Below are 47,657 nucleotides of genomic sequence, written 5' to 3' on the forward strand. Positions count from 1 at the left end.
GTGCCGGGGGTGGGGCGGGTCTGCTCGGGCGCGTCAGGGTGATCGGTGTGGTCGGTGGCGTCCGTGGGTTCCGGGCAGTCCGTGGATTCGGTGGATTCGGTGGGCTCCGTGCGCTCCGTGGGTTCCATGCGGCCAAGTTTTGCTCACCACTTGTTTCCACTGCGTGCGGGCGCAGGTTCCGCGTGGCTGCGGCACACTTGGTGTGTGTCCGAGGAAGCGCAGAATTCGTCTCAGTCCCAGGCCCAGCCCGCGGCCCAGCTCTCGCCCGCCGCGGCCGAGTCGACGGGGTGGCTGGTGTTGATCTACCGCATCCCGTCCGAGCCGACGCGGCTGCGGGCCACGGTGTGGCGGCGGCTGAAGGGGTTGGGGGCGGTGTACCTGCAGAACTCGGTGGCGACGCTGCCCGCGGGGGCCGGGTCGGAGCGGGCGTTGCGCAAGCTGCGGCGGGAGATCCTGGACATGGGCGGGACGGCGCAGCTGCTCTCCAGCACCGCGCTCGCGGGGCAGAGCGACATCCTCGCCGTCTTCCAGGCCGCTCGGGACGACGAGTACGAGGAGATCGTCGACAAGTGCCAGGACTTCCACGGGCAGCTGCAGAAGGAGTACGACGCGGGGCACTTCACCTACGCCGAGCTCGAGGAGAACGAGGAGGACCTCGTCAAGCTGCGCAACTGGCTCGCGAAGATCACCGAGCGGGACGTGTTCGGGGCTCCGCGGCGTACGGCGACCTTGGAGGCGCTGGCGTCGTGCGAGCAGGCGCTGGAGGAGTACGCGGCCCGGGTCTACGCGGAAGAGGCCGAGGGGCACTGATGACGGCTGACAAAGACAGCTGCCGAAGACGGCTGCCAGAGGACTGACGGGACATGCGAGAAGGCGCTGAGCCGGCCGTGCGGGGCCGGCTCAGCGCCTTCAGTCTGCGCTGCGCGCTACTTCTTCCTTGCCCGCCACAGGCTCGCGGGCAGGATCAGCGCCACGGCCAGCGGCATGATCCACCAGCTCGCCACCGAGGTCTTCGACACGCCGTAGGTCGCGGCGAGGGCCACGATCACGACGACGGCCACCCGCCAGTCGTCGCCGACGACGAAGTCATACCAGAACGCGCCGAACGCGCGCAGTCGTTGGGTGATAGTGCGCATGGTCTCAGTGCTCCACGGTCTGCAGGGCGGGGGCGGCGGCCGGCTTGGGGGCGTGGCGGCGCAGGACGGCGACCAGGGCCAGCGCGTAGAGGGCCACGACGGGGGCGATCACCAGCAGGGCCGCGTCGTTGCCGGGCCAGTGCGTGTCCGCGCCCTCGGCACCCCAGAAGATGCCGAAGGTGGTCAGCATGACGGCGACGACGAACTTCATCGTGTTCTCCGGCACCCGGCTGAGCGGCGCCTTGATGGCGATGCCGACCGCGACGACGAGCACCACGGCGATGACGGCGGCGAGCGCGGCCAGCGGGACGTCGTGCGCGTTGGCGCCGAAGGTCAGCACGATGAAGACGACTTCGAGGCCTTCGAGCAGCACGCCCTTGAAGGACAGGGTGAAGGCGTACCAGTCCTCGACCATGCCGCGGCTGGCGGACTCGGCGCCGCGGGCGGCGTCCAGCTCGCGGGCGAAGATCGCGTCCTCGTCGTGCAGGTCCTTGTGGCCGCTGGCGCGCAGCACGGCCTTGCGCATCCACTGCAGTCCGAAGACCAGCAGCAGGCCGCCGACCACCAGGCGCAGGACGCCGATCGGGATGGCGGTCACGGCCGGGCCGAGCGCGGCGGTGATCACGGCGAGCACGGCCAGGCCCGCGGCCACGCCGTAGCCGGCGGAACGCCAGGCGCGCCGGGCGGTGCCGGCGGCGAGCACGATCGTCACCGCCTCGACCGCTTCCACCGCGCAGGCCAGGAACACCGCGGCGAACAGCGCGCCACCAGTGCCGGTCATTCGGCAACTCCTTGTTTGTGCTCGACGGCGACACTCGTCTGGGACGACGCCGTAACGGCTGTTACTTCTCTATCGTAACTGATCGGCGCTTCACCGGTAAGGGGAAACGCGTTGCACCCGTGCGCGTCCAGCGCGAGCTTCACCTGTGCCCCACGTGTCCTCGGCTGGACCGAGAAGACCGAGGTCAGCATGCCGTCGGCGCAGGCGACGACGTGGTCGTAGCCGCGGCCGCGGTAGGCGACGTCGACGACGGTGCCCTCGACCACTCCATGATCGTCTACGGCGCCCCCGACACCCGCGTCTCCGTCGGCGAAGCCGGTGGCGGCCGGGCGGATCATCACGCGGACCGCGCTGCCGCGAGCCAGCGGGGTGGCCGAGCGGGCGCGCAGGCGCCACGGGCCGACCTGGGTCAGCGCGAAGTCGCCCTCGTGCTCGAGCACCGTGCCCTCCAGCTCGCCGCTCAGGCCGGTGAAGCAGGCGACGAACGGGGTGGCCGGGCGGTGGTAGAGCGTCTCCGGGTCGGCGAGCTGCACCAGCCTGCCCTGGTCGAGCACGCCGATGACGTCGGCCAGCGCGAAGGCCTCGGCCTGGTCGTGGGTGATGTAGACGGCGCTCGCGCCGGACTGCCGGGTGAGCGTGGAGATCTCCACCCGCAGCCGCTCGCGCAGGTCGGTGTCGAGATTGGACAGCGGCTCGTCGAACAGCAGCAGCCCGGGCTCGGCCACGATCGCGCGGGCGAGGGCGACGCGCTGCTGCTGTCCGCCGGACAGCTCGTGCGGGTAACGCTCGGCCAGTCCGGCCAGGCCCACCCGCTCGAGCGCCTCCCGGCAGCGCACCTTGGCCTGATCCGACGTCAGCTTCCTTCGGCGCAGGGCGTATCCGACGTTGCCGGCGGCGGTCAGGTGCGGCCAGAGCGCGTAGTCCTGGAAGACCATGGCCAGATCCCGCTGTTCCGGCGGGACGTGGCGGCGCGGTTCGCTCACCACCCGGTCGCCGATGTGGATCTCGCCCTCGTCCAGCCGCTCGATCCCGGCCAGCGCGCGCACCAGCGTGGTCTTGCCCGAGCCGGAGGGGCCGAGCAGGACCAGGAAGGTGCCCGCGGGCACCTCGAGGTCGACGCCGTCCAGGGCGCGTACGGCGCCGTATTTCTTGCCCGCTCCGACGAATCGGACCTGATGGCCGGTCATGACGTCCTTCCCAGTCTGCGCCAGCCGGCCGGGGCGACCAGCTGGAAGATGCCCCACACCAGCCCGATCACGGCCAGCGAGGCGAGGACCGCGAGCACTTCCATCGCGGTGCCGCCGCCGTAGTCGTACTTCGACAGCGCGCTCTCGATGCCGACCGAGACGGTCGGATCGTTCGGCGGGTAGAGCAGCTGCGAGATCGGCAGCTCGAGCACCGTGGCGCCGAAGGTGAGCGACCAGGCCGCCAACAGCGGACGCGCCAGCAGCGGCAGCATCACCTTGAGCCAGGAGACCACTTCGGTCGAGCCGTGCACCCGGGCCGCCTCCCGCAGCGACTCCTGCACCTGGCCGACGCTGCCGAACAGCACCCGCGAGGCGGGCGGCAGGGCGGTGGCGATGTAGCCGAGCACGAGCAGGCTCGTGGTCTCGTACAGGTGGATGCCGAGGTCGTTGGTCAGCGGCAGGTTGTAGGTGAAGATGTATCCGGCCGCGAACACGATGCCGGGCAGCGCGACGGCGGCGAGCAGCAGCAGGTCGAGCATCCGGGCGGAGGCGCGGCCGCGCCGGGAGGTGAGCAGCCGGGCGACGACCAGGCCGAGCAGCACCGTGACGGTCGCGGTGATCGCGCCCAGGCCGCCGGAGTAGAGCAGCGGCTGGTAGAGCTCCGGCGACGTCAGTGCCCTGCGGTAGTTGTCGAAGCTGAAGTTCGCGCCGCCCATCAGCGTGCCGAGGCCGTTGATCAGCGAGGCGGAGACCGCGCCGAAGGTGGGCACGCCGAGCGCGCCGAGGTAGAGCAGCGCCATCCCGATGAACACGCCCGCGGTCGCCGGGCCGGACAGGTCGCGGCGGCGGGCCGGACGGGTGCGCCCGCCCAGGACCCGGTAGCTGCGGCCGCGCAGCGCGGCATGCTGGGCCAGCAGGGCGAGTGCGGCCATCGCCAGCAGCAGCCAGCTGACCGCGGCGGCCACCGGGAACTGGACCGGGAAGTTGTCCACGGCGTTGTAGAGCTCGAAGGTGGCCACCGGGAAGTGCGCGTCGTTGGCCAGCGTGGAGGCCACACCGAAGTCGCTGATGGACTCGGCGAAGACGATGGCGAGCGCGGACCACAGGGCCGGGGCGAGCAGGGCCAGCACCGTGCGCACCACGGCCGAGCGGCCGCCGCCGTGCACGCGCACGGCCGCCTCGAACTCCTCGCCGAGCCCGCGCAGGCCGGCCGAGACGGCGAGGTAGGCGAACGGGATGCCCTTGACCGTGAGCACGCCGATGACGCCGACCGGGCCGTAGAGCAGGCTGCGGGCGGCGCTGTCGGGCACGTGCAGCAGGTCGAGCACGCCCTGGGGCTCGAGCAGGCGCTCCCAGCCCAGGGCGATCAAGTAGGAGGGCACGAACAGCAGCGCGAACATGCCGCCGGACCACAGCCGTCGCCCGGGTACGCGGACGCGGTGCACGACCCACGCGACCGCGAAGCCGATGGCGGCGGAGGCGAGCGCCGTGACGGTGCCGATCATCAGGGTGTCGCCGATGCCCTGGAGCATCGGGCCCTGGAACGCCTGCTGGAAGCCGCTCAGGCTGAACCACTGCGGCCCCTGGTCGAACAGCCGGGGGCTGAAGGCGACCAGCAGGAACAACAGGATAGGCAGCAGCAGGATCGCCGCCACCAGCAGCCAGAAGAGGGCGAAGGGCGCGCGGCGCGCCCACCCCGTCGCCGTCCGGAAGCGGACGGCGACGGGGTTGGTCGTGATCGAGGCCATGTCGAAGAGTGCTTCGTTACTCGGTCCGTTTCGCCGGATTACTTGATGTTGCTGTCGAAGAAGGTGTTGACCTGGCCCTCCAGCGGACCCCAGAAGCTCGGGTCGATGCGCTGGTAGGTGGCGGGCATGGTGCCGGCGTCGGCGACGGGGTCGATACCGGGCAGGATGGGCCAGTAGAGCGAGTCGCCCGTCGGGTCACCGGTCTGCATGACGTGCTGGCCGGCCGCGGAGAGCACGTACTGGACGAACTTCTCGGCCTCCTTCTGCACCTGCGCGGAGGCGCCCTTGTCGATGCCGATGACGCCGGGCAGCAGAGTGGTGGTGCCGAGGTAGACGACCTTGGGCTGGAAGTTCGCGCTGGTCTTGGCGGTGGCCACCTCGCCCATGGCGGCGGAGGACTGGATCAGGCCGTAGTCGATCTGGCCGGTCTCCAGCGCGTGCAGGGTGTCGCCGTTGGTCGGGTGCACGACCAGGCCGTTGGCCTTGAGCTTGGTCAGGAACGCCTCGCCCGCGGCCACGCCGCCGCTCTGCCCGCCGAGCTGGTTCATCAGGCCGGCGATGAGCGGGAAGGTCGGGCCCGACTGGGACGGGTCGTTCATGCCGATCTTGCCCTTGTACTGCGGGTCGAGCAGGTCCTGCCAGGTGGTGGGCACCGCGGAGACCTTGGCGGCGTTGTAGATCAGCGCCGGCACGGCGGTGGTGCTGACCGGGATGTAGGCGTGGTCGGTCGGGACCAGGGTCTGGCCGGCCGCGGTCAGCGTGACGTTCGGGTTGTAGTCGAGCAGCTGGCCCTGCTGGTCCAGCTCGGCGAACGCGGTGTCGCCGTCGACCCAGAGCAGGCCCCACTGCGGGTTGTTGCGCTCGGCCGCGACCTTGGCAAGCAGCGGGCCGGTGCTGTCGTCGTCCAGGGAGACCGGGATGCCGGTGGCCTTGGTGAAGGCCTTGGTGACGGCCGAGTCATAACCCTGCGACGAGTACACGACCAGCGGCACATTGCCGGAGCCACCGGCGGAATTGGTGGCGGTGGACGAGTTGCTGCTGCATCCCGCGAGCGCGCCGATTATCAGGGCACCGGTCGCCGCAGTGCCGGCGAGCCGCGCGTTCCACGCTTTCATTGAGGATCTCCAGCCGTAGTCACCAATAAGTCCTAACGATCGTTAGAAATCGTGAGTGACGGACCTGGAATCGGAGCGATGGCTGCGTGGCCGGAGGGTGAACAGGCGGCACACGCGTGGGGTATTGATCGCCGGGGTGTCGCGCAGGCGTCTCCGAAGTGTCCCGGGGCCGTCCGGGGACCGCTTGCGGGCGCCGGACGGCCCGCGGGCCGACCGTCCCGGGCCGGCCGAAGGTCCACACCGCGGGCGCGACAACGCGTTCACTGCGCTGACCCGGGGCATATAACTTGGCGTAAGGTCTCGATCGACCCCGGAGCCGACCGTATGCTGAGGTTCCGGCCGGGGTGACGGCCGAGCCGCGTTCCGCTCGGACGGGAGTGCACATGGCCGAAACCGCGACCGGGCGGTATACGCAGGCACCGGCGCAGACCGACGTGGTGGTGCTCGGCGCCGGCCACAACGGCCTGGTGACCGCGGCGTATCTGGCCAGGTTCGGGCTGCGGGTGACCGTGCTCGAGCGGCTCGACCGGGTCGGCGGCGCGGCGGTGAGCGAGCAGCTGTTCGCCGGGATCGAGGCGCGCCTGTCGTGCTACTCGTATCTGGTCTCACTCATCCCCTACGCGGTCGTACGCGACCTCGAGCTGGATCTGGAGCTGCGCTCCCGGCCGGTCGCCTCCTACACCCCGGTGCTGCGCGACGGACGCGCGGACGGGCTGCTGGTCGAGCGCAAGCCCGGCGCCGCCACGCTCGACTCGTTCCGCCGGATCACCGGCTCGGACCGGGACTGGCGGGCCTGGCAGCACTTCTACGAGCGGATCGCCAAGGCGAGCCGAGTGATCGCGCCGACCCTGCTCGAGCCGCTGCCGGGTCGCGGGGTACTGATGAAGGCGATCCGCGAGTCCTGCGGCTCGAACTTCTGGAACGAGTTCATGGAGGAGCCGATCGGCGGCGTCGTCGAGCGCACCTTCGCGGACGACGACGTGCGCGGCATCGTGCTCACCGACGCCCTGATCGGCACGCAGAGCTGGGCGCACGACCCGAGCCTGCGGCAAAACCGGTGCTTCCTCTACCACGTGATGGCCAGTCAGTCCGGCGAGTGGCGGGTGCCGATCGGCGGCATGGGCGCGGTGACCGGCTCGCTCGAACGCGCGGTGATCAAGTCCGGCGCGGTGATCCAGACCGGTGCGACCGTGACCCGGGTGGAGACGGACGGCCGCAGCGCGCGCGTCGGCTACCGCACGGCGGAGGGCGAGCAGTGGATCGAGGCGCGCTACGTCGCCTCCAACCTCGCGCCGAGCGTGCTGGCCGAGCTGCTCGACGAGCCCGGCCCGGAGCGGCCCGAGGGCAACCAGCTGAAGGTGAACCTGGTGCTCACCCGGCTGCCCGCGCTCAAGTCGGGCATCGCGCCGGAGCAGGCGTTCGCCGGCACCTTCCACGTGGACGAGTCGGCCGAGCAGCTGGCCGCGGCGTATCAGGCCTCGGAGGCCGGCCGGCTGCCTGACCCGCTGCCGTTCGAGGCGTACTGCCACACCCTGACGGACCGTACGATCCTGAGCCCCGACGCCGACCGCGCCGGACTGCACACGATCACCCTGTTCGGACTGCACACCCCGGCCCGGCTGTTCCGGCAGGAGGGCGTCAAGGAGCAGGCGGTGCGCCTGGCCCTGGACGGCCTCAACCGGTACCTCGCCGAGCCGATCGAGCAGTGCCTGGCCGTGGACGCGCACGGCGAGCCGTGTATCGAGGCGCTCAGTCCACTGGATGTGGAGGCGCAGTTGGCGATGCCGGGCGGCCACATCTTCCACGGCGATCTGGACTGGCCGTGGGCGGGCGGGCATCATCCGACGGGCAGCTGGGGCGTGGAGACGCGGTTCCCGAACCTCGTGGTCTGCGGCTCGGGTGCGGTGCGCGGCGGCGCGGTCAGCGGGATCCCGGGACGCGCGGCGGCGCTGTGCATCGCCGGACGGATCCAGCGCAGCCACGGCCGGGAGCGCTGAGCACGCCCGGCCGATGCGTCTGACGCGGGTTCGGTCCGTCAGCGCATGAGCGCCTGACGCGGACTCAGTTCGCCGTCGGGAACACGATCGCGGTGGCGATCGCCGTGAGCCCTTCGCCGCGGCCGGTGAATCCGAGGCCGTCGGTGGTGGCCGCGCTCACCCGGACCGGGGCGCCGGCGGCCTCGCTCAGCACGGCCTCGGCCTCGGCGCGGCGCGGGCCGAGCTTCGGGCGCTGCCCGATCAACTGGACCGCGACGTTGCCGATGTGCAGGCCGGCCTCGCGTACCCGGCGGGCCGCCTCGGCCAGCAGCACGATGCCGGCGGCGCCCTTCCACTCGGGCTGGTCGGTGCCGAAGTTCGAGCCGAGGTCGCCCAGACCCGCGGCCGAGAACAGCGCGTTGCAGGCCGCGTGGGCGACCACGTCCGCGTCGGAGTGGCCGAGCAGGCCGCCCTGACCCGGCCAGTCGAGGCCGGCCAGGCGCAGCGGGCGGGGGGCGAGCTCGAGGTCCGCCTCGGTCGCGAAGGCGTGCACGTCCACGCCCACGCCCACCATCGGCAGGGGCATCGGGGACGTCGGTGGCGTCGCGGGCGAGTCGGGCATCGGGGACTCCTTCCGGCGCGCGGCGAGCACGGCCTCGGCCAGTACGAGATCGAACGGCGTGGTGACCTTGAACGCCTCGACGTGTCCGGGGATCATCGCCACCGGCAGGCCCAGGGACTCGACCAGGCCCGCGTCGTCGGTCGCGTCGTGGCCGGCCGCGGCGTGGGCGCGCTCGAGCAGGTCGCGGCGGAAGCCCTGCGGGGTCTGGATGGCGCGCAGCGCACTGCGGTCGACCGTGCGTTCGACCAGGTCGTGGGCCGGTCCGAGGCTGGACGTCTCAGTATGCGGACGCACGGATTTGATCGTGTCGGCGACGGGAAGCACCGGAATGACGGCGTCGGCTCCGGCGCGTACCGCGGCCACGACGTCGGCGACGGTGGACGGCGGAGTAAGCGCACGGGCGGCGTCGTGCACGAGCACCACGTCGCAGTCCGCAGGGACGGCAGCGAGGGCGAGTGCGACGGATTCCTGCCGGGTGGCGCCGCCGGGCACGATCAGGACCGTGCCCGCGGCGAGCGGGCCCCGGGGAGAGTGAGGTGTCGTGTCCGGCTCGCCCGACGCGGTCGCGACGGGCTCGAGCGCGGACAGGATGCGCGCCACCTCGGCCAGGCCCTCGGCCGAGGGCGGGGCCGCGACGACGACCAGATCGATCCGGTCGGAGGCGAGCAGTCCGCGCACCGCGTGCAGCAGGATCGGCTCACCGCCGATGGAACGCAGGGCCTTGGGAGCGCCCGGGCCGAGCCGTTCGCCGCGGCCGGCCGCGGGAACAAGGGCGGCCGTGCGCGGCGTCGGAGGTCGGGTCACGGCGCGTAGGTTGACGGAGGTCGGATTGCGGGGCGACTCAGGCGGTGGCGGCCGGACCCACCTGCGAGGCGAGCACCTCGTCCAGGATGGACTCCGCCTTGTCCTCGTTGGTGCACTCGGCCAGGGCCAGTTCGCTCACCAGGATCTGCCGGGCCTTGCCCAGCATGCGCTTCTCGCCGGCCGAGAGGCCGCGCTCACGGTCGCGCCGCCACAGGTCGCGTACGACCTCGGCGACCCGGATCACGTTGCCGGACGCGAGCTTCTCCAGGTTGGCCTTGTAACGCCGGGACCAGTTCGTCGGCTCCTCGGTGTACTCGGCACGCAGGACCTCGAAGACCTGGTCGAGGCCGTTCTGGTCGACGACGTCGCGGACGCCGACATCCTCGAGCTTGTCGGTGGGTACCATGAGGGTCAGATCGCCCTGGGCGACGCGGAGCCTGAGGTAGGCCTTCTCCTCACCCTTGATCATCCGGGTCTCGATCGCTTCGATGAGGGCGGCCCCATGGTGGGGATAGACGACGGTCTCGCCAACCTTGAACGTCATGTGATGCGTACCCCTTCCGTGGGTAACCAGGATAACACGCGCGCACCGGTTTCTGAAGGGCGTTTGCCCAGGTCAGATAGGTGATGCCCACTTGACAAGCGCTCGGATGGCGTACTCGCCCCTGGTCAGCGCGGCGTGGCGGGCCCGGCGCGCTGCCCAAGAATCTTCGTTTCACACCTTTCGACCGGGGCGCGCGGAGGGGTTTCGCAGCACCTGGAGCGGCAACACTCTGGGCAGACGCGGTGTACGGGCGCACAATGCTCGTACAGCGCGTGCTTGGACTGGGTGCCCTCGTTCAGGTGGGGTGATTGTTCGTGGATTCGAGCAGCGAGTATTCCTCGTCGTGGGACGGCGCCCGCGACGAGCCGGACGCGGCGATAGTGGCGCACTGGCCGGATGGAACGGCCATTACCGAGGGGCAGTGGCGCGCCCCGGTCGACCCACGGGAACTGATGCCGGATCAGCGCCGCTACCAGCGGGAGCTGCGGTGGGTCAGCCGGCGCTCCAGGGTGGCCGGGGCCCTGCGGGTCCTCGGCACGCCCCGCGGCGTCGTCGCCATCCTGCTCGCGGCGGCGTTGCTCTCCGCTTCCGTGGTCACGGCCCTCGGAGCGATCAAGTAAGGCGCGATCGTACGTACACGGTCGCCGCCGGCCGACTCGGACACCGAGCACGCGGTCAGAGAGTCGGTCGGCGACGTTCGTGGGCGCCGCGCCCGTGCCCGCTGGGCAGATCGGGTGAATCAGGACCATAGCCCCGCGCGTCGCGCGGTGCTCTCGCGCGCGTGCACACGGCCGGGACATCGGGTTGCGCAAACGTCCATCCCGGTGAGTCGCCGTCAAACGCGGTCAGTACGCTGTGGCTAAATACTTTCTGAGTAGCGACCACAGTAGCCACCGCGAGGAGCCTGACCCACCGTGAGCAGCAACCCCCACTCCAGCGCGCCTAGCCCGCGAGCCTCGCGGAAGAGCCCGCTGCGCACCCGTCGCAACCGCACCGCCCTGGCCGGCGCCGCGCTCCTGGTCGCCCTGCCCGTGCTGGCCGCCTGCTCCGCCGGGACGAACCCCGAGGTGTACGACATCAAGCCGGACAACGGCCTGGCGACCGCCGGCGACATGTGGATCAGCAACGTGTGGGTCGTCTCCGACGCGAACACCGGCAACGCCGAGGTCATCGGCCAGGTGGCCAACACGAACCCGAGCCAGAGTGAGACCACTCAGCTGACCTCGGTCACCGTCAACGGCCAGCCCGCCAGCGTGCAGGAGACCGGCACCTCCACGCTCTCCCCGGGCGTCACGGTCACCGGCTCGGACGTGAGCATCCCCGGCCTGCGCTCGGTGCAGTTCGGGCAGCAGGGGCAGCCGCAGCTGCTGGCCACCGACCCCGGCGTGGTCATCGGCCAGAACGCCCAGGTCGTCTACACCTTCTCGGACGGCACCACGGCCACCGTGACCGCGCAGGTGCAGCCGAACAGCGGCCTGTGGGCGCAGTACAACCCCAACGGCCCGTCCACCGCGACCGCGCTGCCCACGACCACGGCGAGCGGCACCGCGACCCCGACCGCGACCGCCTCGACCACCGCCACCGGCACCTCGACGGCGACGGCGAGCACGACCGCGAAGGCCACCTCGAGCAGCACCGGCAACACCGTGTTCAGCGGCACGCCCAACCCGAGCTCGAGCTCCTGAACCGCCGGGCTCCCGGGCTCCCCGAGCCCCGGAGCCGCCCGGCCCGCGCACCGCACGACGACGGCCTCCCCGCAGCACGCGGGGAGGCCGTCAGGTTTTCGCAGGGCCCGGATCAGGGCCCGGATCAGGGGCGGCGGTGCCGGGGCCGGCGGGCCGGCCGGATTTTCACGGCTCGAACTTGTAGCCCAGGCCGCGGACCGTCACCAGGTAGCGCGGCAGCGCCGGATCCGGCTCGATCTTCGCGCGCAGCCGCTTGACGTGCACGTCCAGCGTCTTGGTGTCGCCCACGTAGTCGGCGCCCCAGACCCGGTCGATCAGCTGCATCCGGGTCAGCACCCGGCCGGCGTTGCGCAGCAGCATCTCCAGCAGCTCGAACTCCTTGAGCGGCAGCTGCACGCCGTTGCCCGCGACGCTCACCGTGTGCCGCTCCACGTCCATCCGGACCGGTCCGGCCTCCAGCGCGGAGTCCTCGAGCTCCTCGGTCTGCCCGCCGTGGCGGCGCAGCACCGCCCGGATCCGGGCGACCAGCTCGCGCGAGGAGAACGGCTTGGTCACGTAGTCGTCGGCGCCGAGTTCGAGGCCGACGACCTTGTCTATCTCCGAGTCCTTGGCGGTCAGCATGATCACCGGGACACTCGAGCGCGTCCGCAGTTGCCGGCAGACCTCGGTGCCGGGCAGCCCGGGCAGCATCAGGTCAAGCAGCACCAGGTCGGCCCCGTGCCGGTCGAACTCGTCCAGGGCCTCGGGTCCGGTGGCCGCCACGGCCACCTCGAAGCCCTCATTGCGCAGCATGTAGGAAAGCGGGTCGCTGAACGACTCCTCGTCCTCGACTACCAGCACCCTGGTCACGTCGTTCGACTCCCTGTCGTGATTCTGGTCGGTTGGCTGTGGGTTGGTTCGAGCTCGGACACCGGGGCGACTTGGGCCACCGGCAGCCGCAGGGTGAAGGTGGAGCCGGCGCCCTCCACGCTCCAGACCGAGACGTCGCCGCCGTGCGTGGCGGCGATGTGCTTGACGATCGCGAGCCCGAGGCCGGTGCCGCCGGTCACGCGCGAGCGCGCCGGGTCCACCCGGTAGAAGCGCTCGAAGATGCGGTTGAGGTCCTGGTCCGGGATGCCCACGCCCTGGTCGGTGACGGACAGCTCGGCCAGATCGCCCTCCACCCGGACCGAGACGACCACCTTGGTCCGATCGGGTGAGTAGTTCACCGCGTTCTCCACCAGGTTGCCGACCGCGGTGGTCAGCTGGCCCAGGTCGCCGAGCACCCGGGTGTGCTCGGGCCCGGTGGCGACCAGCTCGATCTGCCGGGCCTCGGCGACCTCGGCCACCCGCTCCCGGGCCGCCGCCACCACCTCGGCCAGGTCCACCGGGACCGCCTTGGCCAGCGGGTCGTCGCCCTGCACCCGGGACAGGTCGATCAGGTCCTGCACCAGGTTGGTCAGCCGGTGCGCCTCCTTGGACATCCGCCCGGCGAAGCGGCGGACCGCGTCCGGGTCGTCGCTGGCGCTCAGGACGGCCTCGGCCAGCAGCGAGAGCGCGCCGACCGGGGTCTTGAGCTCGTGGCTGACGTTCGCCACGAAGTCGCGGCGCACCTCGTCCACCCGGCGGGCCTCGGTGCGGTCCTCGACCAGCACCAGGACCAGGTGCGCCCCGAGCGGGGCGACCCGCACCGAGACGGCCAGGGTGTCCTGGCCCAGCGGGCCGCGTGGCAGTTCCAGCTCGACCTGGCGTATCTCCCCGTCCCGGCGCACCTGCCGGGCGATCCCGGTCAACTCCTCCGGCACCAGCCGCTGGCCGCGTACCAGCCCCAGGGCATGCGCCGCGGGCGAGGCCTTGACCACCGCGTCGCTCGGGTCAAGCAGCACCGCGGAGGAGCGCAGCACCTGCAGCACGGCCGCCACGCCCGGCGGCACCAGCGGCTCGGGCTGCGGCTCGAGCCGGCGCCGGTCCCGCTCGCTCCAGCGGAACGCCAAGCCCGCCGCGACCCCCACCACCAGCGCGATCAGCGCGGAGGCCGAGGCAGCCGCGACGTGGAAGGCGGAGGCGTCGAATATGTGCACACGATCAGAGTAAGCGGCCAAACCAGGCGTTTCGAAGGCTCGGAGGGCTCCCAAGGCCTTCCGTCGCCGAGAATTCACGTGTGGGTTGCATTTGATTCACCCATCGGCGTGGCCCGGCTGAGGGCGGGCCCGTACCGTATGCGAGAGTCCCGTTCCATCCCCTCAGGAGTGATCCATGCGCGACGTCTACCACGAAGAGCTCGACTCGATCGGTGCCACACTGATCGAGATGTCCGGCCTGGTGGCCAGCGCGCTCAACCAAGCCACGACGGCCATCATGAACGCCGACCTGCAGCTCGCGGAGAAGGTCATCGCCGCCGACGACCAGGTCGACGCGCTGCAGAAGGCTCTCGACGCCCGCGCTCTGGACCTGCTCGCCCGGCAGCAGCCGGTGGCCGGCGACCTGCGCACCATCATCACCTCGCTGCGGATGAGCGCGGACCTGGAGCGGATGGGCGACCTGGCCCGGCACGTGGCCAAGGTGGCCCGGCTGCGCTACCCCGAGATAGCCATCCCCGAGGAGCTGCGCCAGACCGTGGCCGAGATGGGCCGGATCGGCGAGGAGCTCGCCCACAAGACCGGCGAGATCATCGACGGCCGCGACGTCGAGGCCGCGCGCCTGCTCGAGGCCGAGGACGACGCGATGGACCGGCTGCACCGCGCCCTGTTCAGCGCGCTGCTGCACGAGGGCACGCCCTACCCGGTGGAGACCGCCATCGACGTGACCCTGGTCGGCCGCTACTACGAGCGCTTCGCCGACCACGCCGTCTCCGTCGCGCGCCGCATGATCTTCCTGGTGACCGGCGACTACTGAGCCGCCGCGCACACGGGAACGCCTCCCCGGGCGCGATGAGCGTCCGGGTGCACAGGGAAGCAACGGGAGACGCCCCGCCGGATTCGTCCGGCGGGGCGTCGCGCGTTCGCCGGTTCGCGGGGTGAGCCGCTCCGGTACGGCGTCAGCCGAGGCCGCCGGCTTTCAGGAGCAGCGCCACCCCGCCGACGACGAACGCCAGGCCCATGAGACCGGTCAGCGAGCCCGTCCAGAATCGGACCGACTGGTTCTCGTTGTTGAGCTGACCCCTCGCGTCTAAAAGCGGCTGGCGCACCACGAGGTCCGTGATGAGGCCGTCCGCGCCGCCGCGCGCGGCTCGCTTGGCGTCTCGCCACTGCCGGAGAATCCTGGAGGCCCCGTGACACGCGCCGGCGCCCATACCCAGCATGAGCACGCCGAAGACACCGTCAGCGACCGTATTCGAACTCGACATCTGCTTCCCCCCGTTCGAAATCCCGCCTGAATCCAGCCGATGATTCCACGCGCCGAAGATGGGGTCACCCCGGATGCGGGCGCCCCACCCGGCCCAGCACGCGAAACGGCCCCTCGGCAGCCGGAAACGCGCTGCTGAGGGGCCGCCAGAGTGACTACGCCTACTTCTTGCCCTGGTTCTTGACCGCCTCGATCGCCTCGGCCGCGGCGGCCGGGTCGAGGTACTCGCCGCCCGGGGTGACCGGGCGCAGGTCGGCGTCGAGCTCGTAGTAGAGCGGGATGCCGGTGGGGATGTTCAGGGCCGCGATGTCCGCGTCCGAGACCCCGTCGAGGTGCTTGACCAGCGCGCGCAGCGAGTTGCCGTGGGCGGCGACCAAGACGGTGCGGTGGGCCAGCAGGTCGGGGACCAGCGCGTCGTACCAGTAGGGCAGCATCCGGTCGACCACGTCGGCCAGGCACTCGGTGCGCGGGCGCAGCTCGATCGGCAGCGCGGCGTAGCGCGGGTCGTGGTACTGCGAGTACTCGTCGTCCTCGGCCAGCAGGGGCGGGGGGACGTCGTAGGAGCGGCGCCAGAGCATGAACTGCTCCTCGCCGAACTCGGCCAGCGTCTGCGCCTTGTCCTTGCCCTGCAGCGCGCCGTAGTGGCGCTCGTTCAGGCGCCAGGTGCGCGAGGTGGGGATCCAGTGGCGGTCGATCTCGTTGAGCGCCAGCTGGGAGGTGCGGATGGCCCGGCGCAGCACGGAGGTGTGCAGCACGTCGGGCAGCAGGCCGCGGTCCCGGAGCAGCCGGCCGCCGCGGATCGCCTCCTCCTCGCCCTGGGCGGTGAGGTCCACGTCCACCCAGCCGGTGAACAGGTTCTTCGCGTTCCACGCGCTCTCGCCGTGGCGCAGCAGCACGAGGCGGTAGTTGTCAGCCATGCTCCGAGACTATCCGAGCGGCCCCGGCCGACTCCGGGCGCGTCAGTCCTTGGAACGCGGCCGGTCCGGGCCGGGGCTCTGCGGGTCCGGGGCGCTCGGCTCGCCCGCCTCGTCCGGCTCACCCGGCTCTTCGGGCCGCAGCCGTTCGAAGGCGGCCAGGTTGAAGGTGGGCTCGCCGCGCTTGAGCCGCCAGGCCCACTCGCGCCGGATGGAGGTGGCGAAGCCGAGCTCCAGCAGGGTGTTGAAGCTGCCGTCGGCCGCATCGAGCACGGTGCCGAGCAGCCGGTCCACCTCGGCCGCGGTGACCGAGGCCAGCGGCAGCCGGCCGACCAGGTAGACGTCGCCGTGCGCGTCGATGGCGAAGGCGATCCCGGCCAGCCGGGCGTTGCGCTCGAGCAGCCAGCGGTAGACGTTCTCGTGGTTCTCGTCGGCGCCACGCACGACGAAGGCGTTCACCGAGAGCGTGTGGTCGCCGAGCAGGAGCGAGCAGGCGGTGGCGAGCTTGCGGGTGCCCGGCAGCGTGACCACGTAGTGGCCCTCGCCGGGCTGCTCGAACTCGGCCTCGGCCTCCCGCAGCGCCCGCTCGATCTCGGCGGCGGCCTGCCTGCGGGCGGATCGCTCGTCCTTGGTCACGCCAGCGAGCTTACGCGGCGGTGCGTCAGCCAGCGCTCGGAGATGGCCTCGGAGTAGACCTCCAGGGTCCGTCTGGCGGTATGCGCCCAGCCGAAGCCGGCCGCGTGCCCCCTGGCCTGCTCGCGCATCCAGGCCAGCCGGGCCGGGTTCTCCAGCAGCGTGGCGCAGGCGGCGGCGTAGTCCACCGGGTCGTGGCCGGCCACCAGCAGCCCGGAGCGGCCGTCGGCCACGGCGGTGCCAAGGCCACCGACCGAGGCCGCGACCACCGGCGTGCCGCAGGCCTGGGCCTCGATCGCCACCAGGCCGAAGGACTCGTTGTAGGAGGGCACCACGACCAGGTCGGCGGCGCGGAAGTACTCGGCCAGCCGGTCTTGGTCCACCGGGGGGATGAAGCGCACGTGCCGGGTCACCCCGAGTCGCCGGGCCAGCCGGGTCAGGTGGTGCGGGGTGGCCTTGCCGCTGCCGCTGGGGCCGCCGACGATCGCCACGACCAGGTCGCGGTAGCGCTCCGGGTCGCGCCGCAGCAGCTCGGCCGCGGTGTGCAGCAGCACGTCGGGGGCCTTGAGCGGCTGGATCCGGCCGGCGAACATCAGCAGCGGGGCGTCCTGCGGCAGGTCGAGCGCGGCCCGGGCGGCGCGGCGGTCCCCGGGGGCGAAGCGTTCCAGGCTGACGCCGGGGTGGACCACCGGGACCCGGTCGGCCGGGGCGCCGTAGAGCCGGACCAGCTGGTCGGCCTCCTGCGCGGTGTTGGCGATCAGCCGGTCCGCGGCGGCCACGACCTGGTCCTCGCCGATCAGCCGGGCGGCCGGCTCGGGCGCGTCGCCGCCGGCCAGCGCGCCGTTCTTGACCTTCCCCAGGGTGTGCATGGAGTGCACGAGCGGGACGCCCCAGCGCTCCTTGGCCAGCCAGCCGACCTGGCCGGAGAGCCAGTAGTGCGAGTGGATCAGGCCGTAGTGGCCGGGGTCGTGGAAGGCCTCGGTGCGCAGCACGCCTGAGGTGAACGCGCACAGCTGGCCGGGCAGGTCCTCCTTGGACAGCCCCTCGTAGGGGCCGGCCGTGACGTGGCGCACCAGCACGCCGGGCGCGAGCTCGACCGTGGGCGGCAGGTCGCCGCTGGTGGCGCGGGTGAAGATCTCGACCTCGGTGCCCTGGGCGGCGAGTTGCCGGGAGAGCTCGACGATGTAGACGTTCATGCCACCGGCGTCCCCCGTCCCCGGTCGGGCAAGGGGGGACGTGTGCACGGAGAGCATGGCTATCCGCCGGGGCTTCACGATTTCTCACTCCTCACGGCTGAGCACTCCTCGGGCCAAACGTGGGAACCTGCCGTACGGTCGCGGTATTCCCGGGAGCGGGAGCGGCCGGGCGGGCGAGCCCGGCCTGCCCACCGCGTGCGCGCGGCGTGCGGGCCCGGCGGACTCGGCGCGGAGGGCGGGCGCCGGTTTGGGACAATGGCGCCATGACGCAACCTATAGCGGTAGTGACGGGCGCGAGCAGCGGGATCGGCGAGGCCACGGCGCGGCGCCTGGCGGCCGAGGGCTTCGACCTGGTGATCGGAGCCCGGCGGCTGGACCGTCTGGAGAAGCTGGCGGCCGAGATCGGGGCCCGCGCGGTCGAGCTCGACGTCACCGACGAGGCCTCGGTGGCCGCGTTCACCGAATGGGTACCGGAGTGCGCCGTCCTGGTGAACAACGCGGGCGGCGCGCGCGGGCTGGCCCCGGCGGCCGAGACCGCGATCGAGGACTGGCGCTGGATGTACGAGGTGAACGTGCTCGGCTCGGTGCGCATGGTCCAGGCGCTGCTGCCGTCGATGCTGCGCTACGGGCGCGGGCATGTCGTGAACATCACCTCGGTCGCCGGCCTGGGCGTCTACGAGGGCGGCTCCGGGTACACCGCGGCCAAGCACGCCCAGCACGCGCTGAGCGAGACGCTGCGGCTCGAGCTCAACGGCCGGCCGGTGCGGGTGACCGAGATCGCCCCCGGCATGGTCAAGACCGACGAGTTCTCGCTTAACCGCTTCGCCGGCGACCAGAACCGGGCCGACTCGGTGTACTCCGGGGTGGCCGAGCCGCTGCTGGCCGAGGACATCGCGGACTGCGTGGCCTTCGCCGTGACCCGTCCCCCGCACGTGGACGTGGACCTGCTGGTGGTGCGCCCGCTGGCCCAGGCGGCCTCGCACAAGGTGCACCGGGTGCAGGGGAACTGACCGCTGCCGTGACCGCAAGGACCCGACCGGTCGGCACCGTCACCCGCGGTACGACGGCGCCGAACCGGCTGCGGCGGGTGGACCGCTGGCTGCTGGGCACGCACCAGCGGCTGCTGTGGCGGGCGCCGGAGCGTGCCCTGGCGGTGGACCTGGGCTACGGCGCGTACCCGGTGACGACGGTGGAGTGGGCCGAGCGGCTGTGGACGCGCCGGCCCGACCTCGAGGTGCTCGGCCTGGAGATCGACCCGGCCCGGGTGGCCGCGGGCGCGGCCTACCGGCGTCCTGGTCTCGAGTTCCGGCTCGGCGGCTTCGAGCTGCCGGTGCCGCGCGACCCGGTGCTGCTGCGTGCGTTCAACGTGCTGCGCCAGTACGACGAGGGCGCGGTGGCCGAGGTCTGGGCGGGGCTGTGCGCGCGGCTGGCTCCGGGCGGGCTGCTGATGGAGGGCACCTGTTCGGAGAACGGCCGGATCGCGGTGTGGGCCGGCCTTGACCGGCAGGGCCCGCAGACGCTGAGTTTCGCCGCGCGGCTCGGCTCGCTGGAGAGCCCGGCGATCTTCGCGCAGCGGCTGCCCAAGGCCTTGATCCACCGCAACGTCCCGGGCGAGCCGGTGCACGCGTTCCTGCGGGACTGGGACCGGGCCTGGGCCGCCTGCGCACCGCTGGGCGCGTTCGGCGCCCGCCAGCGCTGGATCGGCGCGGCCCGGATGCTCACCGCCGACTGGCCGGTGCTGGACCGGGAGAACCGTTGGCGCCTGGGCGAACTGACGGTGCGTTGGGAGGCGCTGCGCCCGCTCAGGTCGTAGCGCGGCGACGGCGTGCGTTGATGGGGGCGTGTGTCGACGACGGTCCCGAATCAGGGCCGGAAAGGCCGGAGAAAAGGCCTGCGGTCTCGGCAGAGCTCGCGGGGGGTAGCTCGGCCGAGACCGCAGAAGTGGTGCTCAAGGCACCTTCCGAGGGTCGGGCACCCTCGGATCACGGGGCTTTCCGGTAAACCGGTCCGCCCCGACCTTGGGGGGTGATGCTCACCTTGCCAGGCGAGGCTTAGCCGGTTGTGAAGCCGCGTTGAGAATCATGTGAAAAGCCGCACCGTCAATACCCTGACGCATGGCCGGGACCGGCGAAGCCGGTTCGGCACCGCTCACCAGGGGCCGTACGGTCCGTCCGGGCGCCTGTCGCGCGGGTTGCGGCCCCCGCGCCGCGCGGATCCGGCCTGCTCACGCAGCGCCGGACGCACGTCCACCATGTAGATGATCGCGGCCGCGGTGCCGACGATGGTCAGGATCTGGGTGACCCCGCCCCACATCAGGTCGTAGAACGCGGCGATGCCCAGGAACAGCAGCCAGGCCACCTTGGTGAGCTTGTTCGCGGCCACGTAGGCGCTGGAAGGCCGGATCGCCGCGTCCACGAACGCGTAGACCTTGAAGCAGGTCAGCGCGAGGAGCAGCAGGTTGAGCACATTGAAGAACGTCGAGGTGATCAGTCCGCTGCCCATCTGGGTTTCCTTTGACGTCTAGGTCGGGGCGAGGGCACGGCGTCACACCGTGTCCTCGCCTTCCACGCTACCTTCCGTACCCGGCGCGGTGAAGTTCACCGCGTCCCGCCCGCATTCGCCCGTGCGTGCCGCGTCGGGCCGAGGCGGGCCGGCACGGGTCTGCGCGGGCCGGCACGGGTCTGCGCGGGCCGGTCGGGCTACGCCTCGCTGTCGTCCGCGGTGCGCGGCGCCTTGGGCGCGCTGGCCCGCTTGCGCGCGGCCCGCTTCGGCGCGGTCGGGTCCGCCGCGCCCGCCTCGTCGGAGACCTCCTCGGCCGCGATGAACACGGCGGCGGCCTCGGCCGCGCTCTGGGCCTCGTCGGTCGGCAGGTCGAACACGTCCTCGGGCAGCGTCGCCGAGGCGTGCTCGGCGCCGGTCAGCTCGTCCTCGTCGCTCAGCTGCTCGACCACGACGGTGACCGCGGGCTCGCCGGCCTCGCCGGAACCGCCCTCACCCGCGCCGGTATAGCGCCCGACCACGACCTTGCCGCGCTCGGCGAGCTCGTCGTAGGTCTCCACGGCCTTGCCGGCCGCCTCGAGCAGCCGTCCGACCTGCTGCAGCGCCACGGTCTGGGCCCGGTCACGCAGTGCGGCGGCGTCCGGACGGGCGGCCTTGCCCACCGTGTCCTGCACCGTCGCGCTCACCCTGGCCAGGTGCTCGGGGGCCTCCGCCGCGATGCGGGTGGCCAGCGTGCTCAGGGCCGCGCTCGCCTCGGCCAGCTTGGCCGGGGCGTCCTTGAACCTGTCGGGGGCGTCCTTGAGCTTCTCCGCGGCCAGGTCGCCCGCGCCGGCCAGGGCGTAGAGCGGCTTGGGGTCGCTGAGGGTCTTGCGGATGTCGTCACTCATGTTCATCGGTGGTACCGCCTTCCTGCCCGCGGAAGGAGAGGTAGATCTCCCGCAGGGCGACTTTCTGACGAGTGGTCAGGTGCGGGTCGGCCGTGATCGCCGCGAGCACCCCGCCCGCCGCGGCCCGGTCGGCCTCCTCGCCCCGCTCCGCTCGCTCCTGCTCCCCGTCGAGCAGCCCGGCCCGCACGTACAGCGTCTCCGCCGAGATCTGCAGGGCCTTGGCGAGTTGTTGGAGCACATCGGCACTGGGCTTGCGCAGCCCGCGCTCGATCTGGCTGAGGTAGGGGTTGGACACCCCGGCCGCCGTGGCCAACTGGCGCAGCGAGTACTGGGCGCCCTCCCGCTGTTCGCGGATATAGGCGCCGAGCTGCGCGAGCCGGACCGGGCCGAGGTGCAGGTCTGTCACGCCTCCCAGTGTGCGCCCGAGTGCTTGCAAAAGCAAGCACGCCGTTAGCTGGTGGCGTGCGCGGCGTGTCGAGGGCGGCGGTCAGCCGTTCTCGAAGACGCCGAACAGGTCGAGGACGACCTGGGCGGTTCCTTTGCCGCCGAGGTAGAACCCGATGTCGTAGTAGCTCTGCAGGTCGCTCTCGGTGCCGGGCGGAACGATGACCAGGTTCGGCACCGTCTGGCCGGTCAGGTAGTTGAGATTCGAGGTGCTCGGCACCGTCGAGGCGGTGGCCAGGGTGAACGGGTAGACGGAGAGGAAGCCGTTGCCGGTCGGCGAGACGACGGTGGCGTTGAGCACGGCGCCGCGGATGACGGAGTCCTGGGTGAACTGCAGGTAGTCGATCGCGCCGGCCTCGACCGGGCTCTGGCCCTTGCGCGTGTCCAGGACGCGCTCGGGCGCGGCGAGTGGCAGGTAGGCGTCGGCTCCGGTGCCGGACTCGGTGTAGCCGAACGCGTCGGCGATCAGGTCGACCGGGCTCGAGCCGTTGTTGTGCAGGACGATCTGGCCGTTCGTGCCGACCGGGACGATCGCCATGTTCGCCTCGGCCCCGCCCGCGGGATAGTTCAGGTTGGAGACCGTGGGCAGGGTCTCGCCGGCCGGGTACGCGGTAATCACGCCGTTCGCGGTGGCGTCGACCGCGGTCAGGTTCAGCGCGACGGCCGTCGGCCCGCTGGACGGGATGGCGCCGCCGCCCGCGCCGTTCACGGTCAGTGTGATCTGGCCGTTGGCCGGGATCTTCGCGGCCTTGCCGGTTCCGGTGCCCTTGCGGGTGTCCAGGATCCGGGTCGGATTCAGCGCGGTGTACTCGCTCGCGACCTGCTCGCTGAAGTAGCCGGCGACGTCCGCGACGACCTGGGTCCTGCCCGCCGAGTTGTTGTAGAAGTCGACGACGCCGTTCGCACCGACCGGTACGACCACCAGGTTCGGTACGTTCTGGCCGGTCCGGAAGTTGAGGTTCGAGGTGGACGGGCGGGCCACCGCCGTACCGCCGCGGGTCTCGTCGCCGTACACCGTCAGCACGCCGTTCGCGGTCGGGGCGACCGCTGTCACGTTGAGTACCACGGCGGAGATCCCGGCCGGGATCGTCGCGCCGCTGGTGCCCGCCCCGGCGACCTTCAGCTTGAGCGTCCCGTCCGAGGCGACAGGTGCGGTGGACGCACCGAGGCCCTTGCGGGTGTCCAGGATCCGCACCGGCCCGTATGCGGTGTACTCGGAACCGGCGGTCTGCACTCCGGAGACGGAGTTCGAGACGTAGTCGTGGCCGCCGTCGGTGTACGTGATGGAGATGTCGTAGGTGCCGAGCTGCGCGTAGGAGTGCGTGCCGGTTCCGGTGTCACCGCCGAAGCCCACGTCGGTCTGAGTCCCGTCGCCCCACGAGACCTGCGGATCATCGCCGACATAGAACGTCGTCTCCCCGGTAATCCCGAAGCTGAGAGTGACGCCGAGTGCGCTGGAATCGGTCACGCTGAAGGAGATCGCGAGATTCGGATTCACACCGGTGTACTGGACGGCGCCGCGCGAGGTGTACGGGGAGGTTCCGTAGTAGTCCGTGCCGGCCATGCCCGGGGCACCGGTGTTCGCATTGCCGACGACCGGCGTCTGGTTCGTCGGGATGATCGGGTAACCGGGAACGGTGTCGCCGCCGGACGACGCCGGCTGCATGTCGAACACCGAGGTCTCGTCGATGTCGTGAGCGCCCTGCGCGGAGGCCGTCTGGAACCCGGCCAACGTGCCGTAGGCGGTCCCGCCCCAACTGTAGGGGTCGTTCGCGTAGCCGGTCAGTGGGTTGAAATAGTTGTAGTCGCTGACGGTACCGGAGACCGACGCCGCGGCGACGGTGACGCTCGGCTGCCAGCCGAGGTCCGCGCCGGTGCAGTACTTCTCCGAGGTGCCGACGCCCCATGCGTCGGAGATCGGCTCGATGACGTTGTTCTCGATGGATACGCCGGTCGATGCGCCTTCGACGTCGACGGCTCCGTCGCAGCTCTGCATGATCGTGTTGCCGACGACGTCGAGTCCGGTGACGCCGACCGCGGCGATCGGTTCGTCGATGATCAGGTTGCTGGCCAGGTCGATGTTCTTCGCCCCCGAGGCGATCTGCACTGCGTCGGCGCCCGCCTCCCAGCTCTCGACCGGGCCCAGAAAGCTGTGGCTGACCGTCACATCGCTGGAGGCGCCGTCCACACTCACGGCCGTCACGGGGATGGTGGCTTCGGTCATGGAGAGAGAATCCAGGGTGATCCCGGCCGAGCCTTTGATGGAGACAAGGGGCGGGGCCACGTTCGTCGCCCTGAGGGTCAGATTGCTCACCGCGACGTCTGACGCGCCGTCGAAGACCAGCGCCGGGCTCGCTGCGATCATCGGCTTACCGCCGACGCCGACGATGGTCAGATCGGACGTGGTGACCGTGACCGTCGAGGCCTGTTCCCCACCGGCCGCGGTGACCTCGACCGTGTCGCCCGCGGCCGCGGCGTTCACCGCGTCCTGCACGTTGCAGTACGGGCTCGCCGCGCTGCCGTCCCCGGTGTCCGTCGCGCAGCCCGCCGAGGGAAGCGTCACGTAGACGATCGTGCCGGTCGCGGCCGTGGCGGTGGAGGCGGACGCACGCAGCACCGCCAGATGGTTTGTTGTGTCCTGCCAGACAGACTTCTGCAGCCGCACGGTGTTCCCGGCCGGGGAACTGTAGGTCTTGAACCCGGCCGCCGCCGCCAGCGATGTGGCGGTGGTCTGTGACGTCGCGGACGCGGACACCGGATCGGCGGGCGCGGACGAAGCCGCGCCCGCCGTCGAAGGCACCAGGCCGATGCCGGCCACACCGGCTATGAGCAGCGGAAACACAGACCTACGGCGCAGCACTGCAACCCTCCCCAGGCAGCACCGGGCACAGCGCGCAGTGCTGGAACAGTACTGGACCCTACGCGCCCGTGAAGCTCGCACTCAACAGCTTGCCGTCACAACTCGACGACAGTCGCGGCCGGTCTCGGGCCGCCTCAACCCCTCAGCCGAACACCGGCCGGAGGCTGCCGACCGGGCGGCCGCCGCCGAGCAGGGGGGCGGCGCCGAAGGCGGCTACGTCGGCGTCGGGGATGTCGAGGCGGCGCAGGGCTTCGGCGAGGATCGGGGCCAGGGTGCGCGGGTTGCCGTCGTTGACCTTGAACGCGAGGGCTCGGCCGTCCGGGAGGGCGGCCACGTACACCGCTTCGGCACCGGCCTTGGCGAGCAGGCCGGGGACGGCGCGCATGGCGTGGGCGTCGAGCTTCTCCTCGCCGGACATGTACTCGGGGTGCGCGCGCATGGCGTCGGCGACCCGGCGCGGGTGCTCGCCCGGGTCGGCCAGGACACAGGCGCGTACGGCGCGGGCGAGGCCGAGCAGGGAGACGCCGAGCAGGGGGGCGCCGCAGCCGTCGACCGCTTCCGCCGCGATGCGCTCGCCGGTCAGGCGCTCGATCGCGCCGCGGCAGGCTTGCTGCACCGGGTGGGCCGGGTCCAGGTAGGTCTCGATCGGCCAGCCGTTGACGGCGCAGGTGGCCAGCATCGCGGCGTGCTTGCCCGAGCAGTTGTAGTAGATCGGCGAGGGCTGCTCGCCGCCGCGGTGGAACGCGATCAGTGCCTGCTCGTCGCCGGGGGCCGCCGCCGGGGTCTGCAGCGCGTCCTCGGACAGGCCGGCTCCGGCCAGGATCTTGCGCACGGCCTCGATGTGGATCGGGGCGCCCGCGTGGCTGCCCGCGGCGATGGCGAGCAGTTCGCCTTCGAGGTCGAGGCCCGCGTCGAGCATGCCGGTGGCCTGCATGGGCTTGCTGCAGGAGCGCGGCAGCAGCGGGGCGGCGGGGTCGCCGATGCTCAGCCCGACCGAGCCGTCCGCCTCGAGCAGGACCAGGCGGCCGCGGTGCACACCCTCCACGAAGCCGGACCGGACGATCTCCACCAGGACCGGTTCGGCCTCCTCCGCCGGAACGACGCTGTTCTCGGGTATCACTGCCATCTCTCGGCTCGCTCCTTGCTCGCGGTTCACTCGGCGAGCAGTTCGTCGACCGTCGCCTCACCTTCACGGTACCGGCGGGCGAGCTCTGCGGCATAAGCGTCGACCACTTGCTGCACGGTGCGGCGCAGCGCGGAGATCTCCCGTTCGTGCCGGCTGAGCCGGTCGGCCACCTCGTGCAGCCGGACGGCGGGGCAGGAGGCGAGGTCGGGCACGTCCAGGTCGCCCAGCGAGGCCTCCATGGCCAGCCGGTACTCCCCGACCCGGCCCGGGTCTATCGGCTGGTAGCGGGCGGAGACATGGCGCGGCGCGCTGTGGTCGGCCAGGATCTCGATCAGCCGCCCGATCAGCGGGCTCGAGTCCCCGTCGGCGCGGGCCGTGAGCTCCGCCGCGATTATGTCGATCCGGCCGTGCAACAGCCGGCGCAGGTAGGACAGATCCGCCTCTTCGGCGATGGCCTCGGCACGGGCGGCGCGCAGCTGCGCCGTGACGAGGCCGCGCAGGTCCAGATCCGCGGACAGCACGCGGTCCAGCCTGCGCTCGGTGTGGGCCGTCATCGCGGCAGGCCGCCTTCCCCCGGGATTTCCCAGACTCCTGACATGGCTGCATCGTGCCACGCCGCTCGCGCGCGCGGCCCCATGACAGACGACTGTCACCCGATAAGACGAGCGCACTGTGCAATTTGCACGCCTCTCGTCCTACCAGCGACCCGCGCAGGTCAGCCGTGCCGACGCAGCCGTTCGCGCGCGGTGCCGCCGGCGTCCGGGGGGACGACGACCTCCTGTCCGGCGGGTACGCCGTCGGCCTCGAGCGTCGCCTCGACCGGCACCGACCGCTTGACCACGGCCAGCGCGATCGGGCCGAGCTCGTAGTGGCGGGCCGAACTGGTCACCGTGCCGACCTCGCGGCCGTCGTGCACCACGGCCGAGCCGTGCGGGGGCAGGTGCTCCTCGGTGCCGTCGAGGTGCAGCAGCACCAGCCGGCGCGGCGGGTGCCCGAGGTTCTCCACCCGGGCCACCGTCTCCTGGCCGCGGTAGCAGCCCTTGTTCAGGTGCACGGCCGAGTCCAGCCAGCCGAGCTCGTGCGGGATCGTGCGCGGGTCCACCTCGAGCCCGGCCCGGGGCCGGTGCGCGGCGATCCGCAGCGCCTCGTAGGCCCACACGCCCGCCGGGTGCCCGTGCGTACGGCCGTACGCCCCGAGTTCGGCGCGCGGCAGGAACAGCTCGCGTCCGGTGCCGTCGGGCAGTTCGCGCACCAGGACCACGGCGGCCTCGGCCGAGCGGGTCGGGCCGGCCTCGAACACCACCGCGTACTGGTCGGTGACGTCGACCGGCTCCACGTCGAGCATGAAGCGCATCTTCGTCAGGAAGGCCGCGAACTGCTCGGCGGTGCCCGGCTCGACGTGGGCCCACACCGCCTCGCCGTCGTCCACGAGGTAGAGGGCGTGCTCGATCCGGCCGTTCGGGTCGAGCAGCAGCGTCTCGGTCGCGGTGTGCGGGGCGAGTTCGCTCAGGTACTGCGTCGTGAGGGTGTGCAGCAGGGAGAGCCGGTCGGTGCCGCCGATGCGCAGGACGCCGCGGTTCGACAGGTCCACGAAGCCGCGCCCGGCGACGAGTTCGCGCTGTTCGACGTGCGGGTTGCCGTAGTGGGCGGCCACGCCTTCGTCGGGGGCCTCGGCCGCTACGGCGCCGGGCAGGTCGAGCAGGGGGGAACGCATGTCCGGATCAACCCTCCAGGGCGACGCCGTTGTTCCCGCGGTCACCCTCGTGCTCATCGTCGGAATCGGAGTGCTCGCCCGGCGTGTGCTGCCCGTGCCCGTCCGCGGCGTCCGCAGCCCGGCATTCGGCGCAGCGGCCGTAGAGCGCGAAGTGCGCGATGTCGGTTTCGAAGCCGAGGTCCGCGCGCAGTTGGGCGATCAACGTCGAGGCGCAGTCGGAGGGGGACTCGAGGATCCGGCCGCAGGACCCGCAGACCAGGTGCAGATGCTCGCGCTCGTGCGCGGCGTGGTAGATCGGCGCGCCGTGGCCGAGGTGGGTGTGCGAGACCAGGCCGAGCTCCTCGAGCAGCTCGAGGGTGCGGTAGACCGTGGAGAGGTTGACCGAGCTGGCCGTGCGCTGGACCTCGGCGCAGATGGCGTCCGGCGTGGCGTGCTCGAGCACGGCGACGGCGCCGAGGACGAGCTGGCGCGCGGGCGTGAGCCGGTAACCCTTGGACCGCAGTTGGTCGCTCAGGTCGGAGGGCACGGAAGCGGCCGAGCCGCCGGTGGTCGCCACAGGCCAACTGTACGCCGTACCCCGGGACCGCCTCGCGCTCGTCCAAAGACGCCGGCGTACGGCGTGCGGCGGCGGCCCGGCGACGCGCCGAGGCCGGTCGGCCTAGTTCACCCGCTTGAGCTGCGCGGCGAGGTGGTTCTGCATGCCGTGGCCCATCGCCGCCATGTCGAAGGTCCAGTACAGGTCGCCCTTGACCAGCCCGTAGAGCCGGCTGCCGGCGGAGTACTCCTTGGACGTGGCGGTACGTACGACCGCGTCGGTGTTCAGCTCGATCTTGCCGCTGTCCACGCTGCCGACCCAGATCTCGACGATGCCGGTCGGGTGGGTGAGCACGACCTCGAGCTGCTTGTCCTCCTGCGGCCGCCAGTAGCCGTGCTCGCGCGCGAGCGGGCGCAGCTTCTCGCCGTCCTCGTCGATGAGCCAGGACTTGGACTCGTAGTCGAGGAAGGTCTTGCCCGGCGTGTAGCTGAAGACGACTTCCTGGCCGAAGCGAAAGTCCTCGATGGTCGGGTACTGGCCCAGACCCACCCCGGCCCACTCGCCGATCAGGAACGAGACCGGGTAGAGCGCAGGGTCGAGGTCCTGCGGAATCTCGAAGGGCATGTCAGCTCTGGCCCTTGAACAGCTTGACCACGACGTAGCCCGCGAACCAGAGGACCGCGACGAACATCACCACGAGTAGGGCGGTGAAGAAATTGTCCATTGTGTAGCGCTCCTCGGCGTCTCAGGCCGGCCGGGGGGTCGAGTGGGCCCGGTCGGTTTTCGGCGGCTCAAGTCTAATACCGTGAACGCTCATGACGACCAGAAACCTCGTTATCAAGGTCACGTCCGGAGCCGACGCCCCCGAACGGTGCGCTCAGGCGTTCACGGTCGCGGCGGTCGCGGCGGCGTCCGGGGCGCGCGTGTCGCTCTGGCTGACCGGGGAGTCCTCGTGGTTCGCGCTGCCGGGCCGGGCCGAGGAGTTCGAACTGCCGCACTCCGCGCCGCTGCCCGACCTGATCGAGGCGATCACCGCGACCGGCACGATCACCCTGTGCACGCAGTGCGCGGCGCGCCGGGAGATCACCGAGGAAATGCTCCGCCCGGGGGTACGCATCGCCGGGGCCCAGGCGTTCGTGGCCGAGGTGCTCGAGGACGGGACGCAGGCGCTGGTCTACTGAGCGGTCCGTCGCGACGCGGCTCACGCGGCCGCGAGGACCCGAGGCCCCCGGCGGACGAACCGCCGGGGGCCTCGGGTGGGAGCTGCGCTGAGAAGACGGCGCGGATCAGACCGCGATCGCGACCTCGTGCACCTGGCCCTGGGTGGCCACCACGGCGCGGTCGGCGCTGCCGCCGGGGACCAGCGCGCGCAGGGTCCAGCTGCCGGGCGCCGCGAAGAAGCGGAAGGCGCCGGTGGCGGAGGTCGGGACCTCGGCGGTGAACTCGCCGTCGGCGTTGAGCAGGCGGACGTAGCCGGTCACGGGCACGCCGTCCTTGCTCACCGTCCCCTCGATCACGGTTTCCTTGGACACGTCGATCCCCTCTCGGGACAGGCCGCCGGTGGTGGCGCCGCACATATCAGTACTCTCCTTCTGCTGATCGGTCGGGCGCGGGACTCAGGCGCCGAGCTCGATCGGCACGCCCACGAGCGAGCCGTACTCGGTCCACGAGCCGTCGTAGTTCTTCACGTTCGACTGGCCGAGCAGCTCGTGCAGCACGAACCAGGTGTGCGCGGAGCGCTCGCCGATGCGGCAGTACGCGATGGTGTCCTTGGCCAGGTCGACGCCCTCGCCCTCGTACAGGGCGGTGAGCTCCTCGTCCGACTTGAAGGTGCCGTCGTCGTTCGCGGCCTTGGACCACGGGATGTTCTTGGCGCTCGGCACGTGGCCGGGGCGCTGCGACTGCTCCTGCGGCAGGTGGGCCGGGGCCAGCAGCTTGCCGGAGAACTCGTCGGGGCTGCGCACGTCGACCAGGTTGGTCACGTTGATCGAGGCCACGACCTCGTCGCGGAACGCGCGGATGGCAGAGTCCTGCTCCTGCGCGGTGTACGCGGTGGCCTCGCGGCCGGGCACCTCGGCGACGAGGTCGCGGGAGTCGAGCTCCCACTTCTTGCGGCCGCCGTCGAGCAGCTTGACGTCCTGGTGGCCGTAGAGCTTGAAGTACCAGTAGGCGTAGGACGCGAACCAGTTGTTGTTGCCGCCGTAGAGCACGACGGTGGTGTCGTTGCCGATGCCTCGCTCCGAGAGCAGGGCCTCGAACTGCTCCTTGTTGACGAAGTCGCGCCGAACCGGGTCCTGCAGGTCGCGCTTCCAGTCGATCCGGATGGCGTTGCGGATGTGGTTCTTCTCGTACGCGCTGGTGTCCTCGTCCACTTCCACGACGGCCACCTTCGGGTCGTCGAGGTGCGCCTCGACCCAGTCGGCGTCGACCAAGACGTCGTTGCGGCTCATATGAGTCTCCTGATGATCACGGTGTGTGAATGGTGCGGGCTCGGCCGGGGGACGGCCGCGGCTTTGCTGCTTCTTGACGATCGCTTGGGCGAAGGGCCCGATCAGGCTCGGAGAGCGGCCGTCTGCCCTGGAGCGGGGCGCGGCGAAGCGGCCTGGATCAGGCCGGGAGACACAGGCAGGTGGCGACGCGACACAGGTCGACTGCGCGCCGCTTGGTGAGCTCTGCCTGGGGCCTCATGGCCTCGATACTAGGGACGCACCCGGCGGGCTGTCACGAACATCTCGTTCTATGAGACGGTAGTCTCACATCCGAAACATTACGCATAGGCCGTGCTCAGCTGCCGGAGATGCCGCTCTTGCTCAGGTTCACCTGATGCCCCTGGGCCGAAACCACCACGGCCGTGGAGGTGTAGTCCAGACCGGTGAGGTCGATGTCGAACGGCAGCGTGGACAGGTCGTATTTGACGTCGATGTCCGGGTTGAAGCCGAGGTCCGCGAGCGAGCTGCTGACCTGGCCGGAGCGCAGTTCGAGCGTGTGCGAGCCCACCAGCGTGACGGACAGGTCGAGCGAGATGTCCGTGCCGCCGAGCAGCTGGCCGATCGCGCTCGGGGCCGAGACGGTGGCCTTGAGCTGGTTTTTTCCGGCGGAGGTGACGGTGGCGGTGCCGAGCTGCACGCCGTCGATGGTCAGGTACTTGGAGAGCACCGCGGCCACGTCGGTGTAGTCGATGGTGGCCGTGGCGTTCAGGGTGTCCACCTCGGCGCCGTTGAACGCGCCGTTGACGTGCACGCCGTAGAGGTCGGCGTGCAGGTTGGAGATGGTCAGGCCGTTCGCGTCGAGGCCGTGGATGTCGACCGTGGCGTGCCCGAAGTGGCGGGCGGCGACCTGGGTGAGGAAGGGGAAGCCGGCGATGCTCACGCTCGGCTTCTGTTTCAGATTCTGAGACGACTGGATCCGGCTGGCGAGCTGGTCCTCCGCCACGAGCAGCCCGATCCGGTCCACTCCGACGAGCACCGCGATCAGCACCAGCAGAGCGATCAGCCAGCGTCGCCCGCGCCGGCGCGTTCGGCGCACGGGCAGGGCGAGGGTCTTGTCGTTGTTGTCGGCCCCGGGCTGCTCCCCGCCCGGGTACTGCATGGGCATCGTCGGCTCAGTCACCCGATCAGCCTAGACCGGACACGGATTGAAGGGGCGCGGCGCGCGCCGGGCGATGGGGGTGCGGGAGCGAACGGCGCGCGGACGGCCCAGGTCCGAGCCGGGGCGGCGAAGCCGGAACAGACCTCGGCGCACCGGCGAAGCAGCGGACCGGCAGACGGGCAGTCCGGCAGACCGACAGACCTCAGTGGAACATCGCCGTGGCGAACAGGGCGCCGATCGCGGCCAGGCCGACCGGCAGGGTCTGCGAGGCGACCCGGACCGAGCCGCGCAGTTCGCCCTCGGCCGCCATCCGGTCGAGTGCGCCCGCTCCGGCGGCCGCGGCCAGGGCGGCGACGGCGCCGCCGATGGCGCCCGCCTTCAGTCCGCCGGAGGCGGAGAACGAGGTGGCCGCCAGAGCGCCGACGGCGGCGCCCGGGATCAGCGCGGCGAAGACGCCGCGGACCGGCTCGCGCCCGAGCAGCGCGCAGCAGAGCACTCCTATCGCGGCCGCCGAGGCGCAGGCGGCGGTCAGGCCGGTGTCCAGGCGGGCGGCCACCACGAAGGCTGCGGGCAGGGTGGCGAACAGTGCCCCGCCGACCGCGACCGCGAGCGCGGTGATCCGCTCGCCCTCGCCGACCGCCGGGCCCCGGCGCAGCGTCTGATCCGTGGCCAGCAGCAGGAATCCGACGCCGAGCGCGGCCGGGATGCCGATCTGGTCCTGATCCCCCGTCAGCCGGAACGCCGCGACGCTCGCGGCCCAGCCGGTCAGCGTCGTGAGCACGATCGCGCGCCGGTCGCCGCGGCCGTTGCGGCCGAGCCCGGCGGCGAGCTGCCAGCCGTAGGCGATGCCGAACTGGACCAGGGCGACCACGACCACCACGGCCGCGGACGAGGCGAGCGCGGCCACGGCGAGTATCGCGCCGAGGCCGGCCGCGCCGAACGCGCCACGACCCGGGCTCGCGGCCTTGGCGGCGGCCTTGGCGGGCGCCGCGGCCGGGCGGGCGCGCTCCGGGGCCTCGAGCGCCTCCGCGGCGCCCGACGGGCCTGACGCGGCGTCACGACCGCGCCCGGCACGCTGATCCGGGACGTCCCACGCGTCGGGTTCGCCGGCCTGGCCATAACCCTCGTGCCCGTCGTAGCCCTCGTACTCCTCCTCCACGGCCGGAACCCGGCGCCGCGAGCCGCGGCCGGGCGCCGGCGAGGGGGCCGGAGCGGCGCCCGCGTCCCCGCCGGGGCCGTGGCCCTCGTACTCCTGCAGCGGCGAGACGCCGAGCCGGGCCTCGTCCCAGGCCTGTTGCTCCCAGCCCATGCCGGACATGGCCCACTGCGGATCGGCCGGGCCGGGCTCGGCCGGGTACGTCTCCTGATACTCCTGGTAGCCGGGCTCCTGGTACTCCCGGTACTCCGCGTACTCCTGGTGTTCCCGGTATTCGACGTACTGTTCGCCGCCGTATCCGGGCCCCTCGCCCTGACCCTGCTGCGGGTACTGGCCGTACTGCGGCTGCCCGGGCTGCCCATAGGGGTCGTATTGCCCGTACGGGTCGTAGGGTTCGTAAGGTTCCTGGGATCCGTAACTCACGCTCAGCCTCCCGCGAAGGGCGGCAGGATCTCCACCACCGAGTCCTCGTGCAGCGCGACTGTGCCCGGGTCGGCCCGCCCCACCTGCATCCCGTCCACCAGCACCGAGCAGCGCGCGAGCACCCGCAGCAGCTGCGCTCCGCCGCCGTCCGGCCCGCCCCGGCGCTCCACCGCCTCGGCCAGGGCCGCGCCGAGCGTGGCCGCCGCGACCGGCTCCTCGGCCGTGCCCGCGGCCTCGCGCGCGGCCGCCCAGAAGCGCAGTGTCGCTGTCACCGACTGGTACCGCCTTCTCGCTAGGGTGGATCGAGTCGAGCCCGGCTTGCGGGTCCGGTGCCCCCCAAGTATCGGCCACGCGCGACCCCGGCCGGATGCACTCCCGGCGTTATCGTGTGCTCTTCGTTACAGACACCCGGTAGACACGTCGGCTATTGTGCGTCTGAAGGATCCGGGCAGCGAAGCCCCCGGGTCCTTGTTTGCTTTTTACGCGCAGGTTACGAAACCCGCATGCCGCCCGGCGGAAGGAGCCCCACCTCATGGCCACGCTGCTCCTGTTGACCAACGCTCTCGCGCCCTCCACCGAAGTGCTGCCCTCTCTCGGCCTGCTCCTGCACACCGTGCGCGTCGCGCCCGCCGAGGCGTCCGCGCTGATGGACGCGCCGCCCGCGGACGTGCTGCTGGTCGACGGGCGCCGCGAACTACCCGCCACCCGGTCGCTGTGCCGGCTGCTGCGCACCACCGGCCTGGACTGCCCGATGCTGCTGATCACCACCGAGGGCGGGCTGGCCGCGGTCACCGCCGAGTGGGGCGTGGACGACGTCCTGCTCGACACGGCGGGCCCGGCCGAGCTCGAGGCGCGCATCCGGCTGTCGTTGGGACGGCTGGCCGCCGCCTCCGGTTCCGAGGACCTGCCGCTGGAGATCCGCAACGGCGACCTCGTCATCGACGAGGCCACCTACACCGCGCGGCTGCGCAACCGGGTCCTGGACCTGACCTTCAAGGAGTTCGAGCTGCTCAAGTACCTCGCGCAGCACCCGGGCCGGGTCTTCACCCGGGCGCAGCTGCTGCAGGAGGTCTGGGGCTACGACTACTTCGGCGGCACCCGCACCGTGGACGTGCACGTACGGCGGCTGCGGGCGAAGCTCGGCACGGACAACGAGCAGCTGATCGGCACCGTGCGCAACGTCGGCTACCGCTTCGTCAACCCGGAGAAGCGCGGCGAACGCGAGGCCGTGGCCGTCTGAGGATCCGCCCGCGCGAGATCCACCCGCACGCCGGTCGGACATCTAGTCTGAGGACATGCGCGAACAGACTGCGGGAGCTTTGACCCAGGCCGACCGGGAGCGGGTGGCCGAGCTGGTCGCGGCGGCGGCCGAGGCGGACGGGCACGTGCCGCTGTCCGAGGAGGCGCGGCTGGCCGTGGCCCACGGGCGCGAGGGCACCGTGCACCTGATCGAGCACGGGGCGCACGGCGCGGTGCTCGGGTACGCCTACCTCGGCGCGCCGGACGAACCGGGGCCGGACGGCACCGTCTCCGGACGCGGCTGCGAGCTGGTCATCGCCCCCCAGGCACGCGGCGCCGGGCTCGGCACGCTGCTGGCCCGCAGTGCGCTGGCGGCGGGCGCGGTGCGGTTCTGGGCGCACGGCGCGCATCCGGCCGCGCGGCGGGTGGCCGCCCGGCTCGGCCTGCGCGAGTCGCGCGAGCTGCGGCTGCTCGAGATCACCGGCTGGGCGCCGAGCGCGCTCTCGCCCCGGGCCCCCGAGGGGATCTCGCTGCGCGCCTTCCGCCCCGGCGAGGACGACGAGGCCTGGCTCGCCCTGAACGCCGCGGCCTTCACGCACCACCCGGAGCAGGGCCAGTGGACCGCGCGGGACCTGGCCGAACGCATGGCAGAGCCCTGGTTCGACCCGGCCGGGTTCTTCCTGGCCGAGCGGCTCGGCCCGAGCGGGCTGAGCGAACTGGCCGGATTCCACTGGACCAAGACCCACCCGGCCGGCGCGTACGGGCCCGAGCCGGTGGGCGAGGTGTACGTGCTCGGGGTCTCCCCGAAGGCGCAGGGCCTCGGGCTCGGCAGGGTCCTGCTGCACTCGGGCATGGCCTATCTGACCGCACGCGGCTATCGCACCGTGGTGCTCTACGTGGACGGGGACAACACCGCCGCCGTCCGCCTCTACGAGCAGGCCGGATTCCGTACCCGCTCGGTGGACCTCGAGTATCGGGTGCGTTGAGGGGCCGCGATCGGGTAGAGCGAGGAACAGCACCGAGAATCCGTGCGGAGTCTACCTTCCGTTCACCCGGCTATGCGAGGGTTGGATCATGGATCAGCCTGTGGACCCGAGCCCCGCGTCCGCGTCCCGATTCCTCGACCGGGAAGCGTCCTGGCTGCAGTTCAACAGCCGGGTGCTCGACCTCGCCGAGGACCGCGACGTGCCGCTGCTGGAGCGGGCCAAGTACAGTGCGATCTTCGCGAACAACCTGGACGAGTTCTTCATGGTGCGGGTGGCCGGCCTCAAGCGCCGGATAGCCACCGGCGCGGCCGGAGCCACCGCGAGCGGGCTGAGCCACCGCGAGGTGATGCAGCGCATCCACGCCTCGACCCGCGAGCTGATGCACCGCCACGCCACCGGATTCCAGGAGCACCTGCGCCCCGAGCTGGCCGCGCACGGGATAGAGATCGTCGACTGGGCCAAGCTGACCAAGGCCGAGCAGGACGAGCTCTACGTGCTCTTCCGGGAGCGGATCTTCCCGGTGCTCACCCCGCTGGCGGTGGACCCGGCGCACCCGTTCCCCTACATCTCCGGGCTCTCGCTGAACCTGGCCGTGCTGGTGCGCAACCCGGTCAGCCAGCACGAGCACTTCGCCCGGGTGAAGCTCCCCCCGCTGCTGCCGCGCTTCATCGAGGTGGCCGAACAGCGCTACATCCCGCTCGAGCAGGTCATCGCGGCGCACCTGCCGCACCTGTTCAACGGCATGGAGGTGCTCGGCTGCCACACCTTCCGGGTGACCCGGAACGAGGACGTGGAGATAGACGGGGAGGACTCGCAGAACCTGCTCGAGACCCTCGAGCGCGAGCTGATGCGCCGCCGGTTCGGCCCGGCCGTGCGGCTCGAGGTCGAGGAGACCATCGACCCGGGCGTGCTCGAGCTGCTGGTGCGCGAGCTCGGCATGGTCGAGGCCGAGATCCTGCGGCTGCCCGCCCCGCTCGATCTGACCGGGCTGTTCGCGGTGGCCGGGGAGGACCGGCCGGAGCTGAAGTACTCGCCGTTCGCCGCCGCGGTGCACCAGGACCTGGCCGAGTTCGAGTCGAGCGCCGGGATCGACGTGTTCGCCGCGATGCGCCAGCACGACGTCCTGCTGCACCACCCGTACGACTCGTTCTCCAGCTCGGTCCAGGCCTTCCTGGAGCAGGCCGCGGCCGACCCGGACGTGCGCGCGATCAAGCAGACCCTCTACCGCACCAGCGGCGACTCCCCGATCGTGGACGCGCTGGTGGACGCGGCCGAGGCGGGCAAGGAGGTGCTCGTCCTGGTCGAGATCAAGGCCAGGTTCGACGAGCACGCCAACATCGCCTGGGCGCGCACCCTGGAGCAGGCCGGCTGCCACGTCGTCTACGGCCTGATGGGCCTCAAGACGCACTGCAAGCTGTCCCTGGTGGTGCGTCAGGAGGGCAACAAGCTGCGCCGCTACGCCCACATCGGCACCGGCAACTACAACCCGAAGACGGCGCGGCAGTACGAGGACCTGGGCCTGCTCACCTGCGACCCGCTGGTCGGGGAGGACCTGACCCACCTGTTCAACCGGCTCTCCGGCTACTCGCGCACCACCAGCTACCGGCGGCTGCTGACGGCCCCGCACGGGCTGCGCGAGTCGCTCATCGAGCGGATCGAGGGCGAGCACAAGAAGGCGCTCAGCGGCCGGCGCGCCCTGGCCCGCACGGCCAGGATCCGGATGAAGATGAACTCCCTGGTGGACGAGGGCGTCATCGACGCGCTCTACGCCGCCTCGCAGGCCGGGGTGAAGGTCGACCTGGTGGTGCGCGGGATGTGCGCGCTGCGTCCGGGCGTGCCCGGCCTGTCCGAGAACATCAGGGTGCGCAGTGTGCTCGGCCGCTTCCTGGAGCACTCGCGGGTGTACGTGTTCGGCGACGACGTCTCCGCACCGGCCGGGGCGCGCACCGCCCCGGAGCCGGCCCAGGTCTGGATCGGCTCGGCGGACATGATGCACCGCAACCTCGACCGCAGGGTGGAGGCGCTGGTGCGCATCGGCGAGGCCACACACCGCAGTACTCTGATTGAATTGATCGATTCCGTGTTCGCCGAGGACGCAGTCTGCTGGGCCCTTGGCCCGGACGGCGAGTGGACCCGGAACACGCCGCCGGACGGCGTGCCGCCACGGGACGTGCAGAAGGCGCTGATCGACGCGCGCAACCAACAGTCCGCCGCCCGGCGGGCTCGGATGGGATGAGTGCCCGGCGCGCGAGCGCCACAGCGGGCACCGATTATCGAGGATTCGTGATGTGGACCCGGCGGGGTGGAGGCAGGTGAGAGCGAGCATGGACCCGAGCGCGGGCGAGGTGCTGCGCATCTACCTGGCCGAACAGAGCAACGCCTTCCTGGCCCAGCTTCCGCGGCTGCGCCAGGACAAGCCCGAGGCCGCGCACAAGCTGCGGGTGGCCTGCCGCCGCACCCGCTCCGTGCTGCGCACCTTCCGGCCGGTGTTGGACAAGGCCTGGGCGGACGGGCTGAGCGCGCAGATCGCGGCGTTGACCGACGTGATCGCCCCGGAGCGGGACATCGAGGTGGTGCGCGAGCGGCTGCTCGGCGCCCTCGAGCGCTACGGCACGGACGACCCCGGGGTGCTGCGGGCGCACACGCTGCTTGACCGGATGCTCGGGCGGGACTACGCCACGGCGCACGACGCGACCCTGGCCACGCTGGCCGGGCCGAGCTTCCACGCCCTGGCCGACCGGATCGCCCTGGCCCCGCAGACCGTCGCCTCGACGGAGGGCGTGCTCGGCCAGCCGGCCGAACGGGTGCTGCCGCCGCTGGTGCGGGCCGAGTTCGCGCACGTGGTGCGGCGGGCGGCGTCGGTGGACCCGCAGGGCGAGGACGAGCCCTGGCACAAGCTGCGGATCTCGGCCAAGCGGGCCAGGTACGCGGCAGAGGTCTGCGTCCCGGTGATCGGCATCCCGGCCGAGGCCTTCGCCGCGCAGCTGACCAGGCTGACCGAGGAGCTCGGCCAGCAGCAGGACGCCGCGGTGGCCGGCGAGGTGGTGCTGCGGGCGGCGCAGTCGCCGCGGATCGCGACCAGCACCGGCTTCGTGCTCGGCCGGCTGCTCGGCGAGTGCCGGGCCGAGATCGCCCGCTCGCGCCGCACCTTCCCGGAACTGTGGACCTCGGCCACGGCACCGTCGTACCGCGCCTGGTTCGCGGAGGAAGTACGCTGATCCGCCATGGCGACGCACATGATCGACTCCGGCAGGATCAAGGCGGCGGGAGCGCTGCTGTGGCGTGACGGGGCGCACGGCCCCGAGATCGCGCTGATCCACCGGGAGCGCTACGACGACTGGTCCTTCCCCAAGGGCAAGGCCGAGCCGGGCGAGCACGCCCTGGTCACGGCGCTGCGCGAGGTGCAGGAGGAGACGGGGCATCGGGCGGTGTTCGGCCGGCGGCTGCCGAACACCGAGTACGAGGTGCTCGGCCGGCCCAAGCGGGTGCGCTACTGGGCCGGGCGCAGCGTCGAAGAGGTCGAGTTCACCCCGAACGAGGAGGTGGACCGGCTCGAGTGGTTCGGGCCCGAGGCGGCCGCGGCCCGGCTGACGAATCCGCTGGACCACGGGGTGCTCGAGGTCTTCCTCGCCGCGCCCGCGCACACCTTCCCGGTGATCCTGCAGCGGCACGCCAAGGCCGAGCACCGCGGCCCGCTCTACCGCGACGACCTGGCCAGGCCGCTGGCCCCGCACGGGCGGCAGCAGGCGCTCTCGCTGGCCGAACTGCTCGCGGGCTACGGCCGGCTGCGGGTGGTCAGCTCCCCGGCGGTGCGCTGTGTCGCGACCGTCCGCCCTTACACCGATCTGCGTGCACTGACGCTGGAGACCGACGCGGCGCTGACCGAGCAGTCCTACGTCCACGCGCCGCGGGCCGTGGTGGCCTGGCTCAAGGATCTGGTGGCGCGCCGTGAGGGCACCGTGGTGTGCACCCACGGCCCGCTGCTCGACGAACTGATCGCGGCTGTGCTCTACAGCCCTGACCTGGGCGGTTCGGTGCGCCTCGACGACGGCCCGACGCTCCAGGGCAAGCCCTGGGATCCGGCCACCGCGGATCAGTGGGCGAACGAGTCGATCGCCCCGGGCGGCGCCTGGGTGCTGCACTTCGCCGTGGACACGGACCGGACCGGCCTGGTGGCCGTGGACAAGCTCAAGCCGTAGCAAGATCGTCATCTGTAGCAGAGCCGTGACGCGTTGTACCGACGCAACTGGTTGAGGTGCGCCCCCGATTCACGGATAATAAAGGGCTTATCTGCTCTTGGAGGCCGCACGCCCGGGCCTCACCGACTTCGTACCCTGGGGGGTTCCATGCGCCTGCGCGTATTCGGCGCGCTCACCCTGTCCATAGCCGTCGCGGGCACCATCGCTCCGCTGACCTCGGCTCAGGCCACCACCGCCACCGCGCACGACGGCTCGACCGTCGGCACCGCGGCGACCGAGTTCTACTTCGCCAGCGGGGCCGGCGATTACATCGGCGCCGGGGCGACGGTGGACTACACGAACCCGACCGTCTCGGTCTCCGCCGATCTCAGCACGGTCACCGTGAGCGCGGGCGGCGCCGGCGCCTGGACACTGACTCTGGCCGCCCCGACGGGCCAGGCCCTGACGGCGGGCACCACCTACACCGGCGCCCTGCGCTTCGCGAGCGCGAGCGCACCCGGCATCTCCGTGTACGGCGACGGTCGCGGCTGCAACAACGACTACGGCAGCTTCACCGTCACCGAGATCTCGGCGACGAGCGTGAACGCGACCTTCAGCCAGACCTGTGAGTCGACCACGGCGGCGCCGCTGGTCGGCTTCATCCGCTACAACGCCACGCTGCCGACCACGGTGCCCACGCTGGCCTCGACCGCGCAGCCGATCACCGACCCGGCGAACTCCGGCAGCACGGCGGCCTCCGCAGGCAACGAGTTCTCGTTCCTGAGCGCCTCCGGGGACTACATCGGCGGCGGCTCGCCGGCCGACTACACCGGCTCGAGCGTGACCGCCACCGGCGATCTGGGCAAGGTGACGGTATCGGCGGGTCCGTGGACCCTGAACCTCGCGGCTCCGTCCGCCGAGCAACTCGTTCCCGGCACCTACGTCGGCGCGACCCGTTATCCGTTCAACACCGGTAGCGCGCCCGGCATCACCGTGTCCGGCAACAGCCGTGGCTGCAACAACGACTACGGCACGTTCACGATCTATCAGATCGCCTCGGACTCGACCGGCGCGCTGACGCAGCTGAACGCGACCTTCAGCCAGACCTGCGAGTCCACCACCGCCCCGGCGCTGGTCGGCTTCATCCGGTACAACGCGACGACGGCGACGCCGATCCCGACGCTGCCGCCCACCGCGACGCCGACTCCCACCCCGACTCCGACTCCGACCCCGACGGCCACCGCGACTCCGCCGGCGCCGCTCAACGCCGTGCTGACGGTGTCGACCGGTGTCTCCGAGTCCAACGGCGAGACGGTCGTGGCCCTGAACGCATCGGGCTCCACCGGGACCGACTCCTTGGCCACCTACTCGTTCTCGTTCGACGACGGGACCGCGGCGACGCTCTCGCAGAACCCAGTGGCCTCCGTGCTGAAGTACGAGGGCACCTACGAGGTCACCGTCACGATCACCGACGGGGGCCGGACCTCGATCTCCAGCCCGCTCTGGCTGACCGTCGGTGACGGCTACCACGCGGTCACCCCGCAGCGGCTGCTCGACACCCGCAACGGCACCGGCGGCACCAAGGGCCCGGTCGCGAAGAACGGCAAGGCCACCATCACCCTGCCGACCTCGATCACCAACTCCGGCCACGGCAGCCTCAGCGCCGTCGTGATCAACCTCACGGTGACCAGCCCGACCGCGGTCGGCCTCGTCACGGCGTACTCCACCGGACTCTCGCAGAACCCGACGACCTCGAACCTGAACTACTCCAAGGGCGAGACCATCGCGAACCTGGTCACCGTCCCGGTCCTGCCGGGCGGCAAGGTGGTCCTCTCGGTCAGCTCCGGCGGCACCGAGCAGCTCATCGCCGACCTCGAGGGCTACTACACCGCGGGCAACGACCCGACCAACGCCGGATACGGCTCGGTCACCCCGACCCGCATCCTCGACACCCGCCACGACACCGGCGGAGCCGGCGGCCGGGTCGCGGGCGGCAAGACCATCAAGCTCAAGCTGCCCTCCTCGGTCCCGACCGGGACCACGGCGATCGCGATCAACGTGACCGCGGTCGCGCCGAGCAGCTCGGGCTTCGTCTCGGTCTTCCCGGACGGCACCACCCCGAACACCTCGAACCTCAACTTCCCGCCGAACGCCAACGTGCCGAACCTGGTGATCGTGTCCGTCCCGGCAGACCGCACGATCGACTTCAAGAACGGCGGCAGCGGAGCGGTCGACATCCTGGCCGACTTCGACGGGTACTTCTCCCCGTCGGCGACCTCGAAGTTCGTCCCCTCCTTCCCGGTGCGCATGTTCGACACGCGCAAGGAGGGCGGGGCGCTCCCGGCCTACAACTACGAGGTCTTCCCGATGTCCTATGCGCTGCAGGTGCCGACCTCGGCACTGACCGCCGCGCTCTACAACGTCACGGTGACCGCGCCGACCGCCTCCGGGTACGTCAGCGTCGTACCGGACCCGATCAACGCGGTGCCTTCGGTCTCGAACCTGAACTTCAGCAAGGGCGAGACGATCGCGAACGCGGTGCTGGCGCCGATCAGCAACGGTGACCAGGACTTCTTCAACGGGTCCCCGAGCGGTTCGATCCAGCTGATCTCGGACTTCTTCGGCTACTTCGCCAAGCCCCAGACCACCATGGCCCCGCCCTCCTCGCCGAGCGCCGTCTCGGCCAAGGGCAACGCCGTGCAGGAGCCGGCGGCGTCGCTGAGCTCGGCCCGGGTGTTCGCGCTGCGCTGATCGCGAAGCCCTGATCCAGCCCGCAGTTCCCCGGTGCCCCGGACCGTTCTCGGTCCGGGGCACCGGGCATTTTCCGATAATCAGCCAGTAGGACCGTGACTGGAACAGTGGACGCTCGTTGCGCTGAGTGAGATCGGTCGGTTTCGCAGTGAGGAGATCACAGTGAACAGCACCACCCAGCTCCGCGCCCGCAAGCTCGCACCCGCGCAGATGGCGCACCCGGTGCACGGCCTCGTGGCCATCGCCAACGGTCCCGACTACTGCCTGTGCGGCAACCTCTGGCCCTGCCGCCCGATCGAGCTCCCGGCCGTCACGGCCCGCTGAGCCGCGGTCAGCCGCGACCGCACCCCGCCTTCCCGCAGCCCGCTGATCCGCCCGCGCGGCCTACTCCGGCCGCCGGGGCATCCGCGGGTGGATCGGGGTCTCGGCTCGCGGCCCGAACACGGCGGCGGCCAGGGCGGTCAGGTCAGGATCCTCCGCCGGCGGCTTGGGCGCGACGGCCTGACGCAGCGTCGGCGGCAGCGGGGCGGGCAGCGGCGGCAGGCCCACCGGGCCGAGCGGGCCGGTCGGCTGCGCGGGCGTACGGCCGCCCGAGGCCGTCGGCGATCCGCCGCCGCCCGGCAGCGGGTTCGGCGCCGGACCCGCCGCGTGGCCGGGGACCGCGCGGGTGGGCGGCAGGGCCCTGGCCACCGGCTCTATCGCGGGGGCGGGCGCGGCGGCGGCCAGCGGCGGCGCGTACAGCGGGCCGAGCGGGCCCGGCAGGTCGTCCGGCTCCCGGTCGGCCGACGTCCGCCTGTTCTCGGCCTGCGTCGCCGAACTCTCCGTCATCGCGCGGTCGGTGAACACCAGCGGCTTCTCGTGCTCGGTGATGATGTGCTTGACCACCTGCACGTCGCCGTTGACGTCCCAGACCGCGATGCCGGGCGAGAGCGTCGGGATGATCTCCACCGCCCAGCGCGGCAGGCCGAGCACCTTGCCGGTGGCCCTGGCCTCGTCCGACTTCTGCATGTAGATCGTGCGGGTGGAGGCCATCTTCAGGATCGCCGAGGCCTCCTTCGCCGCGGCGCCGTCGACCACGTCGGACAGGTGGTGGACCACCGCGACGAAGGACAGGCCAAGGCGCCGGCCGAACTTCAGCAGCCGCTGGAACAGCTGCGCCACCGAGGGTTCGTTGATGATGTGCCAGGCCTCTTCCACCAGGAAGATCCGCTTGCGCCGGTCCGGGCGCAGCCAGGAGTGCTCGAGCCAGACCCCGACGATGGCCATCAGGATCGGCATGGCGATCGAGTTGCGGTCGATGGTGGACAGGTCGAAGACGATCAGCGGCGAGTCCAGGTCGATGCCGTCGGTGGTGGGCCCGTCGAACATCCCGGCCAGGTCGCCGTCGACCAGCCGGTCGAGCACCAGGGCCACGTCGAGGCCCCACTCGCGCAGGTCTTCGAGCTCGATGTTCATCTCCTGCGCGGCCGTGCCCACCGGCTCGCGCAGGGCGTCGACCACGTCGTGCAGGATCGGCTGCTCCAGGGTCCGCAGCGCGTCCGCCCGGACCGTGGCGTGCGCGGCCTTGAGCGCGTAGCCGGAGCGTTCGTCCAGCGGCCGGGCCAGCGCCACCTCCACGATGGTGCGCAGCAGGGCCAGCTGGCCGGTGCTGGTGATGGCCGGGTCCAACGGGTTCAGCCGCACGCCCTGGCCGCCGCGCGCGTGCGGGTCAAGGCGCACCGGGCGCACCCCGATGGCCTGGGCGATCAGGTTCCACTCGCCCACCCCGTCCTCGCCCTGCGCGTCGAGCACCACCACCTGGCGGTCCCGGAAGCGCAGCTGGCGCAGCACGTACGTCTTCTCCAGCGCCGACTTGCCGTTGCCGGACTCGCCCAGCACCAGCCAGTGCGGGGCGGGCAGCTGCTGGCCGTAGAGCTGGAAGGGGTCGTAGACGTAGCCCTTGCCGCTGTAGACCTCGCGGCCGATGATGACGCCCGAGTCGCCCAGGCCCGGGGCCGCGGTGGGCAGGTAGATCGCCTCGGCCTGGTTGGTGGAGGTGCGCACGGGGATGCGCTGGGTCTCGCGCCGGCCGAACAGCGCCGCCGCGAAGCCGTCGGTGATCAGGTCGCCGATGCTGTCCCTGGTGGCCACGTACTCCTCCTTCTCATCGCCTGACTCCGGTGGCGAACGGCAGAGTGTTGACGAACGCGCGGTGCTGCTCGCGGTCGCACCACTCCAACTTCAGGAAGCTCTTGCCGGCCGAGGCCCGGATGGTGCGCTTGTCCCTGGCCAGGGCCTCGGGCGAGCGGGAGGAGACGGTCAGGTAGCCGACCAGGTTCACTCCGGCCGCGCCGCCCGCCAGGTCCTCGCCGCGCAGGTCCACCCGGCTGGAGTGGGCCCGCTCGCGCGGGTCGTCCACCCGGCCCAGCTTGGCCTGCCGGTGCGCCTCGGCGTCCACGTTCACCCGCTCGGTCAGCATCCGCTCGATGGCGACCTCGGTGGGCTCCAGGTCCATCGTCACCGCGACCGTGCGGATCACGTCCGGGGTGTGCACCAGCAGCGGCGCCAGGAAGTTGACCGCGACCGGGGTCAGCGGCCACTCCCTGATCCAGGCGGTGGCGTGGCACCAGGGCTCGGCCGTGGCCGACTCGCGGGTCTTGGCGCGCAGGAACAGCGGGGCCGAGGCGTCGAACTCGGCCGGCCAGGCGTCGCGCTCGGCCATCCCGTCCACGTGGTCGATCGGGTGTTCCGGATCGAACATGGAGTGGATCAGCGAGGAGAGCGCGGGCACGCCCAGCGGCCTGCGCACGCTTATGTCGGCGTCGGCCAGCCGGGCGCAGATGTCGGTCAGCTCGCGCACCATCACCACGCAGATGCCGTGGTCCAGGTCGTGGCCGCCGGACATGACCCGCGCCTCGGCCGCCAGCTCCCTGGTGTAGGACATGCACGCGGTCAGGTAGGTGCGGTGCTGCTCGCTGGAGGTGGAGACCATGGAGAGCAGCTGCGCGTAGGAGTCGCGGATCCACGGCAGCGCCTCCGGGTCGCCGCGCCGGGCCACGTCCTTGGCGTGCGCGTCCGGATCGGCCGGCAGGGTGCGCGCGAGCATCTGCACCCGGGTCACGAAGCCGTCGCCGTTGGCCACGTGCCGCAGCAGCGTGCCGTAGCGGTCGACCAGCGCCTCCTGGTCCTCGGCGTCGCGCGAGCCCACGCCCGGGCCCTCGATCTCGATCGTGCAGGTGATGGTGCCGCGGTCCAGGTGCGTGAGCACGGCCAGCTCGTCCGGCCCGAACCGCGCGGTGAGCCAGCGCACCTGGCCGACGCCGGGCGGGGTGGGCACCGGGAGTTCGAGCCCGGACAGGGTGGTGCCGGCGGTGTCCGCGACCGAGCCGTAGGAGGCGTTGCGCCCGCGCAGCATCCTGCGATAGGAGCGTTCGATCTCGAACCAGCGGTAGTAGGTGCGCTTGCGGTAGGGCGCGAACACGGCCGCGCCGGCCAGCACCGGGCAGCCGAGGATGGTCAGTATCTTCAGCGGCAGCGTGGGCACGGCGAAGCCGCACACCATGGCCAGCAGCAGGCCGCCGCCGAGCACGATCAGCTCGCCGGTCTCCCGGTTGCGCCCAACGATCGCGTTCGGTTTGGCCTTGCCGATCAGGAAGGAGCGGCGACGCTCGTAGCCTTCGGTGCTCACTGCCGCGACTCCTTACGCTCCCCGGCCGCCCGGATCCGCGGCGTTGGTGCCGGGAGCCGTACGGGCCGAGTCGGCCGCACCGCGGCCGCTGTTGGCCGAGGGTGAGTTCGGTCCCTGCGGGGGCAGGGCTCCGGGGCCGCCGGCCCCGCCTGCTCCGCCCGGGCCGATCAGGCCCGCCGGGTTCTGCGGTTCCGGGCGCTGCAGGGCGACCCTGGCCGAGGCGCGCAGGCCCTGCGCGGCCATGCCCGCGCCGGCGCCGAGGGCGGCGAGCGCGGGGGCCGCGACCGGATTGCCGGAGCGGGCGCCGTGGGCGGCGATGCCCTGCTGCATCCGCGTGGCCGGACCGTCCAGCGCGCCCTGGGCCACCTGGGCCGGGGCGTCGCCGGAGCGGGCGCCGGAGAGCTTGAGCATGTCGTCGCCGAAGTTGGGCACGAAGCGGTAGATCAGCCCCGAGGCGAAGATCGAAAGGGCCATGATGGCCAGGCCGGACAGGACCGAGGCGAAGGGCGAGCCGGGGGCGGCGCCCGAGGAGATCGCCGTGGCGAGTCCGAGTACGATCACGATGACCGGTTTGACCAGGTCGACCGCGATCATCATGCCGGCCCAGCGGCGCACGTGCGGCCACAGGTCCTTGTCCACCAGGCCCGCGTAGACCGCGCCGGCCAGCGCCGCGCCGACGTAGAGCATCGCGGCCCGGATCAGCAGCTCCACCCACAGCAGGGCGGCGGCGATCATCGACATCAGCGACACGAACACCAGCAGGATCGGCCCGCCACCGATGGAGGAGGCCGAGCCGTTGGCGGGGCTGAGCGTGTTCGCGAACGAACTCAGGAAGCTGTTGGTGCCCGCGCTGGTGGTCGAGCCGATGGCGTCGGTGACCGAGTCGGTCAGCTTGACCATGCCGTAGAGCACCACCGGGGTGAACGCGGAAGCGCCGACGGCCAGCCAGAGGAAGCCGGTGGCCTCGGTGACGGCGGTGGTGATCGCGTCGCCGCGCACCGCCCGCTTGATCACCGCGAGGATCCACAGCACCACGGTCAGGATCGTGGAGGCGGCGAAGACGATCGCGTACTGTTTCAGGAACCCGGAGTTGGTGAAGTCCACTCCGCTGGTGCCGTTGACCGCGCCGGCCACCTGGTTGATCACCCAGGCCGCGGCCTCGGCGCAGGACTTGGCGATGGACCCGAGCGGGTCGGTGAGCATCGAACCGGCGCTCGTCGAGCTCGACCCGCCGGAGCCGCTGCTTCCGCCGACCAGTTTGCCGGTGTTCTCGCAGGCCTGTTTCATGCTGCCGAACAGCGCCGCGCACGGGTCCGCACCCGCCACGAAGCTAACGCCCATACCGCAGCTCCCCATATTTGTTGACAGCTGCTTGCAGCGTCGTGCCGGGAGCCGGGGTCTGCAAGCCCCCGAGCGGAGCGGGGCCGTCGGCAGACTGGAAGGAGAACCACTTCCAGTCGCCGTGGGTCCAGTTGAGCGTGACGGTCACGGTGACCCAGTCCTCGGATACGGCGTGCTGCGAGTTGGCCCCGGCGAGCCCGGCCAGGGTGACGGCCCAGACCGAGACGGTGGCCGTGTCGCCGCTGGTGCTCACCAGGCTGACCCCGACCGGCGCGGCCCGCTCCACGAAGGTCTGCCCGCTCGGGGCGGCGCCCGAGCCGGACAGGCCGTAGGTGGTGTCGATCTGGGCGTAGGCGGCGTCGAACTGCCCCTGCAGGGTGGAGGCTATGGCCGGATCGGCGATGGCGTTGACCAGCTTGTCGCGCTGCCAGGCGTAGACCATGTCGGCCGAGTTGAAGGCGACCACGTAGTTCGCCGCGGCGGCCTCGGCCCCCGCGGTGGTGTGCGGGTAGCCGACCGGCACGCCGCCGGCCGTGGAGGTGGCCTGTCCGGCCGTGTACGGGGTCGTCACCGAGACCGAGGGCGAGGTGGCCGCGGG

Annotated in this window: 46 protein-coding genes and 1 pseudogene; 15 read left to right on the forward strand and 32 right to left on the reverse strand. The window is 71.7% G+C overall.

Annotated features, from left to right (window positions below; genetic code table 11):
• Window positions 1–204: 204 nt before the first annotated feature.
• Window positions 205–810, forward strand: a complete 606-nt coding sequence (locus KDL01_RS09775) for a Chromate resistance protein ChrB (protein ID WP_212528075.1) — start codon at window positions 205–207, stop codon at window positions 808–810.
• 116 nt (window positions 811–926) lie between these two features.
• Here KDL01_RS09775 and KDL01_RS09780 read toward each other — a convergent pair whose 3' ends face one another.
• Genes KDL01_RS09780 through KDL01_RS09800 form a run of 5 tightly spaced genes read right to left on the reverse strand, consistent with a single transcriptional unit; the run spans window position 927 to window position 5,967 of the window.
• On the reverse strand, window positions 927–1,136 hold the full coding sequence (locus KDL01_RS09780) for a hypothetical protein (protein ID WP_212528076.1): 210 nt from the start codon (window positions 1,134–1,136) through the stop codon (window positions 927–929).
• Between the two features lie 4 nt (window positions 1,137–1,140).
• On the reverse strand, window positions 1,141–1,917 hold the full coding sequence (locus tag KDL01_RS09785) for a COG4280 domain-containing protein (protein WP_212528077.1): 777 nt from the start codon (window positions 1,915–1,917) through the stop codon (window positions 1,141–1,143).
• Window positions 1,914–3,104: an ABC transporter ATP-binding protein gene (locus KDL01_RS09790; protein WP_212528078.1), complete on the reverse strand. Its 1,191-nt coding sequence runs from the start codon at window positions 3,102–3,104 to the stop codon at window positions 1,914–1,916. The genes KDL01_RS09785 and KDL01_RS09790 overlap by 4 nt, the downstream gene beginning before the upstream one ends.
• Entirely contained in the window at window positions 3,101–4,852 is a 1,752-nt protein-coding gene (locus KDL01_RS09795; RefSeq protein ID WP_212528079.1) for an ABC transporter permease, read from the reverse strand. The genes KDL01_RS09790 and KDL01_RS09795 overlap by 4 nt, the downstream gene beginning before the upstream one ends.
• Before the next feature lie 38 nt (window positions 4,853–4,890).
• Window positions 4,891–5,967 (reverse strand): ABC transporter substrate-binding protein, encoded by a 1,077-nt coding sequence (locus KDL01_RS09800; RefSeq protein WP_212528080.1) that lies wholly within the window; start codon window positions 5,965–5,967, stop codon window positions 4,891–4,893.
• A gap of 383 nt (window positions 5,968–6,350) precedes the next feature.
• Between KDL01_RS09800 and KDL01_RS09805 the strand changes: the two genes are divergently transcribed.
• Entirely contained in the window at window positions 6,351–7,964 is a 1,614-nt protein-coding gene (locus KDL01_RS09805; protein WP_212528081.1) for a phytoene desaturase family protein, read from the forward strand.
• 64 nt (window positions 7,965–8,028) lie between these two features.
• Here KDL01_RS09805 and ispD read toward each other — a convergent pair whose 3' ends face one another.
• Window positions 8,029–9,369: a 2-C-methyl-D-erythritol 4-phosphate cytidylyltransferase gene (gene ispD / locus KDL01_RS45190; RefSeq protein WP_307846213.1), complete on the reverse strand. Its 1,341-nt coding sequence runs from the start codon at window positions 9,367–9,369 to the stop codon at window positions 8,029–8,031.
• A 37-nt stretch (window positions 9,370–9,406) separates the two neighbouring features.
• On the reverse strand, window positions 9,407–9,913 hold the full coding sequence (locus KDL01_RS09820; protein ID WP_034267279.1) for a CarD family transcriptional regulator: 507 nt from the start codon (window positions 9,911–9,913) through the stop codon (window positions 9,407–9,409).
• A 314-nt stretch (window positions 9,914–10,227) separates the two neighbouring features.
• Here KDL01_RS09820 and KDL01_RS09825 point away from each other — a divergent pair, with 314 nt between their 5' ends.
• Window positions 10,228–10,533, forward strand: a complete 306-nt coding sequence (locus tag KDL01_RS09825) for a hypothetical protein (RefSeq protein ID WP_212528082.1) — start codon at window positions 10,228–10,230, stop codon at window positions 10,531–10,533.
• 294 nt (window positions 10,534–10,827) lie between these two features.
• Entirely contained in the window at window positions 10,828–11,598 is a 771-nt protein-coding gene (locus KDL01_RS09830) for a hypothetical protein (protein WP_212528083.1), read from the forward strand.
• Between the two features lie 165 nt (window positions 11,599–11,763).
• Here the strand turns inward: KDL01_RS09830 and KDL01_RS09835 are convergent, their stop codons facing one another.
• Window positions 11,764–12,438 (reverse strand): response regulator, encoded by a 675-nt coding sequence (locus KDL01_RS09835; protein WP_498037986.1) that lies wholly within the window; start codon window positions 12,436–12,438, stop codon window positions 11,764–11,766.
• Window positions 12,439–12,443: 5 nt separating this feature from the next.
• Window positions 12,444–13,658 carry a sensor histidine kinase gene (locus tag KDL01_RS09840; RefSeq protein WP_212528085.1) on the reverse strand — a complete coding sequence of 405 codons (1,215 nt, stop codon included), beginning with the start codon at window positions 13,656–13,658 and terminating at the stop codon, window positions 12,444–12,446.
• Window positions 13,659–13,833: 175 nt separating this feature from the next.
• On the opposite strand from KDL01_RS09840, the gene phoU reads away from it, so the two are divergent.
• Window positions 13,834–14,472 (forward strand): phosphate signaling complex protein PhoU, encoded by a 639-nt coding sequence (gene phoU, locus KDL01_RS09845; protein ID WP_212528086.1) that lies wholly within the window; start codon window positions 13,834–13,836, stop codon window positions 14,470–14,472.
• Between the two features lie 142 nt (window positions 14,473–14,614).
• Here the strand turns inward: phoU and KDL01_RS09850 are convergent, their stop codons facing one another.
• The 4 genes from KDL01_RS09850 to mshA form a co-directional block, all read right to left on the reverse strand.
• Window positions 14,615–14,884: a hypothetical protein gene (locus KDL01_RS09850; protein ID WP_212528087.1), complete on the reverse strand. Its 270-nt coding sequence runs from the start codon at window positions 14,882–14,884 to the stop codon at window positions 14,615–14,617.
• Window positions 14,885–15,083: 199 nt separating this feature from the next.
• Window positions 15,084–15,839, reverse strand: a complete 756-nt coding sequence (locus tag KDL01_RS09855; RefSeq protein ID WP_212528088.1) for a phosphoglyceromutase — start codon at window positions 15,837–15,839, stop codon at window positions 15,084–15,086.
• Window positions 15,840–15,881: 42 nt separating this feature from the next.
• Window positions 15,882–16,472: a type III secretion system chaperone family protein gene (locus KDL01_RS09860; RefSeq protein ID WP_212528089.1), complete on the reverse strand. Its 591-nt coding sequence runs from the start codon at window positions 16,470–16,472 to the stop codon at window positions 15,882–15,884.
• Window positions 16,469–17,722 (reverse strand): D-inositol-3-phosphate glycosyltransferase, encoded by a 1,254-nt coding sequence (gene mshA, locus KDL01_RS09865; protein WP_212528116.1) that lies wholly within the window; start codon window positions 17,720–17,722, stop codon window positions 16,469–16,471. Before mshA ends, KDL01_RS09860 begins: the two co-directional genes overlap by 4 nt.
• Window positions 17,723–17,928: 206 nt before the next feature.
• Here mshA and KDL01_RS09870 point away from each other — a divergent pair, with 206 nt between their 5' ends.
• Together KDL01_RS09870 and KDL01_RS09875 are read left to right on the forward strand one after the other, a co-directional pair.
• Window positions 17,929–18,675 (forward strand): SDR family NAD(P)-dependent oxidoreductase, encoded by a 747-nt coding sequence (locus KDL01_RS09870; RefSeq protein ID WP_212528090.1) that lies wholly within the window; start codon window positions 17,929–17,931, stop codon window positions 18,673–18,675.
• 8 nt (window positions 18,676–18,683) lie between these two features.
• Complete coding sequence (locus tag KDL01_RS09875; RefSeq protein ID WP_212528091.1) at window positions 18,684–19,478, forward strand: class I SAM-dependent methyltransferase; 795 nt, start codon at window positions 18,684–18,686, stop codon at window positions 19,476–19,478.
• 335 nt (window positions 19,479–19,813) lie between these two features.
• On the opposite strand, the gene KDL01_RS09880 is transcribed toward KDL01_RS09875, so the two are convergent.
• From KDL01_RS09880 to KDL01_RS09920, 9 genes are all read right to left on the reverse strand, one after another.
• The gene (locus tag KDL01_RS09880) at window positions 19,814–20,167 is read right to left on the reverse strand and encodes a DUF2516 family protein (RefSeq protein WP_212528092.1); all 354 of its coding nucleotides are present in this window, start codon (window positions 20,165–20,167) and stop codon (window positions 19,814–19,816) included.
• Window positions 20,168–20,364: 197 nt separating this feature from the next.
• A complete protein-coding gene (locus tag KDL01_RS09885; RefSeq protein WP_212528093.1) occupies window positions 20,365–21,051 on the reverse strand; it encodes a hypothetical protein in 687 nt (228 codons plus the stop codon).
• The gene (locus KDL01_RS09890; protein WP_307846216.1) at window positions 21,044–21,457 is read right to left on the reverse strand and encodes a helix-turn-helix domain-containing protein; all 414 of its coding nucleotides are present in this window, start codon (window positions 21,455–21,457) and stop codon (window positions 21,044–21,046) included. The genes KDL01_RS09885 and KDL01_RS09890 overlap by 8 nt, the downstream gene beginning before the upstream one ends.
• Before the next feature lie 81 nt (window positions 21,458–21,538).
• Window positions 21,539–24,313 carry a hypothetical protein gene (locus KDL01_RS09895; RefSeq protein ID WP_212528094.1) on the reverse strand — a complete coding sequence of 925 codons (2,775 nt, stop codon included), beginning with the start codon at window positions 24,311–24,313 and terminating at the stop codon, window positions 21,539–21,541.
• A gap of 184 nt (window positions 24,314–24,497) precedes the next feature.
• The gene (locus KDL01_RS09900; protein WP_212528095.1) at window positions 24,498–25,481 is read right to left on the reverse strand and encodes an asparaginase; all 984 of its coding nucleotides are present in this window, start codon (window positions 25,479–25,481) and stop codon (window positions 24,498–24,500) included.
• Between the two features lie 26 nt (window positions 25,482–25,507).
• Window positions 25,508–26,035 (reverse strand): RsiG family protein, encoded by a 528-nt coding sequence (locus KDL01_RS09905; RefSeq protein ID WP_212528096.1) that lies wholly within the window; start codon window positions 26,033–26,035, stop codon window positions 25,508–25,510.
• A 161-nt stretch (window positions 26,036–26,196) separates the two neighbouring features.
• On the reverse strand, window positions 26,197–27,195 hold the full coding sequence (ygfZ, locus tag KDL01_RS09910) for a CAF17-like 4Fe-4S cluster assembly/insertion protein YgfZ (RefSeq protein ID WP_212528097.1): 999 nt from the start codon (window positions 27,193–27,195) through the stop codon (window positions 26,197–26,199).
• Between the two features lie 7 nt (window positions 27,196–27,202).
• Window positions 27,203–27,751 carry a Fur family transcriptional regulator gene (locus tag KDL01_RS09915; protein WP_307846218.1) on the reverse strand — a complete coding sequence of 183 codons (549 nt, stop codon included), beginning with the start codon at window positions 27,749–27,751 and terminating at the stop codon, window positions 27,203–27,205.
• Window positions 27,752–27,853: 102 nt separating this feature from the next.
• Entirely contained in the window at window positions 27,854–28,354 is a 501-nt protein-coding gene (locus KDL01_RS09920; RefSeq protein ID WP_212528098.1) for a heme-binding beta-barrel domain-containing protein, read from the reverse strand.
• A gap of 191 nt (window positions 28,355–28,545) precedes the next feature.
• On the opposite strand from KDL01_RS09920, the gene KDL01_RS09925 reads away from it, so the two are divergent.
• Window positions 28,546–28,911 carry a DsrE family protein gene (locus KDL01_RS09925; RefSeq protein ID WP_212528099.1) on the forward strand — a complete coding sequence of 122 codons (366 nt, stop codon included), beginning with the start codon at window positions 28,546–28,548 and terminating at the stop codon, window positions 28,909–28,911.
• Window positions 28,912–29,016: 105 nt separating this feature from the next.
• Here the strand turns inward: KDL01_RS09925 and KDL01_RS09930 are convergent, their stop codons facing one another.
• The 6 genes from KDL01_RS09930 to KDL01_RS09950 all read right to left on the reverse strand — a co-directional run bounded on the left by KDL01_RS09930 (window position 29,017) and on the right by KDL01_RS09950 (window position 33,169).
• Window positions 29,017–29,307, reverse strand: a complete 291-nt coding sequence (locus KDL01_RS09930) for a DUF1416 domain-containing protein (protein WP_212528100.1) — start codon at window positions 29,305–29,307, stop codon at window positions 29,017–29,019.
• A gap of 39 nt (window positions 29,308–29,346) precedes the next feature.
• Window positions 29,347–30,180, reverse strand: coding sequence for a sulfurtransferase (locus KDL01_RS09935; protein WP_212528101.1), 834 nt, complete (start codon window positions 30,178–30,180; stop codon window positions 29,347–29,349).
• Between the two features lie 157 nt (window positions 30,181–30,337).
• Window positions 30,338–30,418 (reverse strand): Ms5788A family Cys-rich leader peptide, encoded by an 81-nt coding sequence (locus tag KDL01_RS45865; RefSeq protein ID WP_368861538.1) that lies wholly within the window; start codon window positions 30,416–30,418, stop codon window positions 30,338–30,340.
• 96 nt (window positions 30,419–30,514) lie between these two features.
• Window positions 30,515–31,339, reverse strand: a complete 825-nt coding sequence (locus KDL01_RS09940; protein WP_212528102.1) for an LmeA family phospholipid-binding protein — start codon at window positions 31,337–31,339, stop codon at window positions 30,515–30,517.
• Between the two features lie 181 nt (window positions 31,340–31,520).
• Window positions 31,521–32,897, reverse strand: a complete 1,377-nt coding sequence (locus tag KDL01_RS09945; RefSeq protein WP_212528103.1) for a hypothetical protein — start codon at window positions 32,895–32,897, stop codon at window positions 31,521–31,523.
• Window positions 32,898–32,899: 2 nt separating this feature from the next.
• Window positions 32,900–33,169: a MoaD/ThiS family protein gene (locus KDL01_RS09950; RefSeq protein WP_212528104.1), complete on the reverse strand. Its 270-nt coding sequence runs from the start codon at window positions 33,167–33,169 to the stop codon at window positions 32,900–32,902.
• Window positions 33,170–33,429: 260 nt separating this feature from the next.
• Between KDL01_RS09950 and KDL01_RS09955 the strand changes: the two genes are divergently transcribed.
• The 7 genes from KDL01_RS09955 (at window position 33,430) to KDL01_RS09985 (ending at window position 42,375) form a co-directional block, all read left to right on the forward strand.
• Window positions 33,430–34,137: a response regulator transcription factor gene (locus KDL01_RS09955; RefSeq protein ID WP_212528105.1), complete on the forward strand. Its 708-nt coding sequence runs from the start codon at window positions 33,430–33,432 to the stop codon at window positions 34,135–34,137.
• 55 nt (window positions 34,138–34,192) lie between these two features.
• Window positions 34,193–35,122 (forward strand): mycothiol synthase, encoded by a 930-nt coding sequence (gene mshD / locus KDL01_RS09960; protein WP_212528106.1) that lies wholly within the window; start codon window positions 34,193–34,195, stop codon window positions 35,120–35,122.
• Window positions 35,013–37,358 carry an RNA degradosome polyphosphate kinase gene (locus KDL01_RS09965; protein ID WP_368861539.1) on the forward strand — a complete coding sequence of 782 codons (2,346 nt, stop codon included), beginning with the start codon at window positions 35,013–35,015 and terminating at the stop codon, window positions 37,356–37,358. Before mshD ends, KDL01_RS09965 begins: the two co-directional genes overlap by 110 nt.
• An 88-nt stretch (window positions 37,359–37,446) precedes the next feature.
• Complete coding sequence (locus KDL01_RS09970) at window positions 37,447–38,340, forward strand: CHAD domain-containing protein (RefSeq protein WP_212528108.1); 894 nt, start codon at window positions 37,447–37,449, stop codon at window positions 38,338–38,340.
• 6 nt (window positions 38,341–38,346) lie between these two features.
• On the forward strand, window positions 38,347–39,321 hold the full coding sequence (locus KDL01_RS09975; protein ID WP_212528109.1) for an NUDIX hydrolase: 975 nt from the start codon (window positions 38,347–38,349) through the stop codon (window positions 39,319–39,321).
• Between the two features lie 147 nt (window positions 39,322–39,468).
• Window positions 39,469–42,051 carry a PKD domain-containing protein gene (locus tag KDL01_RS09980; RefSeq protein ID WP_212528110.1) on the forward strand — a complete coding sequence of 861 codons (2,583 nt, stop codon included), beginning with the start codon at window positions 39,469–39,471 and terminating at the stop codon, window positions 42,049–42,051.
• A gap of 162 nt (window positions 42,052–42,213) precedes the next feature.
• Window positions 42,214–42,375 (forward strand): hypothetical protein, encoded by a 162-nt coding sequence (locus KDL01_RS09985; protein WP_212528111.1) that lies wholly within the window; start codon window positions 42,214–42,216, stop codon window positions 42,373–42,375.
• A gap of 438 nt (window positions 42,376–42,813) precedes the next feature.
• On the opposite strand, the pseudogene KDL01_RS09990 reads toward KDL01_RS09985, so the two are convergent.
• The 4 genes and pseudogenes from KDL01_RS09990 to KDL01_RS10005 form a co-directional block, all read right to left on the reverse strand.
• Window positions 42,814–44,181 (reverse strand): annotated as a pseudogene (locus KDL01_RS09990) (ATP-binding protein); the annotation flags it as partial.
• 13 nt (window positions 44,182–44,194) lie between these two features.
• The gene (locus KDL01_RS09995; RefSeq protein ID WP_212528112.1) at window positions 44,195–45,718 is read right to left on the reverse strand and encodes an SCO6880 family protein; all 1,524 of its coding nucleotides are present in this window, start codon (window positions 45,716–45,718) and stop codon (window positions 44,195–44,197) included.
• A 12-nt stretch (window positions 45,719–45,730) separates the two neighbouring features.
• Window positions 45,731–47,059 carry a hypothetical protein gene (locus KDL01_RS10000; RefSeq protein WP_212528113.1) on the reverse strand — a complete coding sequence of 443 codons (1,329 nt, stop codon included), beginning with the start codon at window positions 47,057–47,059 and terminating at the stop codon, window positions 45,731–45,733.
• Window positions 47,049–47,657, reverse strand: a 609-nt coding sequence (locus KDL01_RS10005) for a DUF8175 domain-containg protein (RefSeq protein ID WP_212528114.1), incomplete at its 5' end; no start/stop codon positions are given. The genes KDL01_RS10000 and KDL01_RS10005, both read right to left, overlap by 11 nt.

The organism is Actinospica durhamensis (genome assembly GCF_018139695.1).
In the GTDB taxonomy this organism is placed as follows: Bacteria; Actinomycetota; Actinomycetes; order Streptomycetales; family Catenulisporaceae; genus Actinospica; species Actinospica durhamensis.

Bases quoted from the DNA above. Each gene is read 5' to 3' on its own strand.
- ygfZ (WP_212528097.1), bottom strand. From the start codon at position 27,195: ATGCGTTCCCCCCTGCTCGACCTGCCCGGCGCCGTAGCGGCCGAGGCC.
- KDL01_RS09935 (WP_212528101.1), bottom strand. From the start codon at position 30,180: ATGAGCCGCAACGACGTCTTGGTCGACGCCGACTGGGTCGAGGCGCAC.
- KDL01_RS09955 (WP_212528105.1), top strand. From the start codon at position 33,430: ATGGCCACGCTGCTCCTGTTGACCAACGCTCTCGCGCCCTCCACCGAA.
- mshD (WP_212528106.1), top strand. From the start codon at position 34,193: ATGCGCGAACAGACTGCGGGAGCTTTGACCCAGGCCGACCGGGAGCGG.
- mshA (WP_212528116.1), bottom strand. From the start codon at position 17,722: ATGCTCTCCGTGCACACGTCCCCCCTTGCCCGACCGGGGACGGGGGAC.
- KDL01_RS09885 (WP_212528093.1), bottom strand. From the start codon at position 21,051: ATGAGTGACGACATCCGCAAGACCCTCAGCGACCCCAAGCCGCTCTAC.
- KDL01_RS10000 (WP_212528113.1), bottom strand. From the start codon at position 47,059: ATGGGCGTTAGCTTCGTGGCGGGTGCGGACCCGTGCGCGGCGCTGTTC.
- KDL01_RS09820 (WP_034267279.1), bottom strand. From the start codon at position 9,913: ATGACGTTCAAGGTTGGCGAGACCGTCGTCTATCCCCACCATGGGGCC.
- KDL01_RS09925 (WP_212528099.1), top strand. From the start codon at position 28,546: ATGACGACCAGAAACCTCGTTATCAAGGTCACGTCCGGAGCCGACGCC.
- KDL01_RS09780 (WP_212528076.1), bottom strand. From the start codon at position 1,136: ATGCGCACTATCACCCAACGACTGCGCGCGTTCGGCGCGTTCTGGTAT.
- KDL01_RS09880 (WP_212528092.1), bottom strand. From the start codon at position 20,167: ATGGGCAGCGGACTGATCACCTCGACGTTCTTCAATGTGCTCAACCTG.
- KDL01_RS09900 (WP_212528095.1), bottom strand. From the start codon at position 25,481: ATGGCAGTGATACCCGAGAACAGCGTCGTTCCGGCGGAGGAGGCCGAA.
- KDL01_RS09975 (WP_212528109.1), top strand. From the start codon at position 38,347: ATGGCGACGCACATGATCGACTCCGGCAGGATCAAGGCGGCGGGAGCG.
- KDL01_RS09800 (WP_212528080.1), bottom strand. From the start codon at position 5,967: ATGAAAGCGTGGAACGCGCGGCTCGCCGGCACTGCGGCGACCGGTGCC.
- KDL01_RS09970 (WP_212528108.1), top strand. From the start codon at position 37,447: ATGGACCCGAGCGCGGGCGAGGTGCTGCGCATCTACCTGGCCGAACAG.
- KDL01_RS09905 (WP_212528096.1), bottom strand. From the start codon at position 26,035: ATGACGGCCCACACCGAGCGCAGGCTGGACCGCGTGCTGTCCGCGGAT.
- KDL01_RS09870 (WP_212528090.1), top strand. From the start codon at position 17,929: ATGACGCAACCTATAGCGGTAGTGACGGGCGCGAGCAGCGGGATCGGC.
- KDL01_RS09805 (WP_212528081.1), top strand. From the start codon at position 6,351: ATGGCCGAAACCGCGACCGGGCGGTATACGCAGGCACCGGCGCAGACC.
- KDL01_RS09785 (WP_212528077.1), bottom strand. From the start codon at position 1,917: ATGACCGGCACTGGTGGCGCGCTGTTCGCCGCGGTGTTCCTGGCCTGC.
- KDL01_RS09795 (WP_212528079.1), bottom strand. From the start codon at position 4,852: ATGGCCTCGATCACGACCAACCCCGTCGCCGTCCGCTTCCGGACGGCG.
- KDL01_RS09920 (WP_212528098.1), bottom strand. From the start codon at position 28,354: ATGCCCTTCGAGATTCCGCAGGACCTCGACCCTGCGCTCTACCCGGTC.
- KDL01_RS45865 (WP_368861538.1), bottom strand. From the start codon at position 30,418: ATGAGGCCCCAGGCAGAGCTCACCAAGCGGCGCGCAGTCGACCTGTGT.
- KDL01_RS09790 (WP_212528078.1), bottom strand. From the start codon at position 3,104: ATGACCGGCCATCAGGTCCGATTCGTCGGAGCGGGCAAGAAATACGGC.
- KDL01_RS09930 (WP_212528100.1), bottom strand. From the start codon at position 29,307: ATGTGCGGCGCCACCACCGGCGGCCTGTCCCGAGAGGGGATCGACGTG.
- KDL01_RS09855 (WP_212528088.1), bottom strand. From the start codon at position 15,839: ATGGCTGACAACTACCGCCTCGTGCTGCTGCGCCACGGCGAGAGCGCG.
- KDL01_RS09980 (WP_212528110.1), top strand. From the start codon at position 39,469: ATGCGCCTGCGCGTATTCGGCGCGCTCACCCTGTCCATAGCCGTCGCG.
- phoU (WP_212528086.1), top strand. From the start codon at position 13,834: ATGCGCGACGTCTACCACGAAGAGCTCGACTCGATCGGTGCCACACTG.